This is a genomic window from Antarctobacter jejuensis (assembly GCF_052266595.1).
GTDB lineage: Bacteria > Pseudomonadota > Alphaproteobacteria > Rhodobacterales > Rhodobacteraceae > Antarctobacter > Antarctobacter jejuensis.
On sequence record NZ_JBQQXJ010000022.1, the window covers coordinates 1 to 57671 of the forward strand.

49 protein-coding genes, 1 tRNA gene and 1 pseudogene (1 of these 51 running past the window's edge) are annotated in these 57671 nt (G+C 63.7%); 17 read left to right on the plus strand and 34 right to left on the minus strand.

What is annotated here, in order from left to right; translation table 11 throughout:
• From ACTXGA_RS21845 to ACTXGA_RS21870, 6 genes are all read right to left on the minus strand, one after another.
• The coding region (locus tag ACTXGA_RS21845) for an acetyl-coenzyme A synthetase N-terminal domain-containing protein (RefSeq protein ID WP_443396840.1) at positions 1-211 on the minus strand (211 nt) is incomplete at its 3' end.
• Positions 212-297: 86 nt separating this feature from the next.
• Complete coding sequence (locus ACTXGA_RS21850; protein WP_443396841.1) at positions 298-1053, minus strand: ABC transporter ATP-binding protein; 756 nt, start codon at positions 1051-1053, stop codon at positions 298-300.
• Positions 1054-1134: 81 nt separating this feature from the next.
• Positions 1135-1893, minus strand: a complete 759-nt coding sequence (locus ACTXGA_RS21855) for an ABC transporter ATP-binding protein (RefSeq protein ID WP_443396842.1) — start codon at positions 1891-1893, stop codon at positions 1135-1137.
• Between the two features lie 12 nt (positions 1894-1905).
• Positions 1906-3105 (minus strand): branched-chain amino acid ABC transporter permease, encoded by a 1200-nt coding sequence (locus ACTXGA_RS21860; protein WP_443396843.1) that lies wholly within the window; start codon positions 3103-3105, stop codon positions 1906-1908.
• A 3-nt stretch (positions 3106-3108) separates the two neighbouring features.
• Entirely contained in the window at positions 3109-4140 is a 1032-nt protein-coding gene (locus tag ACTXGA_RS21865; RefSeq protein ID WP_443396844.1) for a branched-chain amino acid ABC transporter permease, read from the minus strand.
• A gap of 78 nt (positions 4141-4218) precedes the next feature.
• Positions 4219-5556 carry a substrate-binding protein gene (locus ACTXGA_RS21870; RefSeq protein WP_443396845.1) on the minus strand — a complete coding sequence of 446 codons (1338 nt, stop codon included), beginning with the start codon at positions 5554-5556 and terminating at the stop codon, positions 4219-4221.
• A 221-nt stretch (positions 5557-5777) separates the two neighbouring features.
• On the opposite strand from ACTXGA_RS21870, the gene ACTXGA_RS21875 reads away from it, so the two are divergent.
• From ACTXGA_RS21875 to ACTXGA_RS21895, 5 genes are all read left to right on the plus strand, one after another.
• Positions 5778-7088, plus strand: coding sequence for a helix-turn-helix domain-containing protein (locus tag ACTXGA_RS21875; RefSeq protein WP_443396846.1), 1311 nt, complete (start codon positions 5778-5780; stop codon positions 7086-7088).
• A gap of 152 nt (positions 7089-7240) precedes the next feature.
• Entirely contained in the window at positions 7241-7609 is a 369-nt protein-coding gene (locus ACTXGA_RS21880) for a response regulator transcription factor (protein ID WP_443396847.1), read from the plus strand.
• Positions 7606-7926, plus strand: a complete 321-nt coding sequence (locus ACTXGA_RS21885) for a hypothetical protein (RefSeq protein ID WP_443396848.1) — start codon at positions 7606-7608, stop codon at positions 7924-7926. Before ACTXGA_RS21880 ends, ACTXGA_RS21885 begins: the two co-directional genes overlap by 4 nt.
• Entirely contained in the window at positions 7923-10607 is a 2685-nt protein-coding gene (locus ACTXGA_RS21890; protein ID WP_443396849.1) for an ATP-binding protein, read from the plus strand. The genes ACTXGA_RS21885 and ACTXGA_RS21890 overlap by 4 nt, the downstream gene beginning before the upstream one ends.
• A gap of 111 nt (positions 10608-10718) precedes the next feature.
• Complete coding sequence (locus ACTXGA_RS21895; RefSeq protein WP_443396850.1) at positions 10719-11939, plus strand: FliM/FliN family flagellar motor switch protein; 1221 nt, start codon at positions 10719-10721, stop codon at positions 11937-11939.
• Positions 11940-11978: 39 nt separating this feature from the next.
• On the opposite strand, the gene ACTXGA_RS21900 is transcribed toward ACTXGA_RS21895, so the two are convergent.
• The 4 genes from ACTXGA_RS21900 to ACTXGA_RS21915 form a co-directional block, all read right to left on the minus strand.
• Complete coding sequence (locus ACTXGA_RS21900) at positions 11979-12404, minus strand: protein tyrosine phosphatase family protein (protein ID WP_443396851.1); 426 nt, start codon at positions 12402-12404, stop codon at positions 11979-11981.
• Between the two features lie 9 nt (positions 12405-12413).
• Positions 12414-12851: a DUF6691 family protein gene (locus ACTXGA_RS21905; protein ID WP_443396852.1), complete on the minus strand. Its 438-nt coding sequence runs from the start codon at positions 12849-12851 to the stop codon at positions 12414-12416.
• A 1-nt stretch (position 12852) separates the two neighbouring features.
• A complete protein-coding gene (locus ACTXGA_RS21910) occupies positions 12853-13278 on the minus strand; it encodes a YeeE/YedE family protein (protein WP_443396853.1) in 426 nt (141 codons plus the stop codon).
• Positions 13279-13340: 62 nt separating this feature from the next.
• On the minus strand, positions 13341-14204 hold the full coding sequence (locus tag ACTXGA_RS21915) for an MBL fold metallo-hydrolase (RefSeq protein WP_443396854.1): 864 nt from the start codon (positions 14202-14204) through the stop codon (positions 13341-13343).
• Positions 14205-14345: 141 nt separating this feature from the next.
• Between ACTXGA_RS21915 and ACTXGA_RS21920 the strand changes: the two genes are divergently transcribed.
• Both ACTXGA_RS21920 and ACTXGA_RS21925 read left to right on the plus strand, forming a co-directional pair.
• Complete coding sequence (locus tag ACTXGA_RS21920; RefSeq protein ID WP_443396855.1) at positions 14346-14666, plus strand: TraR/DksA family transcriptional regulator; 321 nt, start codon at positions 14346-14348, stop codon at positions 14664-14666.
• A 31-nt stretch (positions 14667-14697) separates the two neighbouring features.
• Positions 14698-14910, plus strand: a complete 213-nt coding sequence (locus ACTXGA_RS21925; RefSeq protein ID WP_443396856.1) for a hypothetical protein — start codon at positions 14698-14700, stop codon at positions 14908-14910.
• Positions 14911-15262: 352 nt separating this feature from the next.
• Here the strand turns inward: ACTXGA_RS21925 and ACTXGA_RS21930 are convergent, their stop codons facing one another.
• The gene (locus tag ACTXGA_RS21930) at positions 15263-15478 is read right to left on the minus strand and encodes a hypothetical protein (RefSeq protein ID WP_443396857.1); all 216 of its coding nucleotides are present in this window, start codon (positions 15476-15478) and stop codon (positions 15263-15265) included.
• 142 nt (positions 15479-15620) lie between these two features.
• On the opposite strand from ACTXGA_RS21930, the gene ACTXGA_RS21935 reads away from it, so the two are divergent.
• The 5 genes from ACTXGA_RS21935 (at position 15621) to ACTXGA_RS21955 (ending at position 20203) form a co-directional block, all read left to right on the plus strand.
• Positions 15621-15878, plus strand: a complete 258-nt coding sequence (locus ACTXGA_RS21935; protein ID WP_443396858.1) for a DUF2312 domain-containing protein — start codon at positions 15621-15623, stop codon at positions 15876-15878.
• Between the two features lie 177 nt (positions 15879-16055).
• Complete coding sequence (locus tag ACTXGA_RS21940) at positions 16056-17480, plus strand: circularly permuted type 2 ATP-grasp protein (protein WP_443396859.1); 1425 nt, start codon at positions 16056-16058, stop codon at positions 17478-17480.
• 6 nt (positions 17481-17486) lie between these two features.
• Complete coding sequence (locus ACTXGA_RS21945) at positions 17487-18428, plus strand: alpha-E domain-containing protein (RefSeq protein WP_443396860.1); 942 nt, start codon at positions 17487-17489, stop codon at positions 18426-18428.
• Positions 18429-18490: 62 nt separating this feature from the next.
• Positions 18491-19291 (plus strand): transglutaminase family protein, encoded by an 801-nt coding sequence (locus ACTXGA_RS21950; protein WP_443396861.1) that lies wholly within the window; start codon positions 18491-18493, stop codon positions 19289-19291.
• 168 nt (positions 19292-19459) lie between these two features.
• The gene (locus ACTXGA_RS21955; RefSeq protein ID WP_443396889.1) at positions 19460-20203 is read left to right on the plus strand and encodes a proteasome-type protease; all 744 of its coding nucleotides are present in this window, start codon (positions 19460-19462) and stop codon (positions 20201-20203) included.
• Positions 20204-20411: 208 nt separating this feature from the next.
• Here the strand turns inward: ACTXGA_RS21955 and ACTXGA_RS21960 are convergent, their stop codons facing one another.
• The 4 genes from ACTXGA_RS21960 to ACTXGA_RS21975 are packed head-to-tail and all read right to left on the minus strand — an operon-like array spanning position 20412 to position 25098.
• Positions 20412-21767, minus strand: coding sequence for a TRAP transporter large permease (locus ACTXGA_RS21960; protein ID WP_443396862.1), 1356 nt, complete (start codon positions 21765-21767; stop codon positions 20412-20414).
• A gap of 2 nt (positions 21768-21769) precedes the next feature.
• Positions 21770-22294 (minus strand): TRAP transporter small permease, encoded by a 525-nt coding sequence (locus ACTXGA_RS21965; protein ID WP_443396863.1) that lies wholly within the window; start codon positions 22292-22294, stop codon positions 21770-21772.
• The gene (locus ACTXGA_RS21970) at positions 22294-23331 is read right to left on the minus strand and encodes a TRAP transporter substrate-binding protein (protein ID WP_443396864.1); all 1038 of its coding nucleotides are present in this window, start codon (positions 23329-23331) and stop codon (positions 22294-22296) included. Before ACTXGA_RS21970 ends, ACTXGA_RS21965 begins: the two co-directional genes overlap by 1 nt.
• A 33-nt stretch (positions 23332-23364) precedes the next feature.
• Positions 23365-25098, minus strand: a complete 1734-nt coding sequence (locus ACTXGA_RS21975; RefSeq protein ID WP_443396865.1) for a thiamine pyrophosphate-requiring protein — start codon at positions 25096-25098, stop codon at positions 23365-23367.
• A 110-nt stretch (positions 25099-25208) separates the two neighbouring features.
• Between ACTXGA_RS21975 and ACTXGA_RS21980 the strand changes: the two genes are divergently transcribed.
• Complete coding sequence (locus ACTXGA_RS21980) at positions 25209-25946, plus strand: IclR family transcriptional regulator (protein ID WP_443396866.1); 738 nt, start codon at positions 25209-25211, stop codon at positions 25944-25946.
• 36 nt (positions 25947-25982) lie between these two features.
• Positions 25983-26525, plus strand: a complete 543-nt coding sequence (locus ACTXGA_RS21985) for a 2,4'-dihydroxyacetophenone dioxygenase family protein (protein ID WP_443396867.1) — start codon at positions 25983-25985, stop codon at positions 26523-26525.
• A 2-nt stretch (positions 26526-26527) separates the two neighbouring features.
• Here the strand turns inward: ACTXGA_RS21985 and ACTXGA_RS21990 are convergent, their stop codons facing one another.
• From ACTXGA_RS21990 to ACTXGA_RS22020, 7 genes are all read right to left on the minus strand, one after another.
• Entirely contained in the window at positions 26528-27295 is a 768-nt protein-coding gene (locus ACTXGA_RS21990; protein ID WP_443396868.1) for an SDR family NAD(P)-dependent oxidoreductase, read from the minus strand.
• Between the two features lie 10 nt (positions 27296-27305).
• Complete coding sequence (locus tag ACTXGA_RS21995; RefSeq protein ID WP_443396869.1) at positions 27306-28757, minus strand: aldehyde dehydrogenase; 1452 nt, start codon at positions 28755-28757, stop codon at positions 27306-27308.
• 22 nt (positions 28758-28779) lie between these two features.
• A complete protein-coding gene (locus tag ACTXGA_RS22000) occupies positions 28780-29490 on the minus strand; it encodes an ABC transporter ATP-binding protein (RefSeq protein WP_443396870.1) in 711 nt (236 codons plus the stop codon).
• The gene (locus ACTXGA_RS22005; protein WP_443396871.1) at positions 29483-30211 is read right to left on the minus strand and encodes an ABC transporter ATP-binding protein; all 729 of its coding nucleotides are present in this window, start codon (positions 30209-30211) and stop codon (positions 29483-29485) included. The genes ACTXGA_RS22000 and ACTXGA_RS22005 overlap by 8 nt, the downstream gene beginning before the upstream one ends.
• Complete coding sequence (locus ACTXGA_RS22010; RefSeq protein WP_443396872.1) at positions 30208-31122, minus strand: branched-chain amino acid ABC transporter permease; 915 nt, start codon at positions 31120-31122, stop codon at positions 30208-30210. The genes ACTXGA_RS22005 and ACTXGA_RS22010 overlap by 4 nt, the downstream gene beginning before the upstream one ends.
• 4 nt (positions 31123-31126) lie before the next feature.
• Positions 31127-31990, minus strand: coding sequence for a branched-chain amino acid ABC transporter permease (locus tag ACTXGA_RS22015; RefSeq protein WP_443396873.1), 864 nt, complete (start codon positions 31988-31990; stop codon positions 31127-31129).
• A gap of 75 nt (positions 31991-32065) precedes the next feature.
• Positions 32066-33307 (minus strand): amino acid ABC transporter substrate-binding protein, encoded by a 1242-nt coding sequence (locus tag ACTXGA_RS22020; protein ID WP_443396874.1) that lies wholly within the window; start codon positions 33305-33307, stop codon positions 32066-32068.
• Positions 33308-33485: 178 nt separating this feature from the next.
• On the opposite strand from ACTXGA_RS22020, the gene ACTXGA_RS22025 reads away from it, so the two are divergent.
• Both ACTXGA_RS22025 and ACTXGA_RS22030 read left to right on the plus strand, forming a co-directional pair.
• Positions 33486-34343 (plus strand): helix-turn-helix domain-containing protein, encoded by an 858-nt coding sequence (locus tag ACTXGA_RS22025; protein WP_443396875.1) that lies wholly within the window; start codon positions 33486-33488, stop codon positions 34341-34343.
• Positions 34344-34653: 310 nt separating this feature from the next.
• Positions 34654-36450 (plus strand): AMP-binding protein, encoded by a 1797-nt coding sequence (locus ACTXGA_RS22030; RefSeq protein WP_443396876.1) that lies wholly within the window; start codon positions 34654-34656, stop codon positions 36448-36450.
• Between the two features lie 297 nt (positions 36451-36747).
• On the opposite strand, the gene ACTXGA_RS22035 is transcribed toward ACTXGA_RS22030, so the two are convergent.
• Positions 36748-37629, minus strand: a complete 882-nt coding sequence (locus tag ACTXGA_RS22035; protein WP_443396877.1) for a hypothetical protein — start codon at positions 37627-37629, stop codon at positions 36748-36750.
• A gap of 307 nt (positions 37630-37936) precedes the next feature.
• Here ACTXGA_RS22035 and ACTXGA_RS22040 point away from each other — a divergent pair.
• Positions 37937-38012: transfer RNA gene (locus tag ACTXGA_RS22040), tRNA-Thr, on the plus strand.
• A 510-nt stretch (positions 38013-38522) separates the two neighbouring features.
• Here the strand turns inward: ACTXGA_RS22040 and ACTXGA_RS24485 are convergent.
• The 11 genes and pseudogenes from ACTXGA_RS24485 to ACTXGA_RS22090 form a co-directional block, all read right to left on the minus strand.
• Positions 38523-38600: a hypothetical protein gene (locus tag ACTXGA_RS24485; RefSeq protein WP_504434222.1), complete on the minus strand. Its 78-nt coding sequence runs from the start codon at positions 38598-38600 to the stop codon at positions 38523-38525.
• A gap of 14 nt (positions 38601-38614) precedes the next feature.
• Positions 38615-38806, minus strand: a pseudogene (locus tag ACTXGA_RS22045) (transposase domain-containing protein); the annotation flags it as partial.
• Positions 38807-38978: 172 nt separating this feature from the next.
• Positions 38979-42098: a DEAD/DEAH box helicase gene (locus tag ACTXGA_RS22050; protein ID WP_443396878.1), complete on the minus strand. Its 3120-nt coding sequence runs from the start codon at positions 42096-42098 to the stop codon at positions 38979-38981.
• The gene (locus tag ACTXGA_RS22055; protein ID WP_443396879.1) at positions 42091-43428 is read right to left on the minus strand and encodes an EH signature domain-containing protein; all 1338 of its coding nucleotides are present in this window, start codon (positions 43426-43428) and stop codon (positions 42091-42093) included. Before ACTXGA_RS22055 ends, ACTXGA_RS22050 begins: the two co-directional genes overlap by 8 nt.
• Positions 43425-44519, minus strand: coding sequence for an OmpA/MotB family protein (locus ACTXGA_RS22060; RefSeq protein ID WP_443396880.1), 1095 nt, complete (start codon positions 44517-44519; stop codon positions 43425-43427). Before ACTXGA_RS22060 ends, ACTXGA_RS22055 begins: the two co-directional genes overlap by 4 nt.
• Positions 44516-46582, minus strand: coding sequence for an anti-phage protein ZorA-like protein (locus ACTXGA_RS22065; RefSeq protein ID WP_443396881.1), 2067 nt, complete (start codon positions 46580-46582; stop codon positions 44516-44518). The genes ACTXGA_RS22060 and ACTXGA_RS22065 overlap by 4 nt, the downstream gene beginning before the upstream one ends.
• 173 nt (positions 46583-46755) lie before the next feature.
• The gene (locus tag ACTXGA_RS22070) at positions 46756-49956 is read right to left on the minus strand and encodes a helicase-related protein (RefSeq protein WP_443396882.1); all 3201 of its coding nucleotides are present in this window, start codon (positions 49954-49956) and stop codon (positions 46756-46758) included.
• A complete protein-coding gene (locus ACTXGA_RS22075) occupies positions 49949-51793 on the minus strand; it encodes a phospholipase D family protein (RefSeq protein ID WP_443396883.1) in 1845 nt (614 codons plus the stop codon). Before ACTXGA_RS22075 ends, ACTXGA_RS22070 begins: the two co-directional genes overlap by 8 nt.
• Positions 51783-52952, minus strand: a complete 1170-nt coding sequence (locus ACTXGA_RS22080; RefSeq protein WP_443396884.1) for a DUF6361 family protein — start codon at positions 52950-52952, stop codon at positions 51783-51785. The genes ACTXGA_RS22075 and ACTXGA_RS22080 overlap by 11 nt, the downstream gene beginning before the upstream one ends.
• Positions 52952-56095, minus strand: a complete 3144-nt coding sequence (locus ACTXGA_RS22085; protein ID WP_443396885.1) for a UvrD-helicase domain-containing protein — start codon at positions 56093-56095, stop codon at positions 52952-52954. Before ACTXGA_RS22085 ends, ACTXGA_RS22080 begins: the two co-directional genes overlap by 1 nt.
• On the minus strand, positions 56092-57671 hold the 3' portion of the coding sequence (locus ACTXGA_RS22090; RefSeq protein ID WP_443396886.1) for a PD-(D/E)XK nuclease family protein. It continues 1015 nt past the right edge of the window; 1580 of the gene's 2595 nt are visible here — the last part of the coding sequence; the start codon falls outside the window, past its right edge; it ends in the stop codon at positions 56092-56094. The genes ACTXGA_RS22085 and ACTXGA_RS22090 overlap by 4 nt, the downstream gene beginning before the upstream one ends.

The following is a 57671-nucleotide window of genomic DNA, read 5'->3' on the forward strand; positions in this document are numbered from 1 at the left end:
CGTCCTCGAACCACTTGATCGAGACCTGGCCCAGGGTGAAATCGGTGTTCTTGATCTTGGTCGGCGCCTTGATCCAGTCCAGACGCTGCGCCTGCTCGGCCCAGAACGCCTCAGGATCCGCAACCGAGGCCGCGTACATCTGATCATAACGCGCCGCATCAACGTGGGCGTTTTTCACCAAGTCGTCTGATGGGGGGTAGGTGGTGCTCATCTTGGCTCTCCTCCAGAAATGCTTGGGGGCAGGGAAAACCTCCCCGCCCCCGAAATCAAGTGCTGCCTTGGTCGCGAGGCCGAAAATCAGATCGCCAGGTACTCGGATCGCAGGGTTTCATTTTCCAGCACCTCGGCGGCGCTGCCGTCAAAGACGACCGAACCGGTGTCGAGGATCACCGCGCGGTCGGCCAGTTGCAGCGCGCGCACTGCGTTCTGTTCGACGATGATCGTGGTCATGCCCTGTTCCTTGACGTGGCGCAGGGTCTTTTCGATCTCGTCGACGATGACCGGGGCCAGACCCTCGTAGGGTTCGTCCAGAAGCAGCACCTTGATGTCGCGGGCCAGCGCGCGGGCAATCGCCAGCATCTGCTGTTCGCCGCCCGACAGGGTCACGCCCTCCTGCTTGCGGCGTTCGCCGAGGCGCGGGAAGAGGTCATACAGGCGGTCCAGCGACCAGCCGATCGGCGGGGCGATCTGCGCCAGTTGCAGGTTTTCCTCGACCGTCAGGCCGGGAATGATGCGGCGGTCTTCGGGGACAAGCCCCAGACCGGCGGCAGAGGCCTGATGCGATTTCATCCGGTGCAGCGGCTGGTGATCCAGCCAGATTTCGCCGCTGTTCACCTGCGGGCTGTCCAGCCGCGCGATGGAGCGCAGTGTCGTGGTCTTGCCAGCGCCGTTGCGACCCAGAAGGGCGAGGATCTCACCTTCGTGCACGTTGAAGCTGATGCCCTGCACGATGTAGCTCTCGCCGTAGTAGGAGTGCATGTCGTAGACCGACAGAAAGGCCGGAGCCGTCTCTGCCATATTGGCGTTCTTGGAAAAATCGGGGCGGACGTTCATCTGTGGCTACTCCCGTTCGGGTTCGATCCCGGGACAAATAGGGTGGGGCCCCGGCGCGTTGGCCGGGGCGCGGTCGGCATGTCAGGTGTGGGATTCGCCCAGATAGGCTTCCTGTACCTTCGGATGGCCCTTGATTTTCTCGGGCACGTCCTCGACCAGCGGGGTGCCCTGCGCCAGAACGGTGATCCGGTCGGCAAGGCTGAACACCACGTGCATGTCGTGTTCGATGATCGCGATGGTGATGTCGCGCTCTTCCTTGATCTGCTTGAGCAGGTCGATGGTGTTGTTGGTGTCGGCCCGCGCCATGCCGGCGGTGGGTTCGTCCAGCAAGAGCAGCTTGGGCGACTGCACAAGGCACATCGCCATCTCCAGCCGCCGTTTGTCCCCGCGCGACATCGAGGCGGAATGCATGTGGCGCTTGTCCAGCATGTTCACCTCTTCCAGCATCTTTTCGGCCTCGGAAATGAGCTCACGCTCTTTCATGACCGATTCCACCGCATGCAGGCGGTAAGAACCGTCCCGCTTGGCGAAAAGCGGGATCATCATGTTTTCGAAGACCGTCAGATCGCCAAAGATCTCTGGCGTCTGGAAGACGCGGGAAATCCCCATCTGGTTGATCTCGTGCGGGCTGCGCCCCAGCACCGACTGGCCCTGGAACAGGACCGATCCGGTGTCGGGGATCAGCTTGCCCACGAGGCAGTTCAGCAGCGTGGATTTGCCCGCCCCGTTGGGGCCGATGATCGCGTGGCAGGTGTTTTCCTGCACCGAGAGGTTCACGTCCGACAGCGCCTTGAGGCCGCCGAACCGTTTGCCCACGTCTTTGATTTCAAGGATACCCATCTGTCTGTCTCCTTATTCCGCGGGCTCGGTGGTGGCCGACTTGGGGTCGTCCGCCTTCTTGCGGTTGAAGAGCCGGGCGATGCGCTGTCCACCTTCGACAAGGCCGCCGGGCAGGAAGATCACGACGCCCATGAACATCAGGCCCAGCGTCAGGTGCCAGCCCTTGCCCACGAAGGGGTGCAGGACGAAGACCACGAAATCCTCAAGGCCGTCCGGCATGAAGCTGAACCATGTGTGCAGCACGTTGTCGTTGATCTTGGAGAAGATGTTCTCGAAGTACTTGATGAGGCCTGCGCCCAGCACCGGGCCGATCAGGGTGCCCGCGCCGCCGAGGATGGTCATCAGGACAACCTCGCCCGAGGCGGTCCATTGCATCCGCTCCGCACCGGCCAGCGGGTCCATCGCCACCATCAGGCCACCGGCCAGACCGGCGTACATGCCGGAGATGACAAAGCAGGTCAGCATGTAGGGCTTGGGGTTGAGGCCGGTGTACTTCAGCCGCTGCTGGTTCGATTTGATCGCGCGCAGCATCATGCCGAAGGGCGAGCGGAAGATGCGGATCGCCAGGTAGAAGGAGGCCAGCATGATCAGACCGCAGACGTAGTAGCCCGCCGAGAAGGTGAACAGCCATGGGCCGACCGCCATCTCGTAGGCATCGCGCATTTCGAGGCCAAAGATGTTGGTCACCGGGATCGAGCCGTCTTCGGTCACCGAGGCACCAAGGATGCGGGGATCGTCCAGCGCCATGGTCAGGCCGGTTTCGCCGCCGGTGATCGGCGTCAGAACCGAGGCCGCCAGCGCAAAGGCCATCTGCGCAAAGGCCAGCGTCAGGATCGAGAAGTAGATCCCGGAGCGCCGCAGCGAGATATAGCCGATCAGCACCGCGAACAGCCCGGCCACCAGCGTGGAGACGATGATCGCCGGGATGATGTTCACGGTCAGCAGCTTCAGCATCCAGACCCCGGCGTAAGAGCCCGCGCCAAGGAAGGCGGCATGGCCGAACGAGAGGTATCCGGTCAGGCCGAACAGCAGGTTGAAGCCGATGGCGAAGACGCCGAAGATCACGAAACGCTGCATCAGGTCAGGATAGCCCGCGTTGAACTGCGCCATGCCGGAGTCGGCGGGGAACGGGTTCAGCAGGAAGGGCGCGAACAGGACCAGCGCGGCCACGATCAGCAGGAGGCGGGTGTCTTTTTTGTCGAGTCCGAACATGGATCAGTCCTCCATCACGCCCTTGCGGCCCATGAGCCCGCGGGGGCGGGTGAGCAGAATGACGATTGCGGCAAGGTAGATGACGATCTGGTTGATGCCGGGGATCAACTCGATCACTTCGCGCATCGAGGCAAAGCTTTCCAGAATGCCCAGCAGGAAGCCAGCGGCGACAGCGCCGGGCAATGAGCCCATGCCGCCGACGACGACCACCACGAAGGAGATCACCAGGAAGTCCATACCCATGTGATAGTTGGGCGCGTTGATGGGCGTGTACATCACCCCTGCCAGACCCGCGACAGCGGCAGCAAGGCCGAACATCAGGGTAAAGCGGCGGTCGATGTCGATACCCAACAGGCCCACGGTCTCGCGGTCCGCCATGCCGGCGCGGACAACCATGCCGAAGGTGGTGAACTGCAGGAAGGCAAAGACGCCGCCGATTACGATCATCGCAAAGAAGAAGTAGATGATCCGCCAGTAGGGGTAGTTGACCGCGCCCGGATCAAGGCCGATCAGAGCACCGAAATCATAGGTGCCGAACAGCGCCTGCGGTGCGGGCGTCGGGATCTGGTTGGCGCCGAAGTAATACTTGATCACTTCCTGCAGCACGATCGCAAGGCCGAAGGTCACAAGGATCTGGTCCGCGTGCGGGCGTTTGTAGAAGTGTTTGATCAGGCCGCGTTCCATGATGATTCCGAACAGGACCATCACCGGGATCGAGAAGACGATTGCCAGCGGGACGGACCAGTCGATGATCGACGCACCAGTGGCTTCGCCGAACATATCGTAGATATAGGGCACATCCACTTTCAGCGGGTTGCCCAGAAAGTCGGTGCGCGTCGGGTCGACGATTTCTCTCGACCAGGACAGCAGGCGTTGCAGGACGACAGCACAGAAGGCGCCCATCATGAACAGGGCGCCGTGCGCAAAGTTCACGACGCCAAGCGTGCCGAAGATCAGGGTCAGGCCGAGGGCGATAAGCGCATATGCGCTGCCCTTGTCCAACCCGTTCAGGATTTGGAGGATAATCTGGTCCATTGGGCCCTCGGGTCCAGTATGACAGGGAAAGCAGGAAGAGGGCCCTGCCCGCAGTGGGGGCAGGGCCGATGGGCGAGGTTACGCGCCCGGGTTGCAGGTGCCGAGTTCGCCGCCGAAGATCGAGGCGTCATAGGTGACCTGTGCGCGCGGGGTGATTTCCACGATCTCCAGAAGGTCGAATTCGGAGGTCGGGTTCTCTTTACCCTTCACGACCAGCACGTCCTTGAAGCACTGGTGGTCTTCGGCGCGGTACAGGGTCGGACCGTTGCCCAGGCCGTCGAATTCGAAGCCTTCGAGCGCTTCGGCAACCGAGCAGGGGTTGAACGAACCGCCACGGGTCACGGCGTCAGCATACAGCAGGGTCTGCACATAGCAGGTGTGCGCGGCCTGGCTCGGCGGGAAGCCGTACTTGGTGCCGAAGGACTTGACGAATGCCTTGGAGCCTTCGTCCTGCAGCGACCAGTGCCAGTTGGTGGAACCGAAGATGCCCTTGACGTTGGCGCCGGCACCCTTGGCCATCAGGCGCGAGTAGAGCGGAACGACGATTTCGAAGTTCTTGCCGTTCGCCTGCTTTTCACGCAGACCGAACTGAACGGCGGAGGTCAGCGAGTTGACCATGTTCGCGCCGTAGTGGTTCAGGACCAGAACGTCCGCGCCCGAGTTCAGAACCGGGGCGACATAGGACGAGAAGTCGGTCTGTGCCAGCGGGGTTTTGACCGCCGCGACGGTTTCCCAGCCCATGGCCTCTGTCGAGGTGCGGACCGCTTCTTCGGTGGTGTAACCCCAGTTGTAGTCTGCGGTCAGGTGATAGGCCTTGCGGTCCTTGCCGTAGTTGGCGGCGAGGATCGGCGCCAGCGCGGCACCGGACATGTAGGAGTTGAAGAAGTGACGGAAGCCGTTCGCCTTCTTGTCCTTGCCGGTGGTGTCGTTGGAGTGGGTCAGACCCGCCATGAAGATGATGCCGGCCTCTTGGCAGAGCGCCTGAACGGCCACGGCCACACCGGAGGACGAACCGCCGGTGATCATCACCGCGCCGTCTTTTTCGATCATCGAGCGTGCCGATGCGCGGGCGGCGTCAGGCTTGGTCTGGGTATCGCCGGTCACGTATTCGACCTTCTTGCCCATGATGCCGGTGCCATCCAGAACCTTGGATGAGAAGGTCGACAGCATGCCGCCGTCGCCACCACCGTTCAGATGCTCGACCGCCAGTTCGTAGGCGCGCAGTTCGTCGGCGCCCTCGTCAGCATATGCACCGGTCTGCGGCACGTTAAAGCCAAGGGTCACCGTGTCGCCGGTGGGTGCGTTGGTAAAGCCCGAGTGGCTTGCAGCGGACAGATAGGTGGGCAGAGCAAGGCCTGCACCGGCAGCCGCACCTGTCTTGATCACGCCGCGGCGTGTCACATGCAGTTTGGACATGAATTCCTCCCGTTTCGAGATTGCGCCCCTGGCTCTCCTCAGCGCGCGGGGGCGATCGCACATTTGTGCAAAAGTACTATGGCAGGAGGTTGGAAAACCGCGCAACAAGCGCTTTACTAAAAAGGCTTTTTTTGTCAACGTCTGCAAAGTAGACGATGGTATTCTGTAAAGGAGTTTATGTTGCGCCGCAGAAAGCCCTTGAAACGTCAAAGGAAAGCCAGTTGCCCCGTGACACGCTGACAGGGTCGCGAATTCGCGAAAGACGGGTGCTGCGGGGCATGAAACAGGCGGATCTTGCACGTCAGGCGGGTATTTCGGCCTCATACCTCAATCTGATCGAACATAACCGGCGCAGAATCGGCGGCAAACTGCTGCTTGAAATCGCCGATATCCTGCAGGTCGAACCGGCCGCCCTGACCGAAGGCGCGGGGGCGGCGCTGATCGCCACGCTGCGCGAGGCCGCCGCCGACATGCCGCAGGCCGGGGCCGAAACGGATCGCGTGGACGAATTCGCCGGGCGATTTCCGGGCTGGTCGCAGCTGCTGGCGCTCAGCCGGACCCGGATCACGCAGCTGGAGCGCAGCCTTGAGACGCTGAACGACCGGATGACTCATGACCCGCATCTGGCCGCCTCATTGCATGAGATGCTGTCGACGGTGACGGCGATCCGCTCCGCCGCCTCGATCCTTGCCGAGCCGGGTGAGGTGGACGCCGAATGGCAGGCCCGCTTTCACCGCAACATCTACGAGGACAGCGGGCGGCTTGCCGAAACCAGCCGGGGGCTTGTGACCTATCTGGAGGCGGATGAAACTTCGGCGCTGGACACCGGCGCCCCTCAGGAGGAACTGGACGCCGCGCTGGAATCGGCGGGCCATAGCGTTCCCGGTCTGGAACAGGGCGACGATGTCGCCGCCGCGCTGGACCGGCTGGGCAAGGGGCTGTCCTCTCCGGCGCGCGGGCTACTGCGCGGCTGGCTGGACCGATACGCACAGGACGCCCGCGCCTTGCCGATCGAGATGCTGGCGCCGCTGGTCGACAAGCTGGGTCCGGACCCGGCGGTCCTGGCGCAGGCGCTGGGGGCCGATCCGGCGCGGGTGATGCGGCGGCTGGCGGCGCTGCCGCATGACGTCCTGCCGACCCCGGTCGGGCTGGCCATCTGTGACGCCTCGGGCGTGCTGACCTATCGCAAGCCGCTGCCGGATTTCCCGATGCCGCGATTCGGGGCCGCCTGTCCGCTGTGGCCGCTGTACCGGGCGCTCAGCCGTCCGCATGTGATCCTTGCCGGGCCGGTCGCGCAGGCCGGGCGCGGCGGTGTCGCGCTCTGGGCAGAGGCGCTGGCCACGCCGATTGCAGGGCCTGCCGTCAATGCCGATCCGCTTTATCAGGCGCAGATGCTGGTCCGGCCGCTGCCGCCGGGGGCGGAACCGCCCGCAACCGTGCCGCAACTGGGTGTCGCCTGCCGGGTCTGCCCGCGTGAGGCCTGCGAAGCCCGGCGCGAACCCTCGATCCTTGCCTCTGCCATCCGGCGATAGGACAGCCTTGCGACCGGGCGGAGCCTGCCGCTGGAAACATGGCAGACTTGCCAACAGGTTTTTGACAGCACGTACATATAGTGCCTAAACTCCCGGCACCTGCAAGGGACGGACGTAAAAGATCCGAGGGAGGCAGGATGCGGGGGGAAGATATGGCAGGTCAGGTTTTGCTGATCGAAGACGAGCCGAATATCATCGAGGCGATCAGGTTCATCCTGTCGCGCGACGGGTGGCAGGTGCACACACATTCCAACGGCACCGACGCGGTGCAGATCGTGAGAGAGCGGGCACCGGACGTGGTGATTCTTGACGTGATGCTGCCGGGGCGGTCCGGCTATGACATCCTGCGCGAATTGCGCGACGATCCCGATCACGCGGATCTGCCGGTGCTGATGCTGACCGCGCGCGGCCAGACCAAGGACCGCGAACTGGCCGAACGCGCCGGTGCCAGCCGTTTCATGACCAAGCCGTTCTCGAATTCCGAGGTGCTTGACGCCGTGCGGGCGCTGTCGCCGCAATGACCGACCCCACGCCCGAGCCGTCCCGGCCCCAGCCGCGGACCCTGCCGGGCACGGTGGTTCCCAATTACGTCGAACGGCGCACCTTTCGCCGCCGCCGTCTGATTGATGCGGCCTGCGCGCTGCCGCTCTTGGGGTGGATCCTGTGGTGGCTGCCGCTGTTCTGGCACGGGGCAGAGAACGAGGTTCCGGCCTCCATGGCGCTGATCTACATCTTCGGCATCTGGCTGGCGCTTGGTCTTTGCGCCGCGCGTCTGGTGCGGCTGATCGAACGGTCCCGGATGCCAGAGCCTGGCACCGGGGCGGAGGAACAGCCGTGAATTCGCTGAACGCGCTGGCGGTCATCTCGATCAGCTATGTCGCGCTGCTGTTTGCCGTCGCCTTCTTTGCCGAACGCGCGGCGCAACGCGGGCGCGGGCGGTGGCTGCGGGCGCCCATCGTCTACACGCTGTCGCTGTCGATCTATTGCACCGCATGGACGTTCTACGGCGCGGTGGGCAGCGCGGTGCGCGGCGGGTTCGAATACCTGACGATCTACCTTGGACCCAGCCTTGTCATGCTGGGCTGGTGGTGGATCCTGCGCAAGCTGGTGCGCATCGGGCGCAACCAGCGGATCACCTCGGTCGCGGACCTGATCTCTTCGCGCTATGGCAAATCGAACCTGTTGGGCATCGGCGTCACCATCCTCGCCGTGATCGGCACCACGCCTTATATCGCGCTGCAATTGCAGTCGGTGACGCTCTCGGTTGAGGTCTTTGCCCCGCCAGGCAGCGGCGTGTCCGGTGACAAGTATTCCACCGCCTTCTGGGTGGCCGCCGGGCTGGCGGTCTTTACCGTGATCTTCGGCACGCGCAATCTGGACGCCAATGAACGGCACCACGGCGTCGTCATGGCCATCGCGGTCGAGGCGGTGGTCAAGCTGTTTGCGCTGGTTTCGCTGGGTGTCTTCGTCGTCTGGGGGATCTCGGGCGGGGTCGGAGAGACCTTGGCGCGGATCGACGACTCTCCGCTGGGGACGTGGCAGGTGAACAACGGGCGCTGGGCGGGGCTGATGCTGGTCTCTGCCGCCGCCTTCATCTGTCTGCCGCGCATGTTCCAGGTACTGGTGGTCGAGAATGACAACGACGCGCAGCTGCGCATGGCGGCCTGGGCCTTTCCCATCTACCTGATGCTGATGAGCCTCTTCATCGTGCCCATCGCGGTGGTGGGGCTGGAATTGATGCCAGAGGGGGCGAACCCGGATCTGTTTGTCCTGACCGTGCCCCTGAGCCAGGGGCAGGACGGGCTGGCGATGCTGTCGTTTCTGGGCGGGTTTTCCTCGGCCACCTCGATGGTCATCGTGGCGGCGATTGCGCTGTCGACCATGGTGTCGAACCACATCGTGATGCCGGTCTGGCTGCGTCTGCGCGAAGGCACGGCGAGCGTGTCCGGCGACGTGCGCAACGTGGTGCTGCTGTCGCGCCGCCTGTCGATCGCCGGGGTCCTGCTGCTGGGCTATCTCTACTACGCGCTGTCCGGGGGCGGCACAGAATTGGCGGCCATCGGTCTGATCTCTTTCACCGGGGTCGCGCAGGTGCTGCCGGTCCTGATTGGCGGGATTTTCTGGCGGGGGGCCACCCGCTACGGCGCCCTGGCGGGTCTGACCGCCGGCTTTTCGACCTGGATGTATACGCTTTACCTGCCCTCCGTGGGGCCGGGGGTTGTGCTGCCTGCCAGTTGGTTCACCGAGGGGCCGCTGGGCATCATGGCGCTACGCCCAGAGGCGCTGTTCGGCATTTCGCTGGACGATCCCCTGCTGCACGCCATGTTCTGGAGCCTGCTGCTGAACACCATCGCCTTTGTCGCGGGGTCGCTGTTCAGCGATGCCTCTCCGCTGGAACGTCTGCAAGGCGCGCAGTTCGTCTCGGCCCAGCAGGCCGGGGCAGGGCCGCGCAGCTGGTTGCAGGGCACGGCGCAAAGCGAAGACCTGATGGTCATGACCCAGCGCATTCTGGGCGCGGACGAGGCGCAGGCGATGTTTCTGCGCGAGGCGCGTTCGCAGGGGGTGGAGGGCGATCTGCCCGCGCCAACGCCGGAATTCCTGCAGCGGCTGGAACGGGAACTGGCCGGCTCCGTGGGCGCGGCCACGGCCCATGCGATGGTCGGCCAGATCGTCGGCGGGGCCATGGTCTCGGTCGAGGATCTGATGGCGGTGGCGGATGAAACCGCCCAGATGATGGAATATTCCGCCCGGCTGGAGGCGCAGTCGCAGGAACTGACCCGCACCGCCGGGGAGTTGCGCCGCGCCAACGAAAAGCTGACCCGGCTGTCGGTGCAGAAGGACGCCTTTCTCAGCCAGATCAGCCATGAGCTGCGCACGCCCATGAGCTCGATTCGCGCCTTTTCCGAAATCCTGCGCGACACCGATGGCCTGTCGAGGTCCGATCAGAATCGCTATGCCTCGATCATCCATGACGAGGCGATGCGCCTGACCCGCCTGCTGGACGACCTGCTGGACCTGTCGGTGCTGGAAAACGGGCAGGTCAGCCTGAACCTTGGCGAGGGGCGGCTGGAGGATGTGCTGGACCGCGCGGTGTCAGCGGCGCTGGCGAATGAGGCGTCGTCCGGGCTGCGGATCAAGCGGCGCCGGATCAACGAGCAGGTCTTGCTGTCCACCGATGTGGAGCGGCTGAGCCAGGTTTTCATCAACCTGATCGCCAATGCCCAGAAATACTGCGACGCCGAGGACAAGGAGTTGCAGATCTCGGTGACCGAGGCGCGGGGCGAAATTCTGGTCGATTTCATCGACAATGGCTCTGGCGTCGCGCCGGAGGCTCAGGACGTGATTTTCGAGAAATTCGCCCGGGTCAGCGACCAGAAGGCCGGTGGCGCGGGGCTGGGATTGGCGATATCGCGCCAGATCGTGACGCGGCTGGGCGGGCAGATCAGCTATCTGCCGGATCGGGGCGGGGCGGCCTTCCGCGTGCAATTGCCAATCAGACAGGCGATGGCCGCACAGTGACCCGCGCGCCACAGTAAGAAAATCCAAAGAATTGGTGAGCCGTTAAAGCGGTTGGTAACCAAATCCGCCGATAACAGCCTTGGAGGCAGTTAATGACGGGCATTCTTCTGCATGGCTGATGGCGCACGCAACGACGTTCTGGGTCAAAAGGCTCAAGCGGCTCAGCGCGCTTACGACGCGCGTGGCATGTCAATGCCAAAGGCATTGCGCCGTGCCCTGTCGCGCACGGCGGATGTGCTGTGGGATCTGGCGCTGGTCACGCAGAACGTCACTGTCGAGATGCGCGATCAGGATGAGGTTGTCGAAGGGCTTGGGTCGCGCGATCTACTGGTTTTGCTGGAGGGGCCGGAGGGTGCGGTGGGAATCGCCGCCATCGACCGTCAGGTGCTGACCGGCGTGGTCGAGGTGCAGACCATCGCGCAGGTCACCCAGATGCCCGTGGATGAGGAACGCATCGTCACCCAGACCGATGCCGCCATGATGTCACCCCTGCTGGACGGGGCGCTGACCCGCATGGCCGAAATGCTGGCCGATCACCCCCTGCATGGGCAGTTGGAGGGCTTTCGCTTTGGCGCGCAGATCGAGGATTCGCGCGCTGTTTCGCTGTTGCTGGACGCCGCCGCCTACCGGGTATTCCGGGCAGAGGTGGATCTTGCCTTGGGTCGGCGGCGAGGGGCGTTGCAACTGGTCCTGCCCGAACGCAAACCGCGCCGGACCGGGTCCGACGCGGTGCAGGGTCCCGGCCCGCACGAGGAACGGCTGAGCCGGGTGCCGGTGCGCCTGTCCGCGGTGCTGAGCCGGCTTACGCTGCCGCTCAGCCGGGCGGAGGCGTTGAAAACCGGTGATCTGCTGGCGCTGCCGCCGGATGCGCTCGACAAGGTGGAGGTCACCGCAGGGCGCGGCAACCTTGTTGCACGCGGGCGGCTGGGGCAGCTCAACGGGCTGCGCGCGGTGCGGCTGAACTGGCCGGTGGTCGGCGCGGCGGGGATGTCCGCTGGCGCGCGACCCGCCCGCGAGGGCGCAGAGCCGGACCTTGACGACTTCTCCGGTGCGACAGCCGGCGCGGCGGCGGGCAAGCCTGAAAAGGCGCCGGCCAAACTGCCGGCATTGCAGGCACCTGCGGCGGCGGAACCGGCGGATACGGATCTGCCCGATCTGCCACCGGTCGATTTCGGGGCGGATGTGGCAGAGTTCGACTTTGATTCGGGGGATTTTCCTGACGGGGCAGAAGGGGGCGCAGATGACGCGCAGCCTATGGCAGCCCTGCCGGATATGGATATGGGCGACGGCTTTGCCGCCGCGCCGCTAGACTTCGATTTCGACGAGAAATAACGGGCGCCGCCAAGGTTCTGTCGGCGGCGCCAAAAGGCCTCAGGGCTTGGCCAGGGTCTCAAGTGTCGGACGCAGGCCCGACAGGTTGTATCCGGCCTTTGCCGTAGCCTCCAGAACGCCTTCGGCGCCCATTTCCTCGGCATGGCCAAGTGCCCAGATCACCGAACAGCGGGTGCCGGAGGCGCAATAGGCCAGAACCGGCCCCTCTGCGCTGTCCGCCAGATCCGACTGCTTGAGAATGTTCTCGGCGGTCATGGTCTGGTGGGTCAGGGGCAGCACCTCAAAGCGCAGCCCCTCTGCCTCGACCGCCGCGCGCATGGCGGCGGCCTGCAGCATCGGCGGCACCTCGTTGTCCGGCCGGTTGCAGATCACCAGCGAATAGCCGGCGGCCTTGATCGCGGGGGCGTCCCCGGGCTCGATCTGCGGCGAGACGTGATAGCGGTCTGTGATGGCGTGCGGTGTCATGGCTTGGGTTTATTCCGCCGGAACGGCCCTGTCCAGACGATCACGCAGCTGGGGTGCGAGGAGCATCCCGCCGATCATCGCTGCGACAAAGACATAAAGCCCAAAGCCCCCGTAGCTGAGCGAGGCGATGGCCGGCCCCGGGCACAGACCCGCCAGACCCCAGCCGATCCCGAACAGCACCGAGCCGAGAACCAGCTTGCCGTCGATTTCCTTTGACGGCGGCGGCGGCAGCGCACCCCCGGTCAGCGCCGAGGTGCGCCGGGTGCGGATCAGCCAGGCGATGGCCATGGGGATCATTGCCCCGCCCATGACAAAGGCCAGCGTCGGATCCCAGTTGCCGAAGACATCCAGCCAGCCCTGCACCTTGGCGGTGTCGGTCATGCCGGAGATGAAGAGGCCCGCGCCAAACAGGCCGCCGGCCAGAAAGGCCACGATAAGCTTGTCCATGTCAGATCACTCCCAGGAAATGCCGGAACAGGACGACGCCCAGACCGCCGGCAAGGATGTAGATACAGGTCGCCACGATCCCGCGGATCGACAGGCGCGACATACCGCAGACGCCATGTCCCGAGGTGCAGCCATTGGCGACACGGGTGCCGATGCCGACCAGCAGACCGGCGGCGGCCAGCACGAAGAGGTTGTCGGTGATATGGGTGTCCACGGTGCCATACAGCGGCAACAGCAGCAGCGGCAGCAGCGCGACGCCCAGCAGGAATACGAGGCGTTCCACCGCCGTCGACCATCCCGATCCGTCGACGAGACCGCCGACGATGCCGCTGGCGCCCATGATGCGCCCGTTGCCGAGGAGATAGACAGCCCCTCCCGTGCCGATCAGCAATCCGCCGATCAGCCCCCAAATCCAATCGATTGGCATGGTAGCGTTTCCTTTTCTTTCGAGTGACGCGCCCGGTTCGCGGCGGGGCGCGTCAGAATTGTTCAGAGCTTGTTGACGGGCACCTTGAGGAACACGTCGCCCTTTTTATCCGGTTCGGGCATCTTGCCCGCGCGCATGTTCACCTGCAGCGAGGGGATGATCAGCTTGGGCATGGCCAGTTGTGCGTCGCGCGTGTCGCGCATCTCGACGAACTGTTCCTTGGACTTTCCCTCGCCCACGTGCACGTTCATGGCCTTCTGCTCACCCACGGTGGTTTCCCACGCATAGTCGTCGCGGCCCGGCGCCTTGTAGTCGTGGCCGACAAAGATGCGCGTCTCGTCCGGCAGGGCGAGGATCTTTTGTACCGATTCATACATCGTTTCGGACGACCCGCCGGGGAAGTCACAGCGCGCGGTGCCGAAATCGGGCATGAACAGCGTGTCGCCGACAAAGGCCGCGTCGCCAATCACATAGGTCAGGCAGGCGGGCGTGTGGCCCGGTGTGTGCAGAACATCGACGCGCATCTGGCCGATATGAACGCTGTCGCCCTCGACGAACAATTTGTCGAACTGCGAGCCGTCGCGCTGGAATTCGGTCCCTTCGTTGAAGACCTTGCCAAAGGTGTCCTGAACAACCGTAATCCGGTCGCCGATGCCGATCTTGCCGCCCAGTTGTTCCTGGATATACGGCGCGGCGGACAGGTGGTCTGCGTGGACATGGGTTTCCAGCAGCCATTCGACGTTGTACCCTTTTTCCTTGACGAAGGCGATGACCGCGTCGGCGGATTTGGTATCGGTCCGGCCAGACGAATAGTCAAAGTCCAGCACGCTGTCGATCACCGCGCAGGACGATCCATTGGGATCGCGCACGACATAGGAGATCGTGTTGGTGGCGTCGTCAAAAAAGGCAGTGACTTCGGGTTTCATGAGATTTCCCTCCACAGGATTTCCGTATTCATATACACAAACATGAATATGTTTCAAGAGCGAAGTGGCCTTGACCTGTATCAAGGAGGCCGGTGCGACGCTTTGACAGAGTAAGGTAACGAAAGAAGGAGACGTTGAACCATGTCCCATCATGCCCGGAAACTGGCCTTGCTGGAACGCCTACGTGCGCTGGGCGTGCGGCTGGAGGATATCGAGGACGAGCTTGAGGCCCCGCATTCGAAAGATTGGGATGAAATGGCGGTTGAGCGCGAAGGCGAAGAGGTGCTTGAACGGTTGGGGGAGAGCGGTAAGGCTGAAATTGCCCGAATCCGTGCCGCGCTGCAGCGGATGGCGCGCGGGGAATATGGCATCTGCACGCGCTGCGGCGATGAAATCTCGGATGAGCGGCTGACGGTTCTGCCGGAAACGCCGCTTTGCAAGACTTGTGCCGCGTCAGTCTGACGGCGGCGCGCAACTGACAGGAGAGACCGAAATGACTGACCAATTGAAGGCCCGACTTGAGGAACTGCGCGTCGAAATCGCGGCAGCCAAGGGCGAAGACCGCGACGCACTGATCGAAAAGCTGGAACAGGCGGTTCTTGGTCTGGAGGGCGTCGGTGAGGACGTGCCGGCATGGGCCCGCGAAATGGCCGAGGCCGCGCACGACAAGGAAGTTGAAGACGGCTTTGACAACATGCCCGTCTAGTCGCGCGCAGGCGCGACGGGACCGGTCGGCTATTCCAGTTGAAACCAACCAGCCGCGCGCAGGTGCGGCTGGATTAATGGCGTTCTGACAGAGCCTTGGCCCGCCGACGGCCTGTGGCCGGGCGGGAGGCTGTGGCTTTCCTCTGGAAAGTCTGAAAACGGCGGCCGCCGAAACGGATCGGATATCCGGGATTGCCAGGCCCCGGCCCATCGGGGGCTTTCGCCCCGTCTTTGCGCGCATCACGGGCGCCCCGGACGGGGCGAGGTGATCCGGTTTTCAGTGATCGATCGCGGGTGACACTGCCGGGCGGCGGTAAACAAAGCCTGACGACACCGCGCGGTGCGCCACGACCTCAGCCAAGGAAGATCCCGAGGATCACCATCATCAGCCCGATGACCGACAGCATCAGCGCGCCCATGTTCAGCGGCACGGTCCTGCGCACCACGTCGCGCAGCTCTTCGTCCGACAGATTGGCGCGGCGCGCCTTCCACACCCGCAGGATACACCACATCAGGCCAACAAGCCCGGCCAGCGACACTGCCGCGCCTCCCCAGATCAGTGCTGCCATCGGTTTTGTCCTTTCAGATGCATCGATGTGCGCCTAGCGCAGCGGCCCCCATCCGCGCAACCCCTGCCATGCGCTCTTGATGGTCGCGCGGCGCATGGGGTATCGAAGGGCCTCAGAAGGTCACGAGGCAGAGAGACAGACCATGCAGGACAATTCGTCGGACAGCTACGGCGTCGCCGCAGGCGAACTCAAGCAGTTCATAGAGCGCGTCGAGCGCCTTGAAGAGGAAAAGAAGGAAGTCGCGGAGCAGATCAAGGAAGTCATGGCAGAGGCCAAGGGCCGCGGCTATGACACCAAGGTCATGCGCAAGGTGATCGCCCTGCGCAAGCGCGACGCCGACGACATCGCCGAGGAAGAGGCGGTGCTGGACATGTACAAGGCCGCGCTTGGCATGGGATGACCCCGGCTGCGGGCGGGGAATGGAAACCGCCCGCGCCCGCCTGCCCAAATCTTGTGCACTTGCCCAATTCTTTGATTGCTCCCGGCATCGGATGCCGTTGCATGCCCTGTCAGGGATCGTTAGCGTTGTCGTTACAAGGCGTTAACAAGGGTGGGTTGCGCAGGTGGGCAGACAAGCATGAGCGACCAGTCGTACTTCGACGAGATGTGGGGAACGGAGCACCATCTGCGCTCTCCTTACTCGGCCTTCAACGCCTGGTTCGAGGGTGAGGATCCGAAACATCTGCGGGCCAAGCAGCGCGAAGCGGAGGATCTGTTTCGCCTTACCGGCATCACCTTCAACGTCTACGGACGTGCCGAGGCCGAAGAGCGCCTGATTCCCTTCGACATCATTCCGCGCATCATCTCGGGGCGCGAATGGCAAAAGCTCAGCCGCGGGATCGAACAGCGGGTCCGGGCGATCAACGCCTTTCTCTATGACATCTACCACGGTCAGGAGATCGTGAAGGCCGGGCGGCTGCCGGAGGAAATGATCAGCCGGAACGATGCCTTCCTGCCGGAAATGATCGGCGTCCGCCCGCCGGGTAACGTCTACACCCATATCGTGGGCATCGACCTTGTTCGCACCGGCCCGGATGAATTCTACGTGCTGGAGGACAATGCCCGCACGCCCTCCGGCGTCAGCTACATGCTGGAAAACCGTGAGACCATGCTGCAGATGTTCCCCGAGCTCTTCTCGGAGAACCGGGTGCAGCCGGTCCAGACCTATCCGACGGACCTGTTCAACTCTCTGGCCGCCTGTGCGCCGCCGACACCGGGGCGCAAGCCCACGGTCGCGGTGCTGACGCCGGGGATCTACAACTCGGCCTATTTCGAACACAGCTTCCTTGCCGATGAAATGGGCGTCGAACTGGTCGAAGGGCATGACCTGCGGGTGCAGGACGGGTTCCTGAACATGCGCACAACGCGCGGCTACAAGCCCATCGACGTACTCTATCGCCGGGTCGACGACGAATACCTCGACCCGCTGACCTTCAATCCCGAAAGCGCGCTGGGCGTGCCGGGGATCATGGACGTCTACCGCGCCGGCAACCTGACCATCGCCAACGCGCCCGGCACCGGCATTGCCGACGACAAGGCGATCTACAGCTACATGCCGGAAATCGTGGAGTTTTACACCGGCGAACGCCCGCTGCTCGAAAACGTGCCGACATGGCGTTGCTCAGAGCCGGACTCGCTGGCCTATGTGCTCGACAACCTCGCGGAACTGGTGGTCAAGGAGGTGCATGGATCGGGCGGCTACGGGATGCTGATCGGGCCGACCTCGTCGAAAAAGGAACTGGCCGATTTCCGTAAGAAGCTGGAGGCGCGGCCGGGCAACTATATCGCCCAGCCCACGCTCAGCCTGTCGACCGTGCCGATCTTTACCAAGAAGGGCCTGTCGCCGCGCCACGTGGACCTGCGGCCCTATGTTCTGGTCAGCCCGAGCGGGATCAACATCACCCCCGGCGGCCTGACGCGCGTGGCACTGAAAAAGGGCTCTCTGGTGGTCAACTCCTCGCAGGGCGGGGGCACCAAGGACACCTGGGTGCTGGAGGACTGACGCAAGATGCTGGGCAAGACCGCAAACGGCCTGTTCTGGATGTACCGCAACCTTGAGCGGGCCGAGAACGCCGCCCGCCTGATCGAGACGGGCCAGCGCATCGCGCTGACCCGGATGGGCACCTCGGACGACGAATGGCGCTCTGTCATGCAGACGGCGGGATCGCTCGACGGTTTTCTGGCCGATCATGACGCCATGACCAAGGACGCCGCCATCGACTGGCTGCTGCGGTCCAAGGACAACCCGTCGTCGGTGCGGTCCTGCATCGATCAGGCGCGCATGAACGCCCGAATGGTGCGCACCGCCCTGACCGGAGAGGTCTGGGAGGCGATGAACGGAACCTACATGCGCGTACAGGAGGTCCTGGCCCGCAAGGTGGCGGAACGGGATCTGCCGCAGGTTCTGGGCATGATCCGACAGCGCACCGGCCTTGTCCGTGGCGCGACGCATGGCACCATGCTGCGCAACGACATCTACGATTTCGCACGCATCGGCACCTTTCTGGAACGCGCCGACAACACCGCGCGCATTCTGGACGTGAAATACTATGTGCTGCTGCCGTCGGTGTCTGCGGTGGGCAGCAGTATCGACAACGTGCAGTGGGAAACGATCCTGCGCTCCGTTTCGGGCCGGGGCGGTTATCGCATGGAATATGGCGCCACCACCGAGCCGCAGGAAATCGCGCAGTTCCTGATCCTGAACCGCCGGATGCCGCGGTCTCTGGCCTTCTGCATCCGCAAGATGCGCGACAACCTGGAAATGCTGAACTCGGATTACGGGGTGCGCACGCCTTCCTTTGCCAAGATCGACCATATCGACCGGGCCTATCTCAGCTTCGACATCGACGCTGTTTTCGACTACGGTCTACATGAGTTCATCCAGAAACTGCTCTTTCTGCTGGGCGATCTCGGCCAGCAGATCGAGATCGATTACAGGTTCTACGAATGACCCAGTCGCAGTCCCAATCGCAGTCGCAAGATGAAGACCCCATTCCTCCGGCGGAGCCCCCGGTGCTGATCAGGATCAAGCATACCACGCGCTACAGCTTTTCGGAGCCGGTGAGCTTTGGCCTGCAACAGATCCGCAAGACCCCCAAGTCGCGCCACCAGCAGGAGGTGGTCGACTGGACCACGGATGTGACCGGCGGTGGTAAGCAACTGGAATATACGGACCAGCATCTGAACACGGTCGAACTGATCGGTTTGGACAAGGGCATCACCGAACTGGAAATCCGCTGCGAAGGCGTGGTGAAACTGCAGAATTCGCATGGTGTTCTGGGTCGCCACATTGGCCCGGCGCCGCTGTGGCTGTACCGTCGCCATACGCCGCAGACCAAGGCGGGGCAGGGGGTGCGCGCGCTGGTCCGGGATTTGCCCGAGGGCACGGATCTGGAACGCGCCCATGCGCTGATGGCCGCGATTGCCGAGTCGGTGGACTATGTCGTGGGCTCCTCCGATCCGGACTGGAGCGCCGAACAGGCGCTGGCAGAGGGCAAGGGCGTCTGTCAGGATCACACGCATGTCTTCCTTGCCTGTGCGCGGGAAATGGGCCTGCCGGCGCGTTATGTGTCGGGCTACCTGCTGTTGGATCACACCACCGATCAGGACGCGATGCACGCATGGGCAGAGACCTATCTGCCGGGGCTGGGCTGGGTCGGATTCGACTGTTCCAACTGCATGTCGCCCGATCAGCGTTATGTGCGCGTGGCCACCGGGCTCGACTATCACGATGCCGCCCCGGTGCGCGGCTCCCGTCAGGGCGGGGGCGAGACTGAATCGCTGGACGTGCAAATAGAGGTCGCGCAGCAGTAACCTTGCCTCTGCTGCCCTGCGGCATAATCCCCGCAAACAGGCTGGACGCACGCCCGCACTGTTACCTGCGCATCGCCGGGTGATCCGGTCACGCAACAATCGCTTGTGCCTTCCGCCGCGCTGCCCCTAATGTCCGCGCGATTCGAGGCCTCGGGAGGCATGACCGGAATGACTTATTGCGTGGGACTGATGCTGAAACGGGGGTTGGTCTTCATGTCCGACACCCGCACCAATGCCGGCCTCGACAATATCTCGACCTTCGGCAAGATGAAGATCTGGGAAGCAGAGGGCGACCGCGTCATCACGCTGCTCAGTGCCGGGAACCTTGCCACCACGCAGGCCGTCGTCTCTGAACTGGATGAGCGGGTCAAGGCGCATGGCGAACGCAAGCCGTCGATCTTTGAAATGCCGTCGATGTATCAGGTCGCGCGTCTTGTCGCGGACACGCTGCGCGACGTGATCGCCCGCAATTCGGAAAGCGGTCAGCGCGCCGACAGCGCGTTCAATGCCACGCTGCTGCTGGGCGGTCAGATCGCGGGCGGCCCACAGCGCCTGTTCCTGATCTACCCGGAGGGCAATTTCATCGAGGCCGGTGCCGATACGCCCTTCTTCCAGATCGGCGAGATCAAATACGGCCGTCCGATCCTCGTACGCGCCTATGACGATACGATGAGCTTTGAGGACGCGATGAAGCTGCTGCTGGTCAGCTTTGATAGCACGGTCAAGGCCAACCTCAGCGTCGGCGCGCCCTTCGATTACCACCTCTATGCCGTCGACAGCCTCGTGCGCGGGCAGACCGGGAGGATCGAACTGGATGATCCCTATTACAACACCGTCAGTCAGGGCTGGAGCGATGCGCTGAAACTGGCGCTGGACAGCCTGCCGCCCTTTGGTGGGACACTGCCGGACTAAGCCCTCCTCTGCCAAAAGCGCCTGATTGCGCGGTCGTCACAGGGCGGTATCCGCATGTGGGCTGCACGGGACCTTTCTGACCCCGACTACGGAAGCCTGATTTTCGCCCTGGACGCGAGGGCCAACGGCAGGAAAGGCGGCCAGCGGACTTTGGCGGACTGCATGCAATGTTACCTGCCTGTTGATGCCGTGATCGCGCAGCTGCGCCTCACCCTCCGAAGATACGCGGCAGGAAGAAGACGATCCCCGGCACCGCCAGTAGGACGATCACCCTGAGCAGTTCGGCCACGAAGAATGGCATGACACCGATGAAAGTGTCGCGCATCGGTACATCCGGCGCCTGCGCCGAAATGATGAAAACATTCATCCCGACCGGCGGCGTGATCAGACCGAGTTCGACCACGACGAGCGCAAGGATCCCGAACCAGATCTTCAGGTCCTCGGTCGTCATGCCAAACGGGCTGTCCGCAGCGGCCACCCAGTCGCCGCCGTTGATTTCGACCAGCACGGGCCAGAAAAACGGGATGGCAAGCAGGATCATCGACAGGCTGTCCATCAGGCAGCCCAGCAGGATCAGCGCGGCCAGAAGCAGGATCAAGGTGGTCATCGGCGCAAGGCCGGAGTTCGCCATCATCTCTGCCACCGCCTGCGGAACGCCGCCGCGCGCCATGAAGATCTTCAGCAATTCGGCGCCCAGCAGGATCAGGAAGATCATGCCGGTCGTACGCGCCGTCTCCTTGAGGGCTTCGCGGGTCTCGTGCAGCGTCAGCTTGCGGCGCAAAAGGCCGATCAGCGTGACCATGACCACACCAACCGACGCCGCCGGTGTCGGGTTGAACAGGCCGAAGTATAGCCCGCCGATCACCGCAAGAAACACGACGACCACCGGAAAGATGTTGAGCGAGGCCGACAATAGCTCCTGCCGGGAAGCCCTTTGCCCGGCGGGCCCCGCCCCCGGAACGAATGTCGTATAGGCGAGGATCGTCAGGATGAAGAAGCCGACCGCGATCAGCCCCGGCAGGAGCGCGGCCATGAACATCGTCACGACATTTGCCTCTACGATTATGGCGTAGATGATCAGCACGACGGATGGCGGGATCAGGATGCCCAGCACGCCGCCGGCCGCAATGGTGCCGGTGGCGAGCCTATTGGAATAGCGGTATTTCTTCAGTTCCGGCAAGGCGACCCGCCCCATGGTCGAGGCGGTGGCCAGCGACGAACCGCAGACCGCTCCGAAGCCAGCGCAAGCCGCAATCGCGGCCATGGCCACGCCGCCGCGCATCCAGCCCAGCCAGGCGTTGGCAGCGCGGAACAGATCAGCCGACAGCCCTGTCCGCGAGGCAATCGCCCCCATCAGGATGAACAGCGGCACGACCGAAAGGTCATAAGTCGAGAACTGCGCGTAGGCGAGATCCTTCAACTGGCTCAACACGATGGGCCAGCCGTTCAGCAGGGCGGTGCCGATCCCGCCGACGAGGATCATGGCGTAGGCGATGGGCACTCGGGCGGCAATCAGCACGACAAGCACGCCAAGGCCGATCAGCCCGATGGTCAAGGGGGCCAAGGTCAGATGCTCCGTTGCGGGGGGTGGGACGGACGCAAGGCGTCCAGCGCCTCGACAAGGGTGATGAGAGCGGCCAGAAGCAGCAGGACAAGCGAGATCAGCGCCGGCACAAAGGCATACCAGATCGGGATTTCGAGGATGCCGGTGAACTCGGTGTAGGTACGATAATCCACCAGCCCCAGCCACATCCGCCAGATCAGCAGCGCCGCAAACCCCGTGGCGATCATTGCCGCCAGCAACGACATGAGCGCCACCTGCCGGGGCGAGGCGCGCGTTGTGAAGATGTCCGCCGACACGTTTGCCCCGGTCAGTTGGCAATAGGGCAGGAAGGCAAAGACGGCGATGGCGGTGCCCATCTCGGTCAATTCGAAATCCCCCGGAAACGGGGCATTGAACAGCCAGCCCGCAAGGATCGACCAGGCGTTCACGCCGACCACGACAAGCAGCACGGCCCCGCCGAACAGCGCCCAGCCAAGGATCAAAAGGCGCGCGGGACGGAACCGTCCCGCGCTTTCGTTGGCATGCATCAGTTGGACGCCATGTTCTGACGGACCAGTTCGACCGCGCGGTCGTACAGCGCCTGTCCGTCGATGCCCTGTCCGTCCATCTCGGCGATCCAGCGGTCCACCACGGAGGCCGTCTTTGCCTCGAATTCCGCCCATTCTTCGTCGGTCAACTGGATGTGCGTGTTGCCCGCACCAGTGGCCACCTTGATGCCAAAGTCGTCAGCCGCAGCCCAGACCTGACCGACCTCGGCGTGCCAGTCCTCGCCCGACACCTGACGGAACACGGCCTGGATGTCCTCGGGCAGGCTGTCCCACTTTGCCTCGTTCATCAGGACGGAAAACGACGTGGTGCCCAGCCGTTTGCCGCCCGGTCCCTCGATCTGGTAATCCGTCACCTCGTGGATCTTCAGCGCCGGGATGATCTCGAAAGGGATCAGCGCGCCGTCGATCACCTTTTTCGACAGGGCAACCGGGATTTCACCCACCGCTGTCTGAACAGGGGAGGCACCAAGCGCCTCCAGCATCCAGGAGCCGGTGCGGGACGGAATGCGGATCTTCTTGCCTTCCAGATCGGCGGGGCTGCGGATCTCGTCGCTGGCCATGTGGATGGCCTGCCCCTGGTGGACGTGCTGAAACATCGGCACGACGCCTTGGAAATCATCGGCGAGGTAGTCGTCATACATCGCCAGCATGGCCTTGTTGACGGCGGCATTGTCGCCCTTGTGCACGCCGGGCAGCTCGAACACCTCGGTCCGCGGGAAAGCCCCGGCCGCGTAGGCGTTCACGATCCAGACAAGGTCGACGACACCATCGCGCGCCTGTCGCGGCAGTTGCGGCGGCTTGCCGCCCAGCGTCATCGCCGGGAAGATCTCGATGGACACGCGCCCGTCCGAGGCCTCTTCGATGCGCTTGGCCCAGGGTTCCAGCATCTGGGTGTGCGCGGGTGCCTTCGGGCTGAGGAAGTGGTGCAGCTTGAGCTGGATTTCCTGCGCGGCGGCGGCCCCGGCGGCAAGGCCGAGGGCAATGGCCGAGGTGGCCAGCGTCTTGATGATGGTCATGGTTTCCTCCCTTTGACGTGGTTTTGCGCCGGTTCAGTGCGGCGCGGTTCTTGCGATGGCGATGTTGAGCAGCACCTGACGCCGTTCATTGGTGGCGACGGCGATGGCACGGTCCAGCGCGGCGGGCAGGTCCGCCCCCTGCGTGACGGTTTCGGTCCAGGCGCGGCTGGCCTTGGCGGTTTGGGTGAAATCCGGGCTTGGGCGGAGCGAGGTCAGCGGCACCTCGTTCGACGCCCGGGCGGCGCCGGTCGGGTAAAGCCCCTCGACCGAGTGACGGACAGCGCCCCATTCCTCATTGTTCAGAACAAGGGTGATGACGGGCACCCCATGTGCCTCGGCAACAAGGTGACAGGCAGTGGGGTTGGCGAACATGTAGCTGCCGTCGCCCATCGTGGCAAAGACCAGCCGGTCCGGATCAGCAAGCTGCGCGCCGATGGCGGCGGGCAAGCCCCAGCCCAGACCGCCGGAATGCGGCTCTTGGAAATAGCTGTCGGGCATATCGAGGTCGAGCGGCATGAGCGGGCAGCCCAACTCGTGAAAAACAGTGGACCGGCGGCCGTGTTCCTGTGCCTGCGCCTTGATCGCGCGCCCGAGGCAGAGGCTCACCCATTCCTTCGTCATCGGAGACGCACAGCCGGTTTCGGCGTTGGACTGCACCGCCTTGCGCGCGGCTTTGCTCGCTTTGCCGATGCGGTCCCGGCGCGCGTCCAGCCCTGCGTCGTCAAGGGGTTGCTGTGCCATTGCCTCCGCGAGCCTGGCAATAACGCGGTCCGTCGGCCCGGCGAGCGTCAGCGCCGCCGGGAAGTTGCGCACCGGTGTGCGGCTGAATAACGGATCCGGCCCCGCCTGGATCACCGTCGCGCCATCCCGCAAGGAAACCTTGTCCGGGAACCACGGTGCCAGCGCGTCAAGAACCAACACAACGTCTGCCTCTGCCAGCCACGGGCCCGGATCGGCCCCCACCTGACAGGGGTGCGACAGCGGCAGGGCCAACTGGTTCGACCAGTAATGCGACAGGGGCAGCGCGTGGCGTTCGCACATCTCTGCCAGGGTCGCGAAAGCGGCGTCGCTGCCTGCGCCGCGCTGCGCAATGATCAGCGGATTTTCTGCTTGGGCGAGCGCCTGCGCCGCTTGAGTGACGGCGTCCGGGTCCGGTGACGTGATGACGGGTGCCATGCGCGACGGCGCGTCCAGCCCTGCACGCGGGCAGGGCTCGCATAACACTTCGCGGGGCAGGCTCAGGTAAACCGGCCCACGGGGCGTGGAATTCGCGATGGCCCAGGCGCGGTCCATCAGGTCCGAGATCTGATCGGCAAAACGCAGTTCGTAGTGCCACTTCGTCGTTTCGCGGATCAGCGCCTCTTGGTCGAACATCTCCTGTCCCCAGCCGATGGGCACGGTGCGCGCGCCAAAGCGGGTGTGTTCCGTGACCGGGGTACGCCCCGACATCACGATCATCGGCACCTGATCGCACCAGGCGTTGATCACGGCGGTGGCCCCGTTCGACAGGCCCACGTTTGTGTGCAGCAGCACAGCCTGCGGGCGTCCCGTCACTTGCCAATAACCATGCGCCATGGAAACCGCCGCATGTTCGTGCGGCACGGTCACGGGCGTAGGCAGGTCCAGCCCGGCGCGGCGGGCCTCCACCAGTCCTTCGATGACGGGCGGGAAGTCGGTACCCGAGTTGGAAAAGACATAGTCGACACCAAGCGCCTTAAGCTTGCCGAAGATCGCGCCGCCGGCGGTGATCGAAGCTGCGTCCGTCATGACCTGCCTCTCTGCAACTTCCCTCTAAATCTCAGCATGGAAGATTCTATTTGCAGATAGTGATTTGGGACGGCAACCTGAGTCAATCGTTTCTCCCAGAGGTCCTGCGCATGTCCACGCCGATCAACCTGTCCGTCATGAAGGCTTTCGATGCGCTCGACCTGTTGAGCGAGGAAAGGCGCGAACTGACGGCCGAGGTCGTGGCGCGCGAGCTGCGCCTGTCCTACGCCACGGCGCACCGGTTCCTTGTGACGCTTGCGGCAGCGGGGGTGCTGACAGCGGTGCGGCGCGGCGTCTTTGCGCCCGGGCCGCGGCTTGCACGTCTCGGACGCATGGCAGAGGACCTCGCCCCCTTGCCGCCCTCGTTGCAGGCCACGCTGGATCGCTTGCGGCTGATGCTGGACGAATCCGTCATGGCGTGTCGGTTCACACCGGACGGGCCGATGTGTGTGGCCGTCTCGCAGGCGCAGCGACCCATTTCGGTGAACATCCGCACGGGCACGACCCTGCCGATGCTGACCACGGCGCAGGGCCGCTTGTTCCTGTCGGGCATGACGCCCCGCGACCGTCAAAGCTGGGCCGCCGCGCAAGGTGTAGAACCTGACGTCCTGAACCCACTCGAACCCATCCTCGCAGAGGTTCAGGCCAGCGGCCATGCGCTCAACCGCGGCGACAATGAACCGGACATCGCGGCAATCTCCGTGCCGGTCCGGTCGGACGGGCGCACGGTGCTCACGCTGTCTGCATTTGGCACGCTGAGCCGATTGGACGGGGCCTTTGTCCAGAGAGCCAGAGGACTGCTGACGGAGGCCGCTACGCAATTGGCCACCGAACTGGCGGCCGACTGATCGCAAAACAACAGTCACACCGGAAGGAGAACCAGAATGAAAGACGATCCCGACAGCAAAGGCACCGAGTTCTGGCGCGACCTGAAACCCATCACCAAGGTGTTCCAGCCCGACGCAAAGCCCGAAGTCTATCTGCCGAACATCGCCGACGATGACATGCGCTACTACGTGCCCTTCACCGAGACCGTGTTTTCCAGGCCGCTCTGGATTTCCCCGTCGAAGAACCAGTGGTGCGACGTTCTCATGGCCACCGGACCGGGGCTGGTGAACCGGCATTACCACCCGCACGAGGTCTTTGCCTACACCATCTCCGGTAAGTGGGGGTATCTCGAACACGACTGGGTCGCGACCGCAGGCGATTTCGTCTACGAGACCCCGGGCGAGGGCCACACGCTGGTGGCCTACGAACACGAAGAGCCGATGAAGGTTCATTTCAAGGTCACCGGCCCGCTGATCTGGCTGGACGAGGACGGCGAACCTGACGGCTATTTCGACGTTCACCAGTACATCGCCATGTGCCGGGCGCATTACGACAAGGTCGGCATCGGCGCCGACTACATCGACGGGTTGTTCCGCTAGGGTCATATCGACATTCCGCCGTCGGCCATCAGCAGGTGGCCGGTGGTGAAACCCGATTGCGCCGAAGCCAGGTACAGCACCGACGCCGCGATTTCCTCGGCGGTGCCGTGGCGTCCCATCGGGATCATCTCATCGAAAAAGGCGGTGCCGTCGCGCCCGATGACATCGCCAAGACCGTCCTCGACCCGTTTCTGAAAGCCGTTGTCGATGGGGCCGGGCGCGATGGCGTTGACCCGGATGCCACGCGGGGCAAGGTCCTTTGCCAAAACGCGCATCAGGCCGGTCAGCGCATGTTTGGCGGTGATATAGGCATAGACACCGGGATCGCCGCGCGTGGCCGCCACGCTGGAGGTCATCACGATGCTGCCCCCGTCGCGCATGTGCGGCACGGCGTGTTTGGCCATCAGGAAAGCCCCGCGCACATGCACCGCCAGAACGCTGTCGAAAACCTCGGTGGGGTAATCCTCGATCGGGGCGACCGTGCCAAAGGTGCCCGCGTTCGAAAACAGCACGTCGATCGCGCCAAAGCGGTCCACCGTGCGGGCAATGGCCCGGCGGACCTGCGCCTCGTCCGTCACATCCGCCGCGAGGCAGAGCACCTCCTTGGCGTGATCGCCAAAGGCCAAGTCGCAGGCCGCATCCAGTCTGGCCAGATCCAGATCGACCAGCGCCAGCCGCGCACCGTGTTGGTGCAAAAGACGCGCCGCCGCCAGCCCAAGCGACCCCGCGCCCCCCGTGATGAGGCAAATCTTTCCATCGAGACCGAACATTCCGGCGACCTCAGATCGGGTAATGCGGCGGGCTGTCCTGGATCGTGATCCAGCGCAGCGTGGTGAACTCCTCGATGGCCGCCGTGCCGCCAAACCGCCCGTAGCCGGAGTCCTTGACCCCGCCAAAGGGCATCTGCGCCTCGTCGTGGACCGTCGGCCCGTTGATGTGGCAGATGCCGCTCTCGATCCGGCGGGCGACGGTCATCGCGCGCACCGTGTCGCGTCCGAAGATGCTGGCCGACAGGCCGTATTCGGTGTCATTGGCCACGCGCACCGCTTCGTCGATGCTGCCCACGCGCACCACCGAAGCCGTCGGGCCAAAGCTCTCTTCGGTGTAGATCCGCATGGACGGCGTGACATGGTCCAGCAGCGTGGCTTCCATCAGGACGCCTTCGGCCTTGCCCCCGGCGACGATCTTGGCGCCCTTGTCCTCGGCGTCGCGGACGAGCCCGAGGATACGGTTGACCGCGCTGCGATCCACGACCGAACCCAGCGGCGTATTGCCCTCGCGCGGGTCGCCCACGGCTAGGCTGCGCACCTTTTCAGCCAGTTTTGCCACAAAGGCGTCGGCGATACTTTCATGCACCACCAGACGCTCGGTCGACATGCAGATCTGCCCCTGGTTCATGTAGGCGCCAAAGGCCGCTGCCGCGACGGCGCGATCAAGATCGGCATCGTCGAGCACGATCATCGGCGCCTTGCCCCCCAGTTCCAGCAGCACGGGCTTGAGATGTTCGGCGGCCAGCTTGGCAATGATCCGCCCCACGCGGGTCGAGCCGGTGAAGTTCACCCGGCGCACCGCCGGATGGGCGATCAGCGCCTCGACGATCTTGCTGGCATCGTCGGGCGCGTTCGAGATGACGTTCAGCACCCCCTTCGGCAGACCGGCTTCCTGCATCGCCTCGACGATCAGCGCATGGGTGCGCGGGCTGAGTTCCGAGGACTTCATCACAACCGTGTTGCCGCAGGCCAGCGGCATCGCGATAGAGCGCACCCCAAGGATCACCGGCGCGTTCCACGGCGCGATGGACAACACCACCCCCGCCGGTTGCCGGATCGCCATGGCCATGGACCCGGGACGGTTCGACGGGATGATCTCGCCCTTGATCATGGTGGTCATCGACGCGGCCTCGCGCAGCATGCCCGCAGCCAGCATCACGTTGAACCCGGCCCAGGCGGCGGTTGCGCCCAGCTCGTCAGCCATGGCGGTGGCAATGTCGCCCTTTCGCGCCTCCAGGCTGTCGGCGGCGGCCATCAGCAGGGCCCGTCGCTGGGCGGGGCCGGTCTCGGACCACTCCGGAAAGGCCTGCGCGGCGGCATCTGCCGCCCGCACCGCATCCTCGACCGTGGCGGCGGCGGCCTCGGTGGCCACGCCCCCGGTCAGCGGGTTGTCTCGGGTAAAGGTTCGCCCGTCCCCGGCGGACACCTTCTCGCCCGCGATCAGAAGTTCAAGAACACTCATGGTCATTCTCCGTGGTCTGAGGTCATGCGGCACCGCCGAGAAAGGCGTTCTGAACCGCTGTGTCTGTCATCAGGTCTTCGGCCCGGCCCGAACCGGTGATGCGCCCCGCCTCCAGCAAGTAGCCGCGGTCCGCATGGCGCAGGCTGATCTTCACGTTCTGCTCGACGATCAGCAGCCCCACGCCGGTCTCGCGCACACGCGCAAGGGCGCGAAAGAGGTCGCCTACGACGATGGGCGCCAGCCCCAGGCTTGGCTCGTCCAGCAGCAGGAAATCGGGTTTCGACATCATGGCGCGGCCCACGGCCACCATCTGCTGTTCGCCGCCGGACATGGTGCGCACCATCTGGCCGCGCCGTTCCGCAAGGCGCGGAAAGATCTCGAAGACCTGCGACAGGGTTTCGCCCTCCGACGCCCGCGCCCGTGCAGGCGTGGCGCCCAGCGACAGGTTCTCTGCGACGGTCATGTGGCCGACCAGCCCGCGCCCCTCCGGTACCAGTGCCAACCCCTGATCCGGCAGCCTGTGCGCCGGCATTCCGCTGAGCGTTTTCTCACCCATCCGCACGGTGCCGCCCGCAGTGGGCACCAGCCCGGCAACCGCCTTCAGCGTCGAGGATTTGCCCGCGCCATTGGCGCCCAGAACCACCACGACCTCGCCCCGGGCCACGGTCAGGCTGACCCCGTCCACCGCAAGGTGCTTGCCATAGCGGACCGTCACGGACTCCAGTTCAAGCATGATCGTCCCCCAGGTATGCCTTGACCACGGAGGGGCGCGACAGCACGTCTTCCGACGCGCCTTCGGCGATCACCTCGCCCGCGCTCATCACGATACAGCGCGAACACAGCGCGCGGACCGCCTCCATGATGTGTTCCACCAGCAGCACGGTCATTCCCTGTCCCTGCAGGTGCCGCACAAGGTCGATCCCGATCTGCAGTTCGGAGGGATTCAGCCCCGCAAGCCATTCGTCCAGCAACAGGATCTCCGGCTCAGAGGCCAGCGCGCGGGCCATCTCCATCCGTTTCTGGTCGATGTAGTTGAGGTTGCCGACCTGTTCGTCGCCGCGTCCTTCCAGCCCGACAAAGGCAAGCTTTTCCTCGGCCAGCGCGCGGGCCTCGCGGCCCCAGTGGCGCTTGTGCCCGAAAGCCAGCGACAGCAGCACGTTCTCGCCCACCGTCAGCGTCGGCAGTGGCCGCACCAACTGAAAGGTCCTGGCGACGCCATGTTTCGCAACGCGATGCGGCTTCATCCGCGTGATGTCGGTCTGCCCGACCTTCACCGTGCCGCCATCGCAGGGCAACGCACCGGAGATCATGTTCATCACCGTCGTCTTGCCCGATCCGTTGGGCCCCAGCAGGCCGACGACCTCGCCGGGGGCCAGGGTAAAGGACACGTCCCGGACCGCGATCAATCCGCCAAAACGCTTGTGAAGGTTGCTCAGTTGAAGCGACGCGCTCATGCCCGGCCTCCCCTGCGCAGGTCGTCCAGCTTGGCCAGCACGCCGTTCGGCATGACAAAGACGATGAGGATGAACAACAGCCCCAGAATGATCGAGAAATGGTCGGGAAAGCTGACCGAGAGCCATTCAAACAGCAGGAACAGCGGGATCGCCCCAACCAGCGGCCCCCAGAGCCGCATCGCTCCGCCCAGCAAGGCCATGATCAGGGTCATGAAGGAAACCGTCGGATTGAACACGATCGAAGGCTCGATATAGGTCCATCGCGGGGCTTGGATCGCCCCCACCAGCGTGATGAGCGTGGACGAGATGACAAAGAGCATCAGCTTGATCCGCGTCACGTCGATGCCGGCGTGGGCGGCCACGGTTTCGTCGTCTCCGATGGCCTTCAGTGCAAGGCCCAGCCGCGACCGCCCGATCGCCCAGGAGATCAGCAGCGTGATGGTGGCCAGCGCCAGAAGCTGCCAGTAGATGTGCCGCCCTTCGAAGGGCAGGAAAACGTAGCGCCCCATCGTATAGGTCACGTTGACCTCCCACCAACTGACGGTCTGGCGCACCAGTTCGGCCAGACCGAAGGTGAAGATGACGAAATAGACCCCGGCAAGGCGCAGTGTGGACAGGCCGACCACCAGCGCCATGCACGCCCCGATGGCGGCAGCACTCAGCAGGACCAGCGGATAGGGCAGGCTCTCATTCAGAACCGCCGTCGTGTAGGCCCCGACGCCGAAAAAGGCGACCGTGGCGAGCGAGACATAACGGGTTGGTCCAGAAAACAGCGCCCAGGCGGTGGCAAGCGTGACATAGCCGGTCATGCCCAGCAGGACGCCGGTCCAGTAGTCGGGAATAAACAGCGGCGCGGCGGCGAGCACGGCCAGAACGATCGCGGACAGCAGGAAGGCGTGTGAGGTCTTCATCGCGTCACGCCTTTCCGAACAGGCCGTTCGGCCGGACCAGCAGCAGCGCAAGGAAGACGGTATAGACCGCGGCCAGCGTCAGTCCGGGATCCACGTAGGCGGCGACAAAGGTTTCCACGAGACCAAGCAACAGCCCGGCCACGATCGCGCCCGGCACGCTGCCCTTGCCGCCAAGGATGACAACGATCAGCGCCTTCATGGTAAAGACGACACCGCCCGTCGCCGTGAAGGTCTGGAACATCGACAAAACCACACCCCCGGTGGCGGCCAGCGCTCCGCCGATGGCAAAGGCGGTGCGGGCCGTGCGGTCCGTGTCTATCCCAAAGAGCGGCGCACTCTGCGGGGCCAGCGCCACGGCGCGCATGATCATGCCCCAGCGGGTGCGGAACAGGATCACGATCAGGACCGCGCCGATGCCGATGCTAAGCGCCAGCGCCAGCAGCCGGTTCGCCGCAACCACAGTGCCAAGCACGTTCACGGGCGTGTTGAGATAGCTGTAACTTGTGTATCCGCCGCCAAAAAGGGTCAGCAGAACGCCCTGTATCACGAACAGCAAACCAAAGGTGACGAGGATGCTGTCCACCTCCAGCGCGCCTTCGTTCGGCGCGCGGTCCACCAGGGGTTTCATGATGACCCGGTAGACGATCAGGCTCAGCGTGTAGCCCGCCGGGACCATGATCAGCAGGGCGACGAGCGGCCCAAGGTTCAGCGCGGTGAACAGCAGATAGGTGGCAAAGCAAGCCGCGATGATGGTGTCGCCGAAGCTGAGGTTCATGATCCGGGCGATGCCGTACTGGATGGTCAGCCCCATGGCGACAAGCGCATAGGTGCCGCCGAGCACGAGCCCGTTGACGACGTGTTCTAACATGTGATGGTCCGGTTCGTTCCAGGTGGGGCAGGGCGGCGCAGAACCGCCCTGCCGGGTTCGGGGGCTGACCTCGGCTTATTGCCAGTCAGGCTTGGGCAGTTGGACCTTGGCAGTTCCGTCGCCGCCGTCCGGCGACACGGCCACGAACTGCCCGTCCTGCCATTGGCCGACCCAGTTGATCGCGCGCAACTGGTTGTCTTCCAGACGGGTTTCCGCGCCAAGCACGGTCGAGAAGGTGCCCGTGGACAGCTCTTTGGCCACAGCAGCCTTGTCCAGCCCGGCCCGTTCGATCGCCTGCCCCAGCATCTGCAAGGACGCGTAGATCAGAACCGACCCCCAGTAATCCGGGGCGCGCCCTATGATTTCCTCGTGTTTTGCACGGTAGGCCGCGTTCAGGGCGTTGTCCGGGTCGATGCCGCCCAGGCTCATGACCCCTTCGACCGAGCCGCCCGCGATGCCCGGGTAAATCGGAAAACCCGCGCCAACGCCAAGGTAGAAGACCGGCGGATTGAAGCTGGCGACCTTGGCCTGCTTGGTCAGGGCGAAGGTGTGCGGCGGATAGCTGAACGCCACGAAGGTATCCGCCTGCGCATTCGCCGCCTCGCCGAGGATGGTCGCGAAATCCGATGTCTCGGGCGGAAAGGTCTTGTCGTAGCTGACGTCAAAACCGGCCTCTTCGAACGCCGGACGCGCGGCCTTCACCAGGTCGATGCCAAAACCGTCCGCAACCGAGATCATGGCGATCTTGTCGTTGATCGTCCCGGCCTCACGCTGCGCGACGAGGATCTCGGTCAGCGCGTCCACGTAGTCGGCGCTACCGCCCATGAACCAAAAGCTGGTGTCCCAGCGCTTGACGAAATCGGGCGCCTTGTCCGTCACGGCCGCCCCCGCAAGATGCGGATAGCCGAACTTGGCCATCAAAGGCGCCACGGCAAGGTTGAACCCGGTGCCCCAAGGCGGAAGGATGAAATCCACCTCGTCCTGCGTGGCAAGCCGCTCGACCGCCCGGACGACTTCCTCTGCCGAGGACCTGTCGTCATAGGCGATCACCTTGATCATCTTTCGGCTGCCGTCGGGCAGGGTCAGCCCGCCCGCGGCATTCACTTCCTTGACCCACAATTCGTAGTTTGGCGTCACGGTCATATCGGATCCGCCCGCGTTCGGCCCGGATTTCGATACCGCATAGCCGATGGTCACCGTGTCGGCGTCCTGTGCCAGAGTGCCGGTAACGCTGCTCGCGACCAGAAGCGCCGCCGTGGCGGTACGGATCGACAGGCGGCGGACCGCGCGCGCGGTCTCCGCAAATTCAAGTTTCATGGTTTTCCTCCCGGTTGTAGCGAGCGCTATGGCCAGAGATGCAGCGCCCTCGGCCTCTCGCGTCCTCCACGCCGGGCCGTGTCAAAGACGCTACGACGGGCGCTGCGATGCCTGAATAGACGTTTTGTGGAAATAATGGTACTTTTGACGGATTGCGGTCACGCGGGCGGAGGAACCCTTGGCAAGACAGTCTGTCCAGGCGGAACGCATCAAGAGCGCTCTGACCAATATCGAATACGCAACCTCGGGAGAGCGCGCCGTCCTGCTGTTGCTGCTGGCGGGCCGGGGCGCTTTCTCTTCCGACGAGGTGGAACGGGAGGTCATGGGTCCCTGCCTGATCTGGGCCCCGACAGGCTGGTCGACGCGCATCGCGCTGGCCGCCGGCGCGCGCGGATACCTCGTGCGGATGCCTGAACGTGCGCTGGGGCGTGCCCTGCCAACCGACGCGCTGTCAGCCCATGTGCGGCAGGTCGTCAGCCGTCGGATCTTTCTTTCGGAGCTGTCGCCCGAGATGATCGCCTCCGTCGCCACCATGTTCGAAAAGATAGAGGCCGAACTGCGCAACGCGGCGCCCGGCAGCGAAACCGCCCTGCATCATTGCATTTCCCTGCTGCTGATCGACATCTGGCGCGCGGCCGCGCCGCCACGCCTGACCACCGAACAGCAACCGCATCGCCTGTCCGACAGGTTCCTCAGCCTGGTTGAACTGCATCTGCAAAATCACTGGACCATCGCGGAATATGCCCGCCGCATCGGTGTCTCCAGGGATCGGCTCAATTCGGCTGTGCGCAACGCCATCGGTGTTCCCCCGCACGCCCATATCCAGCGCAGGTTGATGGAAGAGGCAAAGGCCCTTCTCGTCACGACAAACCTTCCCGTGTCCGAGGTGTGCTACCGGCTGGGTTTCAACGATGCGGCCTATTTCACGCGCTTTTTCCGGCGCCATGAAAGCCTTGCCCCGGCGCAGTTTCGCAGAACCTACACGCCTCTCTATCAAACTCGCACGCAGGAGGTCTCCTTCGCGGACTGGCCATAGACCTTTGGGGCGGAATGTCGGGCCTGTTGGCCGTCGCGAAACACCTCATGGTCCCGGCCTCGTGGCAGCGTCACGACCACCATGTGGGCGGAGTCGAATTGCAGGAGGTACGGTCTGATTTCTGTCCCGAAATGCCCCCTGAGAACTCTCAAAAACAGCGCCACGGCCTGATAGGTCTGTCGGCGGACAGGTGGTTTGTCACCTTTCGGTGCAAAACATCCGTGACATCAGGGGGCAGTGAAATCTACCGTGACGGCCAGCATGTGCGGTTGGTCTTGGGAGGGTCTTCGGTGTGTCGAGGTTAAGCGGAATGGCCAGTCTCAAGGCGCTTGAGGCGCGCGGCTTCGACGCGGTTTACCCGCAGAAATCTCCCTGGGAAATCCTGAAACATCAGGCTCAGCAAAGACCGGAGGCAATCGCGATCCGCTATCTGCACGATGCCCGTGACGCGGATCGGGATGAAAACGTCAGCTATGCTTCCTTCGCAGAGCGCATCATGGGGGCGGCGCGCCTTTTTCGCAGCAGTGGTGTAACGCCGGACCGTTCCGTGGCGCTGCTGACGCAGCACACGGTGAGCGGGCAGGCGGCCCTGTGGGGGGCACAGATTGCCGGATGCGCCTGCCCCATCAATCCTTTGTTGAGGCCCGATCACATAGCGGCCCTCATCAGGGCATCGAATGCCGCAGCCGTGGTGATTATGGGCGTCAACGAAGAGATGGACTATTGGTCGGCCCTTGTTCCAGAACTGCGCGCCGAGGGGATCGACCTGCCGATTTTTGCCTGCGATGCGGATGCGGACAGCCCCGGATCGGACGGCACATTCGAAGATCTGACAGCGGTGCCCGGTGACACACTTGTCCCGGCCGGGGACCAGACGTCATTCGCCGCGTTCTACCACACCGGCGGAACCACCGGAGCGCCCAAGCTGGTTCGCCACACCCGCCTGAACGAAGCCCATGTCGCCCGCTCCTGCGCGTTGATGCACGATCTGCAGCCCGACGACGTGATGCTCAACGGTTTTCCGCTGTTCCATGTCGCCGGAGCTTTCGTCTTTGGTCTGTCGACCCTGTCCGCCGGCGGCACACTTGTGGTTCCGGGGCGGCTCGGGATGCGCAATTCTCACTTCATGGGGTCGTTCTGGCAGCAGGTGGAACGATTGGGCGTGACCGTGGTGGGGGCCGTGCCGACGCTTCTTGCGGCGATCAAGGGCAGGGCGGTCGACGCCGACATTTCCTCCCTGCGCCTCCTTCTGACCGGCGGGTCGCCGTTGCCGACCGAACTGGCTGATGCCGTCGAAGGACACACCAAGGTGCCGGTCCGCAATATCCTGGGCATGACTGAAAGCGGGGGCGCCATCGCCGTCGAGCCTGCGCACGGCCCCCGCACGCCGTTGTCCTGTGGCCTGCGACTGCCATTCACCGAGGTGGCCATTCTGGGTGAAACGGATGCCGAGGCCGACCCGGACAAGGTTCTGCCAGCTGGCGCGACAGGCATCGTTGCGACGCGCGGACCCAACGTGGCCGCCGGTTACACCGACGAGACCAGAAACGCGGGCACCTTTGCGCGGGACGGCTGGCTCATCTCGGGCGATCTTGGCACCCTCGACGCGGAGGGGCGACTGTTCATCACCGGGCGCAAGAAAGACGTCATCATTCGCGGCGCGCATAATATCGATCCTCAAATGATCGAGGACGCCCTGCTGGCCCATCCGCATGTCGAAACGGCTGCGGCTGTCGGTATGCCCGATGCCTACGCCGGTGAACTGCCCGTGGCCTTCATCGCGACCCGGAACAACTGGCACCCCGACCAGGCCGAACTTCTGGCCTTTCTGAAGGGGCGGATCGAAGACCCTGTTGCCATGCCAAAGCGCATCGAACGGGTGGACACCATGCCGCTCACAGCCATCGGAAAGATATTCAAGCCTGCACTCCGCGCGGAGGCGACACGCTGGGCCATTCAGTCCGTTGCAGACAGGATAGATGCTCCGGTCAAGATCGAGGTCGGCGAAGGATTGAACGTGCGCGTTTGTACCTCCGCAGCGAAGCTGTCTCGACTGAAGGACGAACTCACGGGTATGCCAATCGTCTTCTCGGTCGACGCCAAGTAGACAGTGACCGCAAATGCGTGTCGGGCTGCTTTTGGGGCAGGGGTTGTCCCTGCCGGATCGCATCAGCCAAGGTGCTTTAGCGCGGTGCTGCCAGTGACCTTTTCAACCGCTGCTGCACGAGATCGCACAGAGTTTTTTGCGGTCAGATTGGCCCGAAACGGGCATTCCCTTGCGGGCGATCGCGTGGTTTCTGGCGGGCGCAAATCCTGACGAAAGGTAAATTCGGCTCTGTAACCCCTTGATTCTGCATTCCCCCTAAGCTGTCCACGCGTGGACACCATTGCCGGGGGCCCCAGATCACGGTGTCAACAGCCGCACCCCCTCCATCCCCGCGATGACCTCCAGATCCTCTTCGTAGAGCTCGGTCAGCATGTCCACATAGGGCCCGTCCCAGCCGTCCAGATCCAGTTCCTGCTCGATCTCCTCCTCAAGGCCGTATTTATCCAGAAAGGCCATCATCACCCGCCGTTTCTGGCCCTCTGTGATGGTCGGATTTTCCTTGAGAAACGCGCGGAACCGCTGCATCCCCTCGCGTGAGATGATCTGGGAATACAGGTCGAAGGCCCCGATGATCTTGCGGCTGAGCGCGATGCCTCCCATCTCGCGGATGATCTGCCCCCAAAGGAATGGTGTATCCTCGTTGCACCAGATCGTGACGGGCACCTCAGGCACATCAGTCCGGATGCGCCGGATCAGATCAGACCAGCGGAACTGCATCGGATCCACCCCGGCCATGAACTCGGAAAAATCCACATGCGGCGTGGCATCAAAAGCGGCCGGCAGAAAGCTCGCCGGATCGCGCACCCCCATGAAAAGCGACACCTCGTCCTCGGCGAAGATCTCGGCAAAACTGCGCAACCGCGCCTCGGCGCGCCGATAGGCAAGGCCGCCCTGCATCATCAGCTTGGGCACCGAAAAGAAATTGCCGTTCGACAGAACAAGGCGCGAAATCTGCCCGGGGTCCTCGTGCAGGATCGCGTCCAGCAATACCTCCCGCGTATCCGACCCCGGCGTCCCGCCGCGCAGCTTGTTCAGCGCCTCGGTCAGCAGGGTACGATATTTCGACGGACCCGGAATCGCCACGCCTTCATGCCGCCACGCCTCGGCATTGCGCAGGAGGCATTTCAGGAGGCGATCGTCGTCGGTGCAGTGGACGCCTGTGTGGAGGATGACCTGCATGGGATGTGTCAGTTTCTTGGCTCGATTGATGCCAGTATACCCGGCTTGTCCCTCAGGGAAACCGCGCAATTCCCGTGCCTGACCGGGGCGCTGCCGGATTAGGACGCGCTACACCGGCTTGCTTGGCGAACCCCGCCATGCCCCGCCGATTTTTGTGCGAAAGACACAGGTCTTGCGTCGACTACGCGCCTTGTCAAACGGGGTCATTTTTGAGGCTCTCCGCTGAAAAACGGGTCTTCCTTTACCTGCCAAGACAAGCTAAACCCCATCCCACCGTTCGCCCGGCCCAAGCCGAGCGAACCACGGTGCCCCTATAGCTCAGCTGGTAGAGCAACTGATTTGTAATCAGTAGGTCCGCGGTTCGAGTCCGTGTGGGGGCACCATAGTCAAGCCTGGAAATCAAAGAAATGCAGGTTTTCCTGAGGTTTCCTGTGATTTTGCCCCACGAAACTGCCACACAACTTGTCCCACATGACCAGAATCGCAGCCGCTGGACGCGTGCAAGCACGGGCATTGGCTCTCTCCTAATCCTGTACTTCAATTCAGCTGTAGCCATGCTGCTCTGCTCCGGATTTGCAATTCCGAGAGGGGATATTTCTCCCTCAGCCGCATGATGACATCGCAAATGTCTTGCTCGGGACCAAACGTACCAGGATAGTTTCTGAGTCGGCGTTCGAGGGCGATTTGCGGCGCACAACGCGAGCTTGGCTTATCCCGCATGGCGAAACCTCCCAAAGAGATCACTGACTCGTGCGCCGTGCCACCGCCCCATGTCAGAAGCGACAAAAAATTGTTCGCGCCCTGTATTGTCGAGCGCCGAAGGCGTTTGGTCTGCGAGAAAACGATGGATATCGGGCAGGGCGCCTTCCACAGCATCGTAACCGGTGTTCCGATCACACCTTGACGGGATAGTTCCACGGAAGGAGATCAGCGATCTGGCTCTGTGGATGACCGTCTGCAATGGCGGTCAACGTTTTGGCCAGCCATCGGCTGCCTCTTCGGCATGAACCGCGGCGATCGCCGTCTCCTGATCCTCCAACGCCAGTTCGAACTGGTCCGGAGCACTTATCTCTGATTTCCGGCCGAAGAACGCTTGCCGGAAGGCGGCGGCCAGTTTCTCCAATCGCTCGATGCGGTCGTCCTTGCGCAGGTTGGCCGCACTCCACAAGTCGGGCAAGCCCCACGACGGTACCGCTGCCCTTTCGGATCAGTCCGAACCATCCGCGAACACAGGTAGGGCGACACCGCATTTCCCAGTCCTTGCGGCCGGCGAGAATGTGGCTGATCCAGGGATCGGCAATGACAAGGCCGCGGGTGACGTTCATCTGTTTCCTCTTTCGACAAGTCGTTCAGGCAAGCTCGTATGATCCGTCCGTGTTCGGCTTTGGCGTGGGCAAGCCGTCGCGGTGGAACTGTTCGGTCATGCTATCGGCAATGACAGCATGCTGGCCGCGAGATGTGGCAGCGACGGCTTCGGTCAGGGAAGAGACTTCCGCCCCGCTGTCACCCATCGGCCAAAGCGCCTGTTCCGCAAGCTTGCGTTTGCGCTGCATCAGGCTTTGCAAAAGGCTGTCGAAGCTTTGGGCTCCAAGTTCGGGATGCAATGCCATCGGAACGTGGATCGAGACAGGGCGCGTCTGACCGATCCTGTGGACTCGGTCGTTGCACTGCTCTTCGACAGCCGGGTTCCACCAGCGCGACAAGTGGATGACATGGGTGGCGGCCGTTAAGGTCAGGCCCGTACCGGCGGATTTCGGGCCAAGGATCAGCATGTCGAACCCACCATCGGACTGCAGATGGCGTTGGAAACGGTTGACGATCTCTTGACGTCGGGGGATCGGCGTGTCGCCGTTGATCACGTCGATCTGCTCAAGGCCGAACATGTGGCGCACAATCTCGGCAAAGCGGAACTGCATGTCACGATGTTCAATGAAGACCAGCACGCGTTCGCCCGCGGCCTTGATCCTGTGCAGGATCTCGACAACCGCATCAAGCCTGGCGCTTTGTGAGATGAATTCGTCGGGTGGCACCGCCTCGGTCGCACCGGGGTGTACCGAAACGGAGCGGATGTGGTGCAGCATCTTGAGAGCCGCACCTGGCCCGCCATTCGCCAGTTTCAGTTGTGCAAGGTCGTAAGCCTCTGCCTGGACCTTTGGCATCAGGCGTGGATGCAGCAAACGGCGCTTTTTCGGCAGATCGCGAGCCACCTCATCCTTCAGGCGGCGTAACCCAAGCGGCGGGACAGCGCCGCGCGGCTTGAACACCCGGGCGTGCAACTCTGCCATGTTGCCGGCGTCGGGGACAGCGTAGCGTTCCTTGAACTCCGCGCCGGAACCAAGGCATCCCGGCGCGATGCGATCCATGATTGTCCAGAGATCGATGGCGGCATTTTCGATGGGCGTGCCGGTCAGGCCGATGCGGAAGTCGGCATTCATTGCTTCGACGGCCTTGGAGGCAAGCGTGGCGCGGTTCTTGATATTCTGGATCTCGTCCATGACCATTGCCGCGAACGGCACCTTTCCAAGTGAATGCTGGTAGTTGGCGAGGGTCGTGTAGGTGGTCAGCAGCCAGTAGCGATGTGCGCGGCCATCCTCGAACGCCTCATCGAGCCAGTCGAAGTCAAGTTGCGGCAGGCCGGTTTGCGTTTCGGTCCCGCGTGCGTCGCGTCGTTTCTGCGAGCCAAGCGAGCTTCCGTAAAGGCGAACAAGCGTGCCGAAACCGCGTGCCTTCACATGGGTTTCCACCTCCTGCTCCCAGTTTCGCAGCAACGAGGTAGGCGCAACGATCAGGATCGGACCGCGGATCTTTGCCTCGGGCTGCTTCATATGCTCTTTGAGCCAAGTGAGGAAGGCGATCGTCTGAAGTGTCTTGCCCAGGCCCTGTTCGTCAGCGTTCAGAATGCCGGGCAGGCCAGATTTCCATGCGGTCAAGGCCCAGTCAAAACTGGCCTGTTGGTGCTCATGCAACGGTGTTCGAATTGCCGGAGGCAAGGTGACGGGGATGCTTGGCGCTCTTGGCTGAAGCTGTGCCTCCCAGGAAAGGTCCTCGTAGTTGTCGAGTATATCGAGGATGATCGGACCGCTCTTTTCGGGAAGCTCTTCCTGATCGTATTCTTTTGAGGCGGCTTCCCTTTCGCGCCGTTCGATCTCCCCTTCGATGGCCGCAAGGCGGGCAGGGGTGACGGCCACCTCTTGCTCGGCAATCCAGGCTGTGGCAACCGTGCCCGTCTCCAGCGCTGCAGCCATGTGATCGCGCAAGGCTTGCAGGTCTGGCTGTGGCATCTTCTGGATCGCCTCTGCCAGGTGTTGGGCGAAGGCTTCGGGAAGCCACGTGGTGCCGCTTCCTTCGATGGCGTCCTGCGGGCGTTCGTAGACGACGACGCCGGTCACCCGCTCGGAATATTCCCGGCTTTCGATGAAGGCAGGGTCGGCGATGGCTTCGACCATTTCGGCCTGCTCGGCATCATTCAGCCCGTCAAAGGCGCCGGAGCTTTCCAGATGACGGTTGACGGCCTCGGTGATGAAGGCCCGAGGGTTCTCGATGAAGGCGCGGCGCTCCTCTCGCGGGGCTTTCTGCGCACGAGCCATTTCCTCGAGAACCGGTGCGGCGCCCCGGTCGATGACGAGGTAGGAATTGTTGCCAAGCTGATAGGCGGGACGCGCCCCGCGTGCATGCAGACGATGTTGAAAGACCGCAAGCGACTCGCCTGTCAATTCGGCATTGGATTCCGAGATCTCGCCGGTCACCCCGTCGCTGTCCAGCCGCTCGGCAGAATAGGGAACGACCTCGAACTGTCCGAGGGTTAGATCCGGCGCGATCGAAAAGCGGTCGGCGATGCGTACCTCGAGCTCGCGCAGGAACGCCGTCATCGAAAGCCCGGCCATTTCCCGGTTTTCGGGCATCTCGGTCTCGATCACGTCCTCGGGTTCGATGGCCCGACGGAATTCGGCGAGGGCGCGCCAATGGTCTTCCACCGGTTGGGAAGCATCGAAGGTATCGGCCAGATCGAGCGCCCGTTTCATCCAGAGCGGAATGCGCCGCGGACCGTCGACTGTCTTGAGGATGGCACCGGTGCGTTTCGGGTTCTCCCTCCGTCCGTGGCGGGACCACTCATAGGACAGGCGGAAATCAGGACGTCCGAGCACCCCCGTCACGTCGGTCTTGAGCAAGAGATCAACAGCCCGCGGCAGTCCGAGCGTGTCGGCCGCCTGTGCAGACAGACTGGCCGCGGCGTCATGGCTGATGCGCATGTGGTCCGGTGCGACAGTGACCTCTTCGGGATGGCTGTCGCCCCAGGCGCGCAGGTCGCCGATGGCAAACAGAAGATCGCGGTCTTCAGGTGACAGTTCGGTGAAGCTCCGCGCTGTCGGTTTGGCCATTAGCCGGGAGAAGAGCCCGTGTTTCCGGTCGGGAAAGCGGATCTCGATGGCATCTTCGGTGATGTTGTGGATGGGAGCAGTATCAGACATGTTTCTCAACCCAAACTTCCCATTTATGGATCGGCCAATGCGTTTTGGATAGCGGCGAATTCCTCATGATATCATCGCAGTAGTATTCGCGCTGGTAGAGCTTGGGGGCACGCCGGTCATCTTCGCGAAAAATGTGCGTCTTGTAGCTGTGGCAGCCATCCACAACGATCTTGTTGCCGATCCGCATGATCAGCAGCGACGTACTTCCACCGCGGTCGAGCTGTCGGCCGAAGCGGCGGTTCATGTCGGTTTTCCCGCTCCGGACCAGATTCGCTTGCGCATAGCGCCGCGCACCGGACCCGAAGGCAACCCATGCTTCGTCAATCATCTTGTCTTCGTAAAGCTTCAGCCAGAAATCCCTGCGTGGTGGCCACATGTGGCTGTCCTGCGTCGCAGTCACCATATCGCAGAAGAACTTCATGTCCTGGTGCGTAAGCCACCGCAGCAGCACCGCTTTCAGGGCGGGGTCGAACCCCGCCCAGATCCCGCCGGTGTGGAGCCGCGGATCACCCCATGCGGCAATTATCGCCTCGGAGAGCTCGTTGCGCAGCGCATCCGGCGGCGTGCGGTCTCGCCAAACAGACAGTAGGGCTTCGACACCTATGCCGGCACCGGTTTGAAGCGTCGGACCATTCTCCGGGGTCAGCCAGTTGAAGAGCTTTTGCCTTGCCTCCGGTTCGGCCAGATCTGGTTCGAGCCGCTCGATGAAGGTGTTGTGGGCGGCCTTGGCCAGACCTGACGAATGCGGGTTGCTCAACCCGATGGCTTTCAGACGGTCATAAGGGGCCTCAGTATCGAGCATGATCCGTGCCAAATCCAGCGGGGCGGCATCCGGCCTGAACAAGGCGGGCAGCGCCTTGGTCAACCTCGCATTCCTGCCGCCAAGCTCGTCCATGCGTGGCCCCAATGCCTTTGCCAGGAATCGGGTGTGGTCGGCTCCGGGTACGAAGCTGTCGATATAGACGCCGACCATCCCGTCGAGAAAGGCTCCGGGCTCGCGCGTTGCGATCTCGGAGAGGTAGAATTCGCGTACTGGTGAGAACTCGGGCCGCGTTCTTCGATCGTCGTCGAAAACAGCGACGGCGGCCGAAACCACCCGTTGCGTGGTGATGCCTGTCCATTCCCAGTTCGTGATTCTGCTCAGCATCTCCCGGGCGAGCTTTTCGCGGTCGCGATCCTCTGGCGTCTTCATGACGTCCGGCCATTGGGCCACGATGCCTTCGACAGAGCGACGAATCTGGTCAAGCGGGGGCAGGGCGCGCGTGCGCAGAGAGGCAATTCGCCCGATCAGGTCGCGCGTGCTGGGGTGATTTGTGCGCGTCTCGTTCACGGTCGGTCCCCGACGGACTGAAGGGCTTCACGAATGAGCGCGATGCCGTCGGTATCCTGTGGTGTTACCATGATGAACCGAAGATCGATGCGGCGATTGGTGGCCCGGCCAGATGGGGTATCATTCGTCGTCACCGGGCGGTCCGGCCCGTAGGCCGCAACGGACAACACGGGTTGCCGTTTCAGGTTCAGGTGTTGCATGACGCCCGCGGCAGCCTCGGTCATGGCAAAGAAAGTACTGTTGGCACGCGCGGCCGACAGGTTCCGGTTGACCCGGTCCGTCCCGACATTGTCGGTATGGCCTTCGATCTGGACCGCCTCGATCATGACAAAGCCCGGATTGCAATCGGTATCAAACGTCGATTTCGGACCAAGCGTAAAACAGGGCAGCACTTCATCCAGACGTTGAGCGAGACGAGACACAATTGCCGACTTGTCCCTCGTAAGGTTGGACCGACCGGAGGCGAAAAGCCCTTCGCCCTGAAACCTGAGCGCGTCACTTTCTTCGCTGAGTTCGACCTGCAGGTCCGGGAAATCTGCGCGGATGGCGTCGCGCAGGCGGGTCAACACTTCTCGGCGCACGCTTGACACCCGGGCCAGATAGGCTTCCAGCGGATCAACTTTCCGCAGCTCCGCCAATTGGGCCTCAAGCTCCACGATACGGGCGTCCTGGCGTGAAAGCTTCTCGCGAAGCGTGGCAAGAATGTTCTCGAGTTCGGCAATCCGAACTCGGGCGTTTTCCAATGCCTTGGCGAATTGGTCCCGCTCGCCCTCCAACGCCGTCACTTGCTGCTGCAAGTCTGCCTTTTCCAGGCGAAGCTGCTTCAGGAGCGTTTCAAGCTCGATAATGCGTTCAGCGCGTGTCTCGGCCTTTGCCTGCCACGCGTCACGGTCACGTTCGAATGCGTCTCTTTGAGCGACAACCTGGTCGTATTCGGTTTTCGACACGGCGTCGGGATCACGAATCTGGCTTGCGAAGAAAGCCAGCAGGATCATCATGATGAACAGGAAGCCTACTGTCATGTCGGTCATCGACACAAAGGCGCTTTCTTCCTCTTCCTCGTGGCGGACCTGCTTTGCCTGTGCCCTCATGAAAGGCCTCGCCTTTGGGCGGGAATGAACTGCTCCGCCTGCTCGACAACGCCCTTGAGGGTGTCCAGACCGGGCGCAAGCGTATCGCGCATCTGGCCGACGTGATCTTGGGCGGTGCCAAGCGCGGCCTCGAGTTGCGCGTTGTACTGCGTCAACGCGCGTCCCAGCATTTCGTCGATCTGGTCAAGTTTCTCGGCTTCAGAAGACAGTTGCGCCATGGCGGCGTGTGTTGCCTCGAGAGACCGGCGGATGCCTTCGCGTTCGTTACCAAGCGCTGTCTGCGCTGCATCCAGCACATGTGCCGCTTTCTCGGCAACCGAGGCGGAGTTCTGCATCAGCGTCTCCGAGGTTGTTTCGACCAGATCTCCGATGCGGCGCAGCGTTGTTTCGATCCTTTCCTGCGAGGCGCGGATCGGTTCGGCGGCGGACAACAGGCTCTGGCTGGCCGACCTGAACCCGTCCGACGCGCCCTGGATCGCATCTGCACCCGAGTTCATACCTTGCGCTGCCGACTGCGCGCCGCTGGCACCACGCTGAACGGCCTCCGCCATGCTTTCAAGCTGCTGGCTGACCGCCTCAAGACGGGACAGGAGTTCTTCCCCGATAATACCGCCCATTTCGGCGCCCAGCCGGGCTATATCGGCACTGGTCTGATTGAAGCTCTCAAGCAAAGATTTTCCGGCGCCGTGGATCGCCTGTCCGGCCTCCTCGCTGCTGGCAGCCATCCGGTCCCGCGCTGCCTTGGCGCTTTCCTCGCTGGCGCTTGACAGCGCATCACGGAAACCCTCGGCCGCGGTGCGCATCTCTTCTGCAGCGTTGCGCATGGCTTCTGCACCCTGACCGGTGTTGTCACGAATGCCCGCAAGGGTGTCATTCATCACCGAAAGAAGCCGATCGGCGCCTTCGGTCATGGTCGCCGAGGCGGTGCGCCCGCTGTCTGCGACTTCGGCCCGCATTTCCGACATGGCGCGTGCCATCTGATCCAGCGCGTCACGAAGGCCATTCCCCGCCTGATTGTTGGTTTCGCCCATGCGATCAACCATCACGCCGATGCGATCCGTCGCCTCGCCAAGGGATTCACTGGCGCGAGTGAGTGCATTGCCGACAGAGTGTGACAGCTGGTCGGACAGGTCGCCGACAAGGCCTTCCATGTTGCTTGTCCCCATCGCGGACACCCGGTCAAAGATCGGATCCATCCGGTCGGCGATGGCACCGGTGATCTTTTCAGGAAGAGCCTCAAGTGGTTTTTGCAGCTCGGCGACCATGCCGTAACCGATTTCGCGCAGATGCTCGCGCTGTTCGGTCGCAGCACGCAACTGCCGTATGCCGATATCCTCGAGGCTGACAAAGACAAGTCGGCGTTCAATACCGGCGCACAACCGGTTCAGAGCATGGTCGATCCTGTTCTGACGCGCACGCAGCAGGACAGTAAAGGCAATGGAGCAAAGCAGACCCACCAGAGACATGACGAACTTGGCCGAAGCGATCTGCATGAAATCACGCATTGCCTGATCCATGCCGGTGCCACCGGACGCGTTCATGGATTGCGAAAATTGATGCAGAGCCGCCACCAGCCCAAGGAAGGTGAGAAAGAGACCGGCCGAAACAAATGTATTGGGCAGAATGCGAAACAGCCCCGAGCCGAATCCCAGGTCCTCGACATTCAGGAAAGAAGAGGGTCGGATCGAGTTGCGCAACCTTGCCGGGTCATCGTCGATATCGTCGAGAACGAGCGTTTCACTGAATTCGTCCCAGGCCTCCCAGACCGCATGTCTCGGCCCATTGCCTCGATGACCTTCCTTCAGATTGTGCTGAAATTCCGGATATCCTTCTGCGAAACTCTCGATTCCGTCAAAGGAACGCACGCGTTGATCAAGATCGCGAACGGCTCTTAACTGGCGAAAGGTCCGAAGATAGTAGGCCACTCCGAAGACAATGGTCGCAATGATGAGCAGGGCTGCGATCAGACCGGGACGGCTGTCCGACAATGTCAGGTACTCAGCCCCAGAAATGATCTTGTTTTTCAATTCAAGACCAAAATCATCCACGATTTCTTGCCACATGTCGGCCTCCTGATCTGGTGCCGCTTTTCGCGGTCTTCGAGGTAATGGCTACGCCTTCGATCGGTCGAGCTCAAGCGTTGCGGGTTTCCGATAATATTTTTTCATCAACAATACGAGTTGACTGTTGTCGTCATTCCAAGTGAAGGAATCCGTTTGTCGATAAAATAATCAACTCATCGTGGTCGGAGAGATATTTGGAGAGCCGATAAATCGATATCTTTGTACTTTTCATTCAACCCCTCGAGAAACGACATGAGGTCATCCTGGCGGGGTTGACCAAAAGCCAGACGATAGAGCGCGACCGAGCGCTTCAACCAATCCAGAAGCGATTCTTCACGGCTGAATGGCAGGGACAGCGCATATCTCTCGATGCAGGTCTCGCCATCGAGCAGCCAGAAGGGTTCCATATCTCCGGGCCGTTTCGCTTCGGCATGCGCCGCCTGGAACATGGCGCGCCATGGATCGTCGATCGATTTGCCGGCTCGAAGCGCGCTTTCGAAACGGGCAGCGAGGTTGAGCCTCACCGCATGGTTCTTGTAGCGATGGACCCGGCCTTCGCGCTGTTCCAGATCGACAGGGTTGGACGGCAGGTTCCAATGCACCAGCCGTTGGCAATAGGGATGAAAGTCCAGACCTTCCTGCCCGACAGATGTGGACGCAAGAACAAATGGTCGAAACGGAGAGTTGAACGCCGTCCGAACGGTATCCGTGCGCTGAGCCCCGTCTTCCTGCGCTTGTTGCAGTAGCCGCGTCGCAAAGCGACCGCGCAGTTTAAGTGCAGACGAGATTTCCAGACGCTCGTGGCGCGCGCGATACCGCTTGATATCGATCTGGGCCGGTTTGAGCGACAGTGCGTTGTCGATTGTCTGTGCAAGAATGGCGACGGCATCGGCAGGGTCCGCGTCCAACAAGCCTTCGGCTTCCATTAGAACGTGGACATATTCATCCAGCACCGATTGCAGGTCGTGATCGACGCAGTGGTGCAGCACCGACTGCCAATAGAACTCGTCATGCCCGGTGCGCAAAAGAGCCTGGCTTTCGGGCTGGTTGAACAGCCCGCGAAATGCCATGCCGATCCGGGTGGCGGCATCCAGCATGGCCGGATCGTCAAGATCAAGCTCGGGCGCCACGCGGCGCAGGGCACGCAGCGCGCAGGTAGCGGGGCTGCCAAGCGCGAGGTCGATGAGGTGATCCAGCAGGCGTTTCGGACCAGGCTGCCCGTGCAGCACATCGCCGCGAGCGGCGTCGCTCAGGGCCCGAAGGTGATCGTGCCAGCCCTCCTGGCCGTCCGCACGCAGGATGTCGGTCAGGAGGGTGCCTGCCGACAGCCATCGGTCGAAACGGGCGGAGCCGTTATCCAGAGCTGCGGCACAGGCCCATTCCCAAGTTTCTGCCCGTTCGTATGCGGTGTCGGTGACACTGGTGTCCTGATCGGTCAAACGGGCAAGGGTGCCACCGCGCTGGACCGGTCGCAAGCGAGCCTCAAGGGACAAAGCCAAGTCTCGCAGCAGCTTTGTGCAGTGGTCCCTCATCGCAGCGGCATCGGGCAAGGGGCCGGAGATACAGTGAATGTCGAGCGGATCAACCGCCGCTGCCAGAACAGGGGACGGGATGACGAGCGGCAGCGCGCGCAGCCCCGGCAGGATGCCTTTCGCGGTGGCCTTGGAAAAGCGCAGGGGTTGAGAGCTCTTGTCGAATGCTTGGGAATAGGGGTGTTTCTGCCGCGCGCCCATGCCCATCTCGCGCTCGCTGTCGTAGGACAGAAGCGCGGCGATTGCGTCCGGCACCATGGCCCATTGCGAAAAGATCAGCAGCTTGCTGGCCGCCACGCGCGGGCCGAAATAGGGCAGGCTGGGCGGCATCCAGAGCCGTTTCGCCATGTCGTCGCGGAAGGCAATTTCCTTCAGCGCGCGCATCCGGCCGTTGTTTTCGGGGATCGGGCGATAGGCTTCGATGGCATCGGTGTCGATCTGGGCGCTCTCCGCATCCCGGATGGCCCCCAGTAAGGCCTGGCCCGGCGCATCCTTGAGGTGGTCCAGCCGCTGGCCCAGCTTGTAGTCGCGCAGGAAGCTCAGCAGGTAGGGGGCGGATTTCCAGTATTCCACCGTGCCGGGCGCATCGGCGGCCTCGGCCACCCGCGCAACTGCGCGGGCCTCGATCAGGTCGGCGGGCTCCACGGTGACCGGCACGTCGATGTCACGCATCATCGCGTCGCGCTCGGCGGTTTCCGAGACGCGCTCCGTCCGGGCGATGACGCTGCGCAGCGTGCCTTCGATGCCGGTCTTGATGGTGCGCGCCGCGTCGAAGCTGCCGGGAAGGCTCTGCATGGCAAGCCGGTAGCGGCGCATCTCGCTTTCCAGCTCGGCCCGGACTTCGGGGCCACGGTCGCCGAACAGGAAGCCCAGGACATCCAGGAACTCGCGATAGTGATCGCCAGCGTCCGCCTCGTCGTCGCGCAGGGACAGCATCCGGTAGGGCGTTGCCGACAGCAGCAGGACCTTGGACTGGTTGCCATCCGGATCGACCGCGTCAAAGAGCTTGCGCGCGAGATCCGCAGCCTCGCCCTCGCCGTGCAGAAGCTCTGTGAACCGCTGGAATTCGTCGAGGACGATCAGGTCGGGCTCCAGCGCCTCGGCGCTTTCCCGGGCGAGGATGGTGCGCAGATTGCCGACGATGGTTTCGCGCCACCGGTTCAGGTCCCGGTCGTTGTCCACCCGGCCCTTGTAGCATTGCGCGCAGGCCTCGAGTTCCTCCAGCAGGTCGGGCCGGGCAGAGACGGCGTTTTGGAACCGCTTTACGATCTGGGGTTCGACAGGTTGCTGGTTGACCCATTCCCGCGTGCTGCGCCATCCCTCCGACCCGGCATAGCCTTGCAGCATCCGGACCACGGCGGGCCGGTCCTTCAGCAGGTCCGACAGAAGCCGCAGGATCAGCGCGCGCTCCTGCTTCATGCCGCCGCCCTGTTTCAGATCGAGCGATGTGCCGGGCGTCAGGCTGAAGAAATTCACGCCTTCGCGCTTGATCCCGCCGGCGCGCGCCAGCTCCATCGCAAGCATGGTCAGCCGCGTGGGCAGGACGCGGGTCCGTTCGCCGCCGATGACGTTGAGCCGCGCGACATTCTGCTTCGCAATCGCCCCGTTCGAACAGATGTAGACGATGTCGATCCGGGGCACGTTGTCCTGCAGCGCCTCGATGGTGCGCGCGATCACGCCGCGCGCCACCATCGTCTTGCCCAGCCCGACTTCGTCGGCGACCAGGAAATGGCGCACGGCGTCGGTGTCGGACAGCAGGCGTTGCGAGACATAGTCGACCGTCTTGCGCTGAAAGGCCTTCAGCGGTCGCAGTGCCTCCTCTGCGTTGAACCGATCAGTCATGGCGACTCTCCTCGGGAATCACGGAGCGGAAGGTCTCCCACAGGTGCAGGAACTCTTCGGGGATGACCTCGCTTTGCCCGGTGTCGGGGTCGCTGAGGCGGGTCACCAGCCGTTCGATATCGCGCAGCTGCCGCCCGTCGCCGGCGAGCGCCCGCACCATGTCTTCGAGGATCGGCGCATCGCGGTTGCTGCCGAAGACGCCCGACAGGCTGCCGCCCTGGCCCGCCGCAAACAGCGCCTTGGCGGCCTCGGACACATCGCCCAGGAGCAGGCGGATATAGCGCAGAAAGGCATCCCGGTTCTCGATCAGTGCACGAAGGATTTCGGCCGTTCGGGCCTCAGGCAGATCCGTCAACTCGGTGCCGAGGGTGAAATGCTGTTCCAGCCCGGTCGCCGCGTCGCGCAGCCTGACGCCGACCCAGCGCGTCACGTCCCGGAGCGGCAGGCGGGCCAGAAGCCGTTCCTGTTCACCCAGTGCTGCCAGGTCGATCCCGTGCTCGTGACCGGCGACGATGGGCCATATGCGCAGGCTGATGTCGTCCGGGACGTGCAGCGGATTGGCCGCCGACAGATAGAGGTGAATGCGTCCCTCGGCATCTGCGTCGCAGCGCATGACAAGCCGGGTCGCGGCAAGGGCGCGGTGGAGGTTCTCCAGCCGGTCTTCGGCGGCGTCCTCCTGCGGGGTCTCTGGGGGCGCATAGGGCTGGAACTCGCGCAGGAACCGGCCAAGCCGCTCCGGGGCCAGTTGCTCTTCCACCGTGCCGATCTGGCTGGTGTAGCCGGCCAAAGTCGCGAAGACCTCGACATTCTGACCGTCGACCAGGGCCGGTGTCGTCGCATTGCCCGATCCCATTGTGATCTCGGTGCTGGAATGGCGTTCCGTGAGGAACGCCTTGGCATGAAGACCCCGGGCCGGCACGGGGCCGCGCGACGGCTGTTCGCTTTCTTCGCCGTCCTCGGTCTCGGCCATTTCGTCCAGCACCAGCGTTCTCCCGAACCGGGCGAGGGTTTCGGGGGCCAGCAGCGCAAGTTCCTCTCCCCGGCTCACAAGGGTGGCCGATGCGGGGTCCACGCCCTTGCAAAGCTGCGACAGGGCGGTATCCGTCACGAAGGGGGAAATGACGCCCAGGGTGCGGCCGATCCGTGGGCGCCAGACCTCGTCGCTCAGACCGTTCACCGCGAAACCGATCCTGCGAATGTGCTCGGGGTAGTCCCAGGCGGCGCGGGACAGGTCCTCGGCCAGCGAGGCCACCATGGCAGTGACATGATCCGGTGTCGGCCGCCCGGAGGCCAGGCCGGGCAGGGCGCGCACCAAATCGACCAGCTGCGCATTCTGCTCCCGGATCTCGCCGCCGGCCGTGCCGTCCAGCGACAGCGACAGGTCCCAGGAGGCATCGGTGGTCAGGTTTCGCGACAGGAGCGCAAGCCTGAGCCGAGGCGCCCCGTGCCCCGCGATCGGCGCAAAGCGCAAGAGCCAGAGCTTGGGGTGAAAAGCGCCCCCGCGCGGCGCGGTGACCTCGGTCACGGTGTCTTCCAGAAGTGCGGTCAGCCGGTTGGCGCCCTTCGGCACGGCCTTGATCCGCCCGGCTTCGCAGAAGATGGCAATGCGCGCAGAAAGCCGTTCCAACCCCTCAAGCAGCGCCAGCGGCGTGTCCAGAGTCTCCTGCCGGTTTTCCGCCGCGTGGAAGGCCAGTGTCGCCGGCACCACAAGCGCGGTTTCGAAATCCAACGTGTAGGTCGTCGCCACGGCGGCATCGAGGTCATAGCCTGCCGGCGCCCGCAGGATTTCGGCATAGAGCGCCCGGTTTTCGGGATCGAGAGCCGCATTATCCTGCATCGACAAGATCCCTCACATGGTTGGCGACAACGGGCCGCCAGCGATAATTGAGGGGCGCCGTCCCCGACGCCCCGCGCCAGCGCATCAAGGCGCCGTCATTTCGAAAACGGGACTTCGGACCTTTCAAGCGTACCTCGCGATCCCGAACCAAAGCGCGGGCGGCGGCGTGTTCGCGAACCTTCCCATGGCTTTCCATCACGATGTCGCGCCAGGTTTCGATGAACCGGCGGCTGTGCGGTTTGACGTCATGTGTCGTACCCTGCGCCAGCATCCACAGGTCGGCGAGGTCCCAGCCACCGAACAGGCCTGGCGGGGTGTCGCGCGCCCAGAGATCGAGCTTTTCGCGATAGGTCGTGACCCGCTCGTGCCAGGCGCTGTCCTCCGCGGCCTGCATCCCGGCCGCCTTCTCCGACAGCTTCAGGTTGTAGAGCAGGGAGGCGCCATGCATCAGGCGCGAGAACCGCTCGGCATGATCGACGATTCTCCGGATCTCGTGCGGCCAGTCCGCACGCGCAGGATGTTGCCAGATCATGTCGCAATCGGGCGCGTTTGCCTGGCGCGAGAGAAGCGTGAACAGGCTGTGCGGCGCTTCATGGGCCAGGCGGTCGCGCAGAAAGTCCACTTCTTCCGCGGTCAGCGCGAACCGGGCTACGCTTTGCGACGGGGAAAGGAAACCCTCTGGAGCGGGCGGCAAACCAGCCGCCCAGAGATCCGCCCCCTCTCCGGGCGTTGCCTCAAGGCAAGCGTTTCGGCTGCCCTGGAAGCGACGGATGCCCAAGGTTAGCAGGCCGGCCCAGTAGACATCGCTTGGCAAGCGTTTCAGTTTTTCTCTCGCCGCGCTGCCGATGACGTTCTGAGTCTCTCCGCCACGGACAAGTGCCTCGATGAGATCGATTTCAAGCTTGCGGGCCTTTTCCCGCCGCGTGGCTGCCGTGCCCTTCTGCGCTCCGGCTATCTGGTAGATCCACGGAACGAAAAGCATGTATCGCAGCCGTGTCTGGATGGTTGAGGTGCCAGGGAACATGAGGTCTGCCAGGGCATCGCGCACGGAGCCAAGACCCAGCTCGTCGCGGCTGTCCTCCTGGCCGAACAGGTCCATGATCCGGCGGGTCCGGTCTCGGTCGGCCTGATCGAAGTCGATCCACGCGAGAAATGACATTAGGCGGGCTCCTCGGTCTGAACCTCTGCCACGGTCAGCGTGCCCTCGCTCATCCAGTGGATGGCGATACCGTTCAGGGGCCTATCGGGCCACTTGCGCCGCACCATGTCCGAATAGGTATCCAGCTGCAGCCGATAGACGGCAAAACGCGCGTCGGGGTCGGGGCAGGGGCCGGATTTGTGATCCACGATCAGCAGGCCTTTCGGGCCCTCGGCGAGGCAGTCGAGGATGGCGTTCGTCTCCGATCCATCGGCCGCTATCTCTTGCAGGGGCATCTCAAAGTGGAGCCGGTCGTAGCCCTGCTCTGCCAGCCAGCCGGTCAGTGCCTCTGTCTGTTTGCCAATCTTGGCAATGGCCGCCTCGGGCAGGCCGGTCGCTGCGGCGATCTGATCCGCCAGGTCTGGGCGCCCGGCCAGGACGCGGAAAGCCAGGTGCCAGGCTGTGCCGCGGTCCGCTGCACTGCCCGAACGAGTCTCGGCGACGCCTTCTGCCAATTGCACGGTTTGCAAAGGCACAGCGCTCGCCGGGTTGGGATCGGACGAGGTCGAGGGGCTGCGCCGCCAGGGGCTGCGCGCGGAAGTGGGCCGGGCGCGGGGAACCCCGAAACGCGGATGGACGGTGGCCGCTGTATCCGCGAGGGTCTCGGGCTCATCCGGCACGCCCTCTGCGATCCGCGCGGTAAAGGCGGTGCCAGCTACTGCCAAGATGTCGGCGTCGGTCTCGAACCCGGCGCGGTCGCGCAGCAGGTCAACCATGCGCTCGGCGTGTTCGCGCGGCTTGGACTTTTCGCGCGGCATCACCAGGATCAGACGATCGCGGGCCCGCGTCAGCGCGACATAGAGCTTGCGCGCCGCGTCCCGTTCGTCTTCGGGGCGGCGGGCCTCGGCGAAGACCTCTTGTGTTTCCGGGGCGACGAATTTGGGCAGATAGCCAAGACCGGCGTGGTCCAGCACGTTGTCCAAGTCGTCGAAACCGTCGAACTCGGCACGCAGGGTGCCCGGGCGTTCGGCAATTGGCTGGTCCAACCCTGCGACCACGGTGATCGGCCATTCGCGGCCCTTGGCGGCATGCCAGGTGCAGATCTCGATCCCGGAGGCGGACCAGCCGTCCGGGTCCGGGTGGCGGTCCCAGTCCTTGGCGGCCTGGCTTGTGATCCAGCCAAGGAATACCTGCACACCGGCGCCGTGGAACCCGGCGGCGGCCCGCAAGTCCTGCGCCATTGCGTCAAACTCCTGCGCTTCGGCTTCCAGCCGTGCGAGGTCAGCCAGCGCCTGCGCAGGCTGCGGCAAACCGGCGGCCCAATCGCGCAATCCGCCCGCGCGCAGGACCTCGGCCAGCGTATCGGCCACGGGGCGCGTTGCGATGCTGTCATTCACGGCGCGCAGGGGCGCAAGCGCGACCTGTGTCGGCAGCACCCCGTCGATGGTATTGCGCAGGGCATCCTCCAGCGGCATGCGCGGCGGTCCGAGGGTCAGCCATGTCAGCGCGGCGTGGGTATCCTCGGGATCGGCGGCAAAACCCAGGGCCGCGCGCGCGGCGCGGGTCACGGGCGAGGATAGCCAACCGTCCTGCTGAATCCGCACCGGCAAGCCATGCGCCTCCAACGCCGCCGCTGCTGCGCTGGCCTTGCTGTGGGTATAGGTCAGAACCGCAACGTCGCTGAGCCGGGCGGGCCGCATGGCCTTGAGCGCTTTGTCATAGACTGGCGTTTCGGCCGCGAGTATGTCAGCGACGCGGTTCGCGATGCACTGTGCGGTGGTGTCCTTGCGGCCATTCGGCAGGTGCAGCACCTCCAACGCGGTTTCGCCGGTCTCATCACGTTGGGCGACCAACGGATTGTAGTCGTCGAAGAGCGTCGGCCCCAATGCGTTGACCATTTCCATGATACGCGCTTCGGAGCGCCAGTTGCAGTCAAGAGGGGTGACCGTGTCGGGATGCGCCGCCTGCAACGCCTCCGTCAGGCGCGGATCGGCGCCCTGGAACCCCATGATCGACTGCTTGGTGTCCCCGACGATCAGCGCGCGTTTCGCCCCCCGCGCCAGCCGCCAGAGCAGGGCGAATTGCACCGGATTGGTGTCCTGGAACTCGTCGATGACGACGCAGTCGATTTCGCCCAGCACAGCCTGAAGGATCTCGGGCCGGGTGCGCAAGAGCGCCTCTGTCTCGGCGATCATGTCAGCATAGTCGATCAGCCCGGCGCGGCGCTTGGCGTCTTCATAGGCCTGCATCACTTCTTGCGCACCGGTGACAAGGGCGGTCAGGTGCGCCTGGGCATCGGCCAGCGGGCCGGGGTGGCGGGGCAGGGCGTTGGCGACCTCCATGACGACGGCGGCGAGAGTGTCGTAGCCTTCAGGCGTTGTCGCTCCGCGTTTTGACAGTCGCAGGTTGCGTAGTTTTTGCCACAGCGCCCAGTCCCGTTCGAGGGCCCTATCCTGTGCCGCCCGGCGCAAGTCGTGATGGTTGTCCGTGAAGGATTTGACGGCCGAGGCGTTGCCCTGAAACAGGGGCGCGAGACTGTCCGGGAAGGCGTGCAACAAGTCGCTGACGGCACGCTGCAAAACCGCCGTCAGCGCCGCGCCATCCGGGTCGACCGGACCATAGCCTTCGGCCAGTGCCGCCAGTGCCGGATCGAGAATATCCGGTGACTGTCCGCGTTCGCCGAGGCCGCGGATCAGGTCCACCGTCCGCAGCAGATCGGCCCGAAAGCCGTCCTCTGCGCTGGACTGGGTGGCAAAATTCCATGCGTAGCCAAACCGCCCAAGGTCCTGCATCAGCGGTTGCAACGCCGCGCAGCGTGTCATCTCCAATCGTATCAGCAGGTCGCGCTCCGGCTCGCTCAGCAGGCGGCTTTCGGGTGAGCGTCCGGCGGCGAAGGCGTGTTCTGTCAGCAGGCGCTGCCCCAGGGCGTGGATCGTGCCCATGTAGGCTCGGTCGATCTCAAGCGCGTCACCAAGGCGCCCGCGCGCCATCAACTCGCCGCGCACACGATCGCGCATCTCGGCTGCGGCGGCCTCGGTGAAGGTCACGGCGAGGATGCGGCCCGGGGACACTGCACCGGTCTCGACCCATTCCCCAAGGGTCTTCTGGATATGGTAGGTCTTGCCGGCACCGGCGCCCGCGGGAACGAGGGACAGGTCGGTCATTGCGCGTCCTCCTCAGCTTGGATTTCCGGAAGGCTGAAGGCCGCCACCAGCGGGTTTTCCAGCGCGTAGGCCTTGATGCCGCGCTCCTTTTCAAAGGCTTGGGCGTCCCCGGCCCGGTTCAGGCGGATCGTGCCCGCGCCGACCTCTGACAGGGTCCTTGCAAGGTGGTCCATCGCGTTTGCGGCGGCATCCTCTCCGGTCGCCTCGACCCTTGGGACATCCCCACCTTCGGCGTCCGACAGCACGGTGCCGTCACGCAGCATATGGTAGGCGGTGATCACGCGGGCGCCTTCTGCCACCAGCCGGGTCAGCGCGGTCTCCTCCGTGGCGCGTTCCAGCATGGACCGATACAGCGCCACCTGAAGATCCCACCCCTTGGCCATGCGGTCGCGTCGCCCGCCCGCGCTGGACCGCTTGTGATCCACCACGAGGATGCGTCCGTCCGGCAACCTGAGCAGGCAGTCCGCCTTGCCGTGCAGCAACAGGCCGGTGTGGTCGCCTTTCAACGCGATCTCGTTGTGCAGGACAGTGGCGCCAGTCTGGCGAAGGAAACCCGCCCAGGTGGCGCAGACGTCGCGCGCTTCGCGCAAGAGGCTCGCGCGCTCGGTGGCCCAGGCGTCCTCCGCCAGCCAGGCAGCGTGGCGGTGGATTGCACTGTCCAACGCTCCGGGCACCCGGTCCTCCAGTTCGGGATCGTCCGGAACCGGTACTTTTTCGACGAAGACCTCTTCCAAAACCTGGTGCATCAGCGTGCCAAGGGTCATCACGTCCAAGGTTTCGGGCGCCCAGGAACGCTCCTTCGCGCCGAGTTCGTCCAGCAGCCAACCAAGGGGGCTGACCAGCAGGGTTTCCAACCGCGACGGTGAATGCGGCAGCGGGCCGTCCTTTGTCTCGCGCAGCCGCAACAGATCGACGCCGGGTTTCTCCGGCGTGCCAAGACCACGCTGGATGTGAAGCACGCCGTCCTCGGGCAGTTCCGGCGCGCCACCCATCGGAACAGGGTGCGGTCGCGTGGCCGCCACGGGCCAATTCTCGGGCGAAACCGCGCGCAGGTCCTGCACGAGCTCGGCGGGGTCTTCCGCTCCGAGCATATGGGCAATCAGGGCCAACCCGGTCGACGGCGTCAGGCGGTCACCGCGCAGGTCCATCGCGGGTACGAGCAGGGTCAGCCCTTCGGTCGCGGCGCCCAACTGGCGGCGGAACAATTCCAGCCCGCGGGCCAGTTTTTGCTGCCGCCCCTCCAGCAAAAGACCGCTGGCGCGGATCATCGCAATCTCGCCCTCGGTGAAGAACGGGTTCGATCCGGGCAGGCGCGGCCAGTGCCGCCCGGCCATGCCCAGAACGATCAGCTGTCGGACCGGCCGCCAAGGCAGGGCGTTTTCGGGAAACAGCGAAACGCCTTCGACGAAACGATCATTCCCATCGGCAGCGATCAAGACCGGAGCGGCAAGGCGGCGCAGGAGAGGCCAGTCGATGTCGTCCCCGGTCACCGCTTTCAATCCGGCGAAATGCGGGGCCAGATCAGCCGTGGGTGCGGCCCGGGAAATGGCTCCCAGTCGCCCGAACAGCTGGTTCG

Bases quoted from the DNA above. Each gene is read 5' to 3' on its own strand.
- ACTXGA_RS21965 (WP_443396863.1), bottom strand. From the start codon at position 22,294: ATGCATGCCAACGAAAGCGCGGGACGGTTCCGTCCCGCGCGCCTTTTG.
- ACTXGA_RS21925 (WP_443396856.1), top strand. From the start codon at position 14,698: ATGACTGACCAATTGAAGGCCCGACTTGAGGAACTGCGCGTCGAAATC.
- ACTXGA_RS22035 (WP_443396877.1), bottom strand. From the start codon at position 37,629: ATGCAGGTCATCCTCCACACAGGCGTCCACTGCACCGACGACGATCGC.
- ACTXGA_RS22050 (WP_443396878.1), bottom strand. From the start codon at position 42,098: ATGTCTGATACTGCTCCCATCCACAACATCACCGAAGATGCCATCGAG.
- ACTXGA_RS21990 (WP_443396868.1), bottom strand. From the start codon at position 27,295: ATGTTCGGTCTCGATGGAAAGATTTGCCTCATCACGGGGGGCGCGGGG.
- ACTXGA_RS21850 (WP_443396841.1), bottom strand. From the start codon at position 1,053: ATGAACGTCCGCCCCGATTTTTCCAAGAACGCCAATATGGCAGAGACG.
- ACTXGA_RS22065 (WP_443396881.1), bottom strand. From the start codon at position 46,582: ATGTGGCAAGAAATCGTGGATGATTTTGGTCTTGAATTGAAAAACAAG.
- ACTXGA_RS21910 (WP_443396853.1), bottom strand. From the start codon at position 13,278: ATGCCAATCGATTGGATTTGGGGGCTGATCGGCGGATTGCTGATCGGC.
- ACTXGA_RS21885 (WP_443396848.1), top strand. From the start codon at position 7,606: ATGACCGACCCCACGCCCGAGCCGTCCCGGCCCCAGCCGCGGACCCTG.
- ACTXGA_RS21870 (WP_443396845.1), bottom strand. From the start codon at position 5,556: ATGTCCAAACTGCATGTGACACGCCGCGGCGTGATCAAGACAGGTGCG.
- ACTXGA_RS21940 (WP_443396859.1), top strand. From the start codon at position 16,056: ATGAGCGACCAGTCGTACTTCGACGAGATGTGGGGAACGGAGCACCAT.
- ACTXGA_RS21945 (WP_443396860.1), top strand. From the start codon at position 17,487: ATGCTGGGCAAGACCGCAAACGGCCTGTTCTGGATGTACCGCAACCTT.
- ACTXGA_RS21880 (WP_443396847.1), top strand. From the start codon at position 7,241: ATGGCAGGTCAGGTTTTGCTGATCGAAGACGAGCCGAATATCATCGAG.
- ACTXGA_RS22070 (WP_443396882.1), bottom strand. From the start codon at position 49,956: ATGACTGATCGGTTCAACGCAGAGGAGGCACTGCGACCGCTGAAGGCC.
- ACTXGA_RS22080 (WP_443396884.1), bottom strand. From the start codon at position 52,952: ATGTCATTTCTCGCGTGGATCGACTTCGATCAGGCCGACCGAGACCGG.
- ACTXGA_RS21995 (WP_443396869.1), bottom strand. From the start codon at position 28,757: ATGAGTGTTCTTGAACTTCTGATCGCGGGCGAGAAGGTGTCCGCCGGG.
- ACTXGA_RS22005 (WP_443396871.1), bottom strand. From the start codon at position 30,211: ATGAGCGCGTCGCTTCAACTGAGCAACCTTCACAAGCGTTTTGGCGGA.
- ACTXGA_RS22010 (WP_443396872.1), bottom strand. From the start codon at position 31,122: ATGAAGACCTCACACGCCTTCCTGCTGTCCGCGATCGTTCTGGCCGTG.
- ACTXGA_RS21895 (WP_443396850.1), top strand. From the start codon at position 10,719: ATGGCTGATGGCGCACGCAACGACGTTCTGGGTCAAAAGGCTCAAGCG.
- ACTXGA_RS21915 (WP_443396854.1), bottom strand. From the start codon at position 14,204: ATGAAACCCGAAGTCACTGCCTTTTTTGACGACGCCACCAACACGATC.
- ACTXGA_RS22085 (WP_443396885.1), bottom strand. From the start codon at position 56,095: ATGACCGACCTGTCCCTCGTTCCCGCGGGCGCCGGTGCCGGCAAGACC.
- ACTXGA_RS21905 (WP_443396852.1), bottom strand. From the start codon at position 12,851: ATGGACAAGCTTATCGTGGCCTTTCTGGCCGGCGGCCTGTTTGGCGCG.
- ACTXGA_RS22015 (WP_443396873.1), bottom strand. From the start codon at position 31,990: ATGTTAGAACACGTCGTCAACGGGCTCGTGCTCGGCGGCACCTATGCG.
- ACTXGA_RS21855 (WP_443396842.1), bottom strand. From the start codon at position 1,893: ATGGGTATCCTTGAAATCAAAGACGTGGGCAAACGGTTCGGCGGCCTC.
- ACTXGA_RS21935 (WP_443396858.1), top strand. From the start codon at position 15,621: ATGCAGGACAATTCGTCGGACAGCTACGGCGTCGCCGCAGGCGAACTC.
- ACTXGA_RS21865 (WP_443396844.1), bottom strand. From the start codon at position 4,140: ATGGACCAGATTATCCTCCAAATCCTGAACGGGTTGGACAAGGGCAGC.
- ACTXGA_RS21955 (WP_443396889.1), top strand. From the start codon at position 19,460: ATGACTTATTGCGTGGGACTGATGCTGAAACGGGGGTTGGTCTTCATG.
- ACTXGA_RS21900 (WP_443396851.1), bottom strand. From the start codon at position 12,404: ATGACACCGCACGCCATCACAGACCGCTATCACGTCTCGCCGCAGATC.
- ACTXGA_RS21930 (WP_443396857.1), bottom strand. From the start codon at position 15,478: ATGGCAGCACTGATCTGGGGAGGCGCGGCAGTGTCGCTGGCCGGGCTT.
- ACTXGA_RS22030 (WP_443396876.1), top strand. From the start codon at position 34,654: ATGGCCAGTCTCAAGGCGCTTGAGGCGCGCGGCTTCGACGCGGTTTAC.
- ACTXGA_RS22075 (WP_443396883.1), bottom strand. From the start codon at position 51,793: ATGCAGGATAATGCGGCTCTCGATCCCGAAAACCGGGCGCTCTATGCC.
- ACTXGA_RS21980 (WP_443396866.1), top strand. From the start codon at position 25,209: ATGTCCACGCCGATCAACCTGTCCGTCATGAAGGCTTTCGATGCGCTC.
- ACTXGA_RS22060 (WP_443396880.1), bottom strand. From the start codon at position 44,519: ATGAGGGCACAGGCAAAGCAGGTCCGCCACGAGGAAGAGGAAGAAAGC.
- ACTXGA_RS21920 (WP_443396855.1), top strand. From the start codon at position 14,346: ATGTCCCATCATGCCCGGAAACTGGCCTTGCTGGAACGCCTACGTGCG.
- ACTXGA_RS22000 (WP_443396870.1), bottom strand. From the start codon at position 29,490: ATGCTTGAACTGGAGTCCGTGACGGTCCGCTATGGCAAGCACCTTGCG.
- ACTXGA_RS21860 (WP_443396843.1), bottom strand. From the start codon at position 3,105: ATGTTCGGACTCGACAAAAAAGACACCCGCCTCCTGCTGATCGTGGCC.
- ACTXGA_RS22020 (WP_443396874.1), bottom strand. From the start codon at position 33,307: ATGAAACTTGAATTTGCGGAGACCGCGCGCGCGGTCCGCCGCCTGTCG.
- ACTXGA_RS21985 (WP_443396867.1), top strand. From the start codon at position 25,983: ATGAAAGACGATCCCGACAGCAAAGGCACCGAGTTCTGGCGCGACCTG.
- ACTXGA_RS21975 (WP_443396865.1), bottom strand. From the start codon at position 25,098: ATGACGGACGCAGCTTCGATCACCGCCGGCGGCGCGATCTTCGGCAAG.
- ACTXGA_RS21970 (WP_443396864.1), bottom strand. From the start codon at position 23,331: ATGACCATCATCAAGACGCTGGCCACCTCGGCCATTGCCCTCGGCCTT.